We start from the raw sequence: 57,448 nt of genomic DNA on the forward strand, positions 1-57,448 counted from the left end.
ACGTCGCCCTGTGCCATCCGCTGGACGCGGCGGCCCTGATGGAGACCGGTGCCTTCGACGCGGTCGTGGTCCGCAACAGCGGACCGGTCATCGGCTACCAGGAGCGGTGGGACGACTTCACGCGGCGCGCGGCGGCGTGCGGGGCGCGGGTCTACAACCAGCTGACCGGCCGGGCGGACATGGTCGGCAAGCGGTATCTGCTCGACCTGACGGCCGCGGGGTATCCGGTGATCCCGACCGTGGACGACCCGCGTGACGTGGGTCGTCTCCCGGAGACGGAGACGTACGTGGTCAAGCCTCAGCTGGGCGCGGACTCGATAGGCCTGGAGTTCGTGACCGCGGAGGGTCTGTCGACACTGAGCCCGGACCCCTCCGGGGTCTTGATCCAGCCATGCGTCGACTTCACGTACGAGGTCTCGTTCTACTTCGTCGACCGCACCTTCCAGTACGCCCTGTACGCGCCGGACCCTGCCGCGCGGTGGCGTCTGGAGCGGTACGTCCCCACGGCCGAGGACCTGTCCTTCGCCCAGCGCTTCGTCGACTGGAACACGATCGATCACGGGATCCAGCGGGTCGACGCGTGCCGGACGCGGGGTGGTGAGCTGCTTCTGGTGGAGCTGGAGGACCTGAACCCGTACCTGTCCCTCGACCTCTTGGACGAGGAGACGCGGAAAACGTTCGTGACGGCGCTGAAGGCTTCGCTGCGGGGTCTGCTCGCGGGGCGCTGAGAGCGTGACGGGGCCGAGCGGTGGGCTCGGCCCCGTTTGGTCGGGGTGCGCTTGTGCGTCAGCCCTGCGGGGGAGTGGGAAGGTGACTGTCGCCCTGCGGCGCCACAGGGAGGTGGCTGTCGCTCAGCGGTGCGACCGGAGTGTGCCCGTCCCCCGGAGGAGTCGGCAGGTGGCTGTCGGCGAATGCCGGGGACGCCGCTATGCCGGTCGCTGCGGCGGCGATGGCGATAGAGACCAGCATCTTCTTCGTGCGGATCATTCCAACTCCTATAAAGCGGGGGGAACTTCCTACGCCAAGTGACCCTAGTTAAATCCGGGAGTATGTTCGAGCATTTCCCGAAAAGTGATGATAGGGCGACAAGTTGGCCCCGACATCCCGAACATGCGTCGGCCGCGGCGGCTCCCCCTCCGCGCCGCCGCGGCCGAACGGTCCCCCGTCGGGAATGAGGTCTCAGGCGTCCTTCGGTGGGGCGGGGATGTGGCTGTCGCCCTGCGTGGTGATCTTGCCGTCCTTCGGCGGGGCGGGGATGTGGCTGTCGCCCTGCGTGGTGATCTTGCCGTCCTTCGGCGGAGCCGGGATGTGGCTGTCGCCCTTGGTCGTGATCTCCTCGTTCTTCTTCGCGTCACTCATGACCGCGGCCTCCTTGGGATAGACGGTTCGCTGGGGCAGAACGCCCGCTCGGCAACTCCCCCGAGGGTCGCCGAACGGGCGTTCCAGGGCCGCTCACCCTATCTGTGGGGCCCAGTGCGACCCGTCTGCCCCCCGACGCGACGGATCGATACGTAGAGAGTGGCAGTCACTCATAAACGTTCGATGAACGCCTGAGTCGGCCGTATCAGGCTGCCGCGACGGGATACAGGAGCCCTCGTACCTCGGCGGTCTCCGGGGCTCCTGCCCGCTCGTGGATCGACAGGGCTTCGAGCCAGCAGGCCCGGGCCCGGTCGGCCTGTCCGAGGTTGTCGAGGGACCTTCCGAGCAGCATGAGAACGTTGGCGCGCATCCAGTCGCCGCCGATGCAGCCGGTGGTGAGGGCCTGCTCGGCGTGCTGCGCCGCGGCGGCGGGCCGCTGTGCGGAGAGGTGGACCTGAGCGATGCGGAAGTAGGTCGTGCCTTCCCAAAGGCGTTGGCGATTCTCCACGAACACGTGCAGGGCATCGGTGAGTTGGTCGAGGGCCTCTGCGTGGCGGCCGACGTGGCTCAGGCCGATCCCGAGTGCGTACTTGGCGTTGGCCAGCCGGAAGGTGAGACCGAGGTCGTCATAGATGGCCATTCCCTGGCGTGCCAGATCAATCGCCTTGGATGTGCGCCCCGAGGCCACCAGGACCCGCGAGAGGTTGCACAGGGTGCTCGCTTCGCCCGCGCGGTTGCCATCGGCGCGAAAGGCCTCGATCGCCTTGAGCAGGTACGCCTCACTGGCCAGGTGCTGATTCAGGCAGTACGCGACGATTCCCTGCTCGTTAGGGGCGTTGCCCCTGGTCCAGGGGTCGTTGGAGAGCGGCCCGAGCTCGGCGGCGCGGTCGGCCTCGGGGGCGGCCTCGTCGAACCGGCCGGAATTGCCGAGTACTTGGCTGAGCGTGACCCTGGCCCTCCCCTCCGCATGCGCGTCCCCCAGCGCCGCCGCCGCGTCCCGCGCGGCCGACGTCGCCAGTTCATAGCGGAGCGAACTCGCCCCCGACTCCGCCAGGTCCTTCGACGCCAGCAGCAGATCCACCGCTCGCCGCAGCGTTCGCGGGCCCAGGGACTGCTGGACGCACGCCAAGATGCACGCCGCCTCCGAGTGGAGCCAGTCCAAGGCCTTCGTGTCGTCGCTGAAGTCCTGGCCCAGGTGGGCCGTGACTTCGAGGTGGTCCACCGTCCGGTCACCCGGCCGCTCGATCGCATACACCCGCGCCGCCGACGCCAGATAGAAGTCCAGGAGGCGCGACATCGCCGCCTCCCTTTCGCTCGGCGGCTGTTCGTCCCGTTCCGCGCACGCACGCGCGTAGAGCCGGACGAGGTCGTGGTAGCGGTAGCGGCCCGGGGCCGCGGACTCCACCAGGGACGTGTCGACCAGGGATTCCAGGATGTCCTCGGTCTCCTCCAGGGGGAGGTCCAGGACCGCGGCCGCCGCCGCGAGGGACAGGTCCGGGCCGTCCGCGAGGCCCAGCAGGCGGAACGCGCGGGCCTGGGTCGGCTCCAGTTGGCCGTAGCCCAGTTCGAAGGTCGCCTTGACCGCGAGGTCGCCCGCCTGGAGTTCGTCCAGGCGCCGCCGCTCGTCCGCCAGCTTCGCCGCGAGGGTGGAGACCGTCCAGGTGCGGCGCGCCGCCAGGCGGGACGCCGCGATGCGTATGGCCAGCGGAAGGAAGCCGCACGCCGCCACCACGTCCAGCGCCGCCTCCCGCTCGGAGGTGACCCGCTCCTCGCCGACGATGCGGGTGAAGAGGAGGAGGGCCTCCTCGGGGGACATCACGTCCAGGTCCACCAGGTGCGCGCCCGCCAGGTCCACCATCCGGACGCGGCTGGTCACCAGGGCGGCGCAGCCCTCCATGCCGGGAAGCAGGGGGCGGACCTGCGCCGCGTCCCGCGCGTTGTCCAGGAGGACCAGGACCCGCCTGCCGTCCAGGACCGAGCGGTACAGCGCGGCCCGCTCCTCCAGGGAGTCCGGGATCGCGGAGTCCGCCGTGCCGAGGGCCCGCAGGAACGCGCCGAGGACCGTCTCCGGCTCCGCCGCCCGCGCCCCCGCGCCCTGCAGGTCCACGTACAGCTGGCCGTCGGGGAAGTGGGTGCGGGCCACGTGCGCCACGTGGACCGCCAGGGTCGTCTTGCCCACGCCGCCGATGCCCGCGAGCGCCGACACCGCCATCACACGGCCCTCGGCGGTGGAGAGGATCTCGCTCAGTTCGTCCACGAAGGAGGCGCGGCCCGTGAAGTCGGGGACGGTGGCGGGGAGCTGGGCCGGGCGGACCACCGTCGCCGTCGGTTCCGGGGCCGCCGCCGAGGGTTCCGCGAGCGCCGGGTCCGCCTGGAGGATGCGCTGCTGGAGCTCCTTGAGGCCGGGGCGCGGGTCGACGCCCAGCTCGTCGGCGAGCAGGCGGCGCGTGTCCGCGTAGACCGCGAGGGCCTCGGCCTGGCGTCCCGAGCGGTACAGGGCCAGCATCAGGAGCTCGCGCAGGCGCTCGCGGAGCGGGTGCGCGGCGGTCAGGGCGGTCAGTTCCGAGACCGCCTCCGCGTGGCAGCCCTGCTCCAGGTCCATGTCCAGGCGGGACTCGATGAGCTGGAGGCGCCATTCGTCGAGGCGGGTGCGCTGGGTCTCGGCGTAGGGGCCGGGGACGCCGGCGAGCGGTTCGCCGTCCCACAGGCCCAGGGACTCGTTGACCAACGTGCGCGCCTGGCACAGGTCGCCCACGCTCCGGGCCTTCTCGGCCGCCGACCACAGGTCCTCCGCCACCGAGAGGTCCAGCGCACCGTCCGCGACCTGGACGGAGTAGCCGCCGGACTCGCTGACGAGGACGCCGGGCGGCAGCACCTTGCGCAGCCGGGACGCGTACGTACGTACCGCAGCCAGTGCCTGCGACGGCGGCTCCTCGCCCCAGAGGGCGTCGATCAGCTCCGCGGCCGTGGCCGTGCGCCCGTCCCGCAGCAGGAGGGCCGCGAGGAGGGCCCGCTGCTGCGGGGAGCCGGTGTTGAGCTGTTCCGTGCCGTGCCATGCGCGCACCGGTCCGAGCACGCTGAAGCGCGACGCCTGGGCCTCGGGGGGATGCCCCTCGGCCCGCTCCTCGGGGGCGTTCCCCGAGGCCGGACGCCGCTGCTCCGGTACTCGCGGTACATCGACCATCGCTCCCCCTGCCGCCCTGCCGTTCCCAGTCATGCCGGCCGCGGAACTGCGCTTCCCGCGGTGTTGCCGTAGTCGGTCGTGCCCGGGGCGCGGGGCTCGGCCCCTGTCCCGGTCGTGCCGGAACCGGGTCCCGCACGGGCTTCGGTCGCCGCCCGGTCGAGCCCCGGTTCTTGCACCCCGCCAGTTTGCCTTGTTCATGGCGGATGCGTCAGCCGTGCGAGACGGCTCTCACAGGGTCCTCGCACGAGGTTCCACTTGGCTTCTCTGCCCCCGGGCGCCCCAGGAAATGTCCCCGAAGGGGCCGGGAGGCGGTCCTGGGCGTCCCAGGAGCCCGCGCACGAGTAGCTGACGGGTCGTCAGATCGGCGCTACCGTGGGCCGCATGGAGACCATGGAGAGCCCGGAGACCTTCCCGAAGATCATCTCGGTGGACGACCACACGGTCGAGCCTCCCCACGTCTGGCGGGACCGGCTCCCGTCGAAGTACCAGGACAGCGGCCCCCGGATCGTGCGCGCACCCCTGAAGGAAATGTCCTTTCTGGGCGGCAAGTTCGCCCCGGTGATGGGGCAGAAAGGGGACGAAGGCCCCATCGGGGACTGGTGGATCTACGAGGACCTGCACCGCCCGCTCACCCGCCTGGACACCGCCGTCGGGTACGACAGGGACGAGATCAAGCTCGAGGTCATCACGTACGAGCAGATGCGGCCAGGGTCGTTCAGCGTGCCCGACCGGCTCGCCGACATGGACGTCAACCACGTCCAGTCCGCCCTCTGCTTCCCCACCTTCCCGCGCTTCTGCGGCCAGACGTTCACCGAGGCCAAGGACAGGGAGCTCGGGCTCCTCGGGGTGCGCGCGTACAACGACTGGATGGTGGACGAGTGGTGCGGGCCCGAGGCCCGAGGGCGCCTCATACCACTCACCCTCATCCCGCTGTGGGACCCCGAGCTGGCCGCCGCCGAGGTGCGGCGCAACGCGGCGCGCGGGGTGCGGGCGGTCGCCTTCTCCGAGATCCCGCCGCATCTGGGGCTGCCGTCCATCCACACGGACGCGTGGGACCCCTTCCTCGCGGCCTGCGACGAGACGGGCACGGTCGTGGCCATGCACATCGGGTCGAGCAGCAGGATGCCGTCGACGTCCGCGGACGCGCCGCCCGCCGTCGGCTCCACCATCACCTTCGCCAACTGCTGCTTCTCGATGGTCGACTGGCTGATGAGCGGCAAGTTCGAACGCTTCCCGAACCTGAGGGTCATGTACGCGGAGGGGCAGATCGGCTGGATCCCCTACATCCTGGAGCGCGCCGACGTGGTCTGGGAGGAGAACCGCGGGTGGGGCGGCGTCGCCGACAAGGTCACGCGGCCGCCGTCGGAGCTCTTCGCCGACCATGTGTACGGCTGCTTCTTCGACGACGCGTTCGGCCTGAGGAACCTCGACTCCATCGGGGTCGGGAACGTCCTGTACGAAACCGACTACCCCCACTCCGACTCCACTTGGCCCAAGTCGCGCGAGGTCGGCGAGGCGCAGATGGGACACCTGGACCCGGACGTCGTGGACCGGATCGTGCGGCGCAACGCCATCGATCTGCTGGGGCTCACGGACGACGGGCTGTGGCCCGGCCCCGGCGGCGTCCGGTCCTGACGCGCCCGCCGCCTGTGCGAAGCGGGCCTCCCCACCCCTTGTCTGACGAGCCGTCAGCTACCACGATGTGTCCCGTCGGCGTATATGACGTTCCGTCAGATCAAGCTGAGGGGTGGGGTTTCCCATGAGCGGTGCCGAAGGCTGGTCCTTTCCTGTGGGGAGCCTCGTCTACGGAATGCAGCTCCCGGTCCAGTCCCAGAGCTCGCTCTACGCGGAGCCGTGGGAGGCGGCCGCGGGCGTCGACGACCTCGCCGAGATCGCCCGCACCGCCGACCGCACCGGCTTCGCCTACCTGGCGAGCTGCGACCACGTGGCCATCCCGCGCCGCCTCGCCGAGGCGATGAGCACCGTCTGGTACGACCCCGTGGCGACCCTCTCCTTCCTCGCCGCCGTCACCGAGAACGTCCGCCTGATGAGCCACGTCGCGATCGTGGGCCTGCGCCATCCGCTGGTCTCCGCCAAGCAGTACGCGACCGTGGACCACCTCAGCGGCGGCCGGCTGATCCTCGGGGTCGGCGCCGGGCACGTCCAGGAGGAGTTCGCCGCGGTCGGCGCCGACTTCGAGGGGCGCGGTCCCGTGCTCGACGAGACCATCGACGCCCTGAAGGCGGCCCTCGGGCCCGAGGAGTACCCCGAACACCACGGCGAGCGCTACGCGTTCAGCGGCCTGGGCCAGCGGCCGCGCCCCGCCCAGACGCGCGTGCCGATCTGGGTCGGCGGCTCCTCGCCCGCCGCCGTGCGCAGGGCCGCGACCAGGGCCGACGGCTGGCTGCCGCAGGGCGACCCGCGCGACAGGCTGCCCGCGCAGATCGCCCGGCTCAGGCGGCTGCGGGAGGAGGCGGGCATCGCGGCGCCGATCACGGTCGGCGCCATCACCGAGGCGCTGTACGTCGGCGAGCCCGGCTGGTCCGTGGGGCGCCGCACGCTCACCGGGAAGCCGGACGCCATCGCCGAGTCGCTGCGGGCGTACGGCGCGATGGGCGTCGACCAGATCCAGGTGCGGTTCCGCAGCCGGAGCCGCGCCGAACTCACCGACCAGATGGCGGCGTTCGCCGCCGACGTCGCTCCGCACCTCAATGACTAGCGATCAGCTCAACGACCAGCGATCAGGGAGTGACCTCATGGGCAAGCTGGACGGCCGCGTCGTCATCGTGACCGGCGCGGCGCGCGGGCAGGGCGAGCAGGAGGCGCGCCTCTTCGTGGAGGAGGGCGCCAGGGTCGTCGTCGCCGACGTCCTCGACGAGCGGGGCAAGGCGCTCGCGGAGGAGCTGGGGGAGAGGTCCGCCCTCTACGTCCACCTGGACGTCGGCGTGGAGGCCGACTGGCAGGCGGCAGTGGCCGCCGCCAAGGACGCCTTCGGGAAGGTCGACGGCCTGGTGAACAACGCCGGCATCCTGCGCTTCAACGAGCTGGTCAGCACCCCGCTGGAGGAGTTCCAGCAGGTCGTCCAGGTCAACCAGGTCGGCTGCTTCCTGGGGATGCGCACCGTGGCCCCCGAGATCGGGGACGCGGGCGGCGGCACGATCGTCAACACCGCCTCCTACACGGGCCTCACGGGCATGGCGTACGTCGGCGCGTACGCCGCGACCAAGCACGCGGTGCTCGGGCTCACCCGGGTCGCCGCCCTGGAGCTCGCGGCGCGGAACATCCGCGTGAACGCCGTGTGCCCGGGGGCGGTCGACACCCCCATGACCAACCCCGCGCAGCTCGACCCCGAGGCGGATCCCGAGGCCGCGGGCGAGGCGGTCGCGGAGCTGTACAAGAAGCTCGTGCCGCTCGGGCGGATCGGCAGGCCCCAGGAGGTGGCCGCGCTCGCGCTCTTCCTGACCGGGGACGACTCGGCGTACATCACCGGGCAGCCGTTCGTCATCGACGGCGGCTGGCTCGCGGGCGTCAGCGTCATCTGACCGCGCCGCAGGGCCCCTGACGCTGCGTCAGCTATTGACGCTCCGGCGGGCCGGTGGAACAGTCGACGCATCACGATCTGACGGGTCGTCAGAAACCGTCAGAACCTCACGAGGACGGTGAACCTCCTTGGAATTCGGTCTCTTTGTACAGGGATACGTGCCCGCAAAGCGGGCCAAGGTCGACCCCGAAGCGGAGCACAAGGCGCTGATCGAGGAGACCGAGTACGTCATCCAGGCGGACAAGTCGGGGTTCAAGTACGCCTGGGCCTCCGAGCACCACTTCCTTGAGGAGTACTCGCACCTCTCCGCCAACGACGTCTACCTCGGATACCTCGCGCACGCGACCGACCGCATCCACCTGGGCTCGGGCATCTTCAACCCGCTGGCGCCGGTCAACCACCCGGTGAAGGTCGCCGAGAAGGTCGCCATGCTCGACCATCTCTCCGAAGGACGCTTCGAGTTCGGCTCGGGGCGCGGTGCCGGTTCGCACGAGATCCTCGGCTTCATGCCGGGCATCACCGACATGAACCACACCAAGGAGATATGGGAAGAGACCATCTCCGAGTTCCCCAAGATGTGGCTCCAGGACGAGTACGTCGGCTTCCAGGGCAAGCACTGGTCCCTGCCGCCGCGCAAGGTCCTGCCCAAGCCGTACGGGAAGTCCCACCCCGCGATGTGGTACGCCGCCGGGTCCCCCTCCTCGTACGCGATGGCGGGGAAGAAGGGCCTCGGGGTCCTCGGTTTCAGCGTGCAGAAGGTCTCCGACATGGAGTGGGTCGTCGACTCCTACAAGTCGGCGGTCAAGGAGGCGCAGGCGATCGGCGACTTCGTCAACGACAACGTCATGGTGACGTCCACCGCGATCTGCGCCGAGACGCACAAGAAGGCCGTGGAGATCGCGGTCGGCGGTGGCCTCAACTACCTCCAGTCGCTGCTCTTCCGCTACCACGACACCTTCCCGCGGCCCGAGGGCATCCCCGAGTGGCCCGAGCTCCTTCCCGAGTACAGCGAGGAGATCATCGAGCTGCTCATCGCCGAGGAGCTGATGATCTGCGGCGACCCGGACGAGGTCTTCCAACAGTGCAAGCGGTGGGAGCAGGCGGGGGCCGACCAGCTCAGCTTCGGGCTGCCGATCGGGATCTCGCCCGAGGACACGATGAACACGATCAAGCTGATCGGTGAGCACGTGATCCCGAAGATCGACACGGATCCGGTGCACCGCACCACGCGCTTCCGGCAGGCCGCGGGTTCCTGACCCCCAGAGCCACCCCGGCTTCCCCTCCCGGACGGAAGCCGGGGTTCCGGCACGCCCGCACCCCGCACCGCACCCCAGCAAGCGAGAGCAGCAGCACGCAGGACAGGGAGGGACAACGCCATGCTCGACCACCTCATCAAGGGCGCCACCGTCGTCGACGGGACCGGCGCCCCCGCGCGCGTCGCCGACGTCGGCATACGGGACGGGCGGATCGCGGTCGTCGCCGAGCCGGGATCCGTCGACGAGGAGGCCCGGACCAGTGAGGACGCCCGGGGACGGGTGCTCGCGCCCGGGTTCGTCGATCCGCACACCCACTACGACGCGCAGCTGTTCTGGGATCCGTACGCGACGCCCTCGCTCAACCACGGCGTGACGACCGTCGCGGGCGGCAACTGCGGCTTCACCCTCGCCCCGTTGAACCCCGCGCGGCCCGAGGACGCCGACTACACGCGGCGGATGATGGCCAAGGTGGAGGGCATGTCGCTGGTCGCGCTCGAAGAGGGCGCGCCCTGGTCGTGGAGTTCGTTCGGGGAGTACCTGGACGCGCTGGACGGCCGGATCGCCGTCAACGCCGGTTTCATGGTGGGACACTGCGCGCTGCGGCGGTACGTGATGGGCGCCGACGCGGTCGGTGGACAGCCCACGCCCGCGCAGCTGGAGGAGATGCTCGCCCTCTTCCACGAGGCGATGGACGCCGGCGCCTGGGGACTGTCCACCACCCAGTCCTCCACGCACTCCGACGGCGACGGGCAGCCGGTCGCCTCGCGGCACGCCAAGCCCGACGAACTGCTCGCGCTCTCCCGCGCGGTCGCCGAGCACGAGGGCACCCAGCTGGAGGCCATCGTCGCGGGCTGCCTCGACCAGTTCAGCGACGACGAGATCGACCTCTTCGTGGAGATGAGCGCGGCGGCCGGACGGCCCCTGAACTGGAACGTCCTCACCATCGACTCCGCCGTCCCCGAGCGCGTGCCGCGCCAGCTCGTCGCGAGCGAGCGCGCCCGCAAGGCCGGCGGCCGCATCGTCGCCCTCACCATGCCGATCCTCACGCCCATGAACATGTCGCTCGGCACCTTCTGCGCCCTCAACCTCATCCCCGGCTGGGGCGAGATCCTCGGCCTGCCCGTTCCCGAGCGCATCGGGAAGCTGCGGGACCCGGACGTGCGCGCCGAGATGCTGCGGCGCGCGGCGAGCAAGGAGGCGGGCGTCTTCCGGCGCCTCACCGACTTCGGCCGTTACGTCATCGGGGACACGTACTCGGCGGCGAACGAGGGCCTGACCGGGCGCGTGGTGCGCGACATCGCGGCCGAGCGCGGCCAGGAGCCCTTCGAGTGCCTCGTCGAGATCTGTGCCAACGACGGGATGCGTACGGTTCTTTGGCCGATGCCGACCGACAACGACGCGGAGTCCTGGGCGCTGCGGCAGGAGGCCTGGCAGCACGAGGACGTCATGCTGGGCGGCTCCGACGCGGGCGCGCATCTGGACCGCATGTGCGGAGCCCCGTACACGACCCGGTTCATCGGGGACTGTCTGCGCGGCCGCAAGCTGGTGGGCCTCGAACAGGCCGTCAAGATGCTCACCGACGACCCCGCGCGGCTCTTCGGGCTTCGCGAGCGCGGCAGGATCGCCGAGGGCTACCACGCCGACCTCGTCCTCTTCGACCCGGAGCGGATCGACGCGGGCAAGGCCACGCTCGTCCACGACCTGCCGGGCGACAGCCCGCGCCTGGACTCCAGGGCGATCGGCGTCGACGCGGTCTGGGTCAACGGCGTCGAGGCGATCCGCGGGGACGTGGTGACGGGCGCGGTGCCGGGGCAGGTGCTGCGGTCGGGGCGCGACACCAGGACGGTGAGCACCAAGTGACCAAGGACCAGCGGCTGTTCATCGGCGGCGAGTGGACCGAGCCGGACGCCGGGCACTACGAGGTGGTGAACCCCGCCACCGAGGAGGTCGTCGGCCTCGCGCCCGAGGCGAGCGGGGCGCAGGTCCGCGCGGCGGCCTCGGCGGCGCGGGAGGCCTTCGGGAGCTGGTCGCGGACGGCGCCCGAGGAGCGGGCGGCGATCCTGGACCGCGCGGCGGCCGTTTTGCGCAGGGACTTCGAGCGGCACGCCGACCTGGCCTGCGCCGAGAGCGGGGCGACGGCGGGGACGGCGCGGGGCATGCAGGTGGCGGTGGCGGTGGCCCGCTTCCACCGGTACGCGAAGGGGGCCCTGGAACCGGTCGAGGCGGGGTTGCCGCCGCAGATCAACGAGGCCGGGCCGATGGGGAAGGCGGGCGTCGTGGGGGCGCTCGCGCTGCGCCGCCCTGTCGGCGTCGTCACCTGCATCACCTCGTACAACAACCCGTGGGCGAATCCGGCGGGCAAGGTCGCGCCCGCGCTGGCCATGGGCAACACCGTCGTGGTGAAACCGGCGCCGCAGGATCCGCTGTCGGTGTACGGGATGGCGGCCGCGCTGGAGGAGGCGGGGGTGCCGCCGGGCGTGGTCAACGTCGTCTCGGGGCGGGACGTGGCCGTGGGCGAGGCGGCGGTCGACTCGCCGGACGTCGACATGGTGAGCTTCACCGGGTCGACGGCGGTGGGACAGCGGATCGGCGAGGTCTGCGGGCGCGGCATGAAGCGGCAGCTGATGGAGCTGGGCGGCAAGGGCGCGGCGATCGTCTTCGACGACGCGGATCTGGACGCGGCGGTGGCGGGGATCGGGACGACGTTCTCCTTCTACAGCGGCCAGATCTGTACGGCGCCGACGCGGGTCATCGTCCAACGGGGCGTGTACGAGCGGCTGCTGGAGAAGCTGACGGCGTACATCGGCTACCTGAAGATCGGTGACCCGAGGGAGAAGGGGACGGTCGTCGGCCCCGTCATCTCTGCGGCGCACCGGGACCGGATCGAGTCGTACGTGGATCTGGGCCGCAAGGAGGGCGCGCGCGTGGTGGCGGGCGGTGAACGCCCGTCGTTCGCCAAGGGGTTCTACGTCGCCCCGACGCTCCTCGCCGACTGCACGAACGACATGCGGGTGGTGCGGGAGGAGATCTTCGGCCCGGTGGTGGTCGTCGTCCCCTTCGACGCGGACGGCCCCGAGGAGGCGGAGGAGACGGCGCTGGCCCTCGCCGACGACAGCGACTTCGGCCTCATCGACTACGTCTGGTCGGGGGACGTGGCCCGCGCCTTCCGGGTGGCGCGGCGGCTGCGGGCGGGCGGCGTGGGCGTCAACACGATCGCCCGCAACATGGAGGCCCCGTTCGGCGGCTTCAAGAAGAGCGGAGTGGGCCGCGACGTCGGCTCCTACGCCCTGCACGCGTACAGCGAACTGCAGTCGATCGTGTGGCCGGGGTGAGGCCTGTGGTGAGCCTCAGCTCTCGTGCTCCGTGTCCGGGATGTCCCGCAGCGTCCCGTGCAAGAAGGCCAGCGTCCGGTCCGGGGTGAGGGCGGCGGACCTGAGCGCCTCGAAGATCCGGGCGTGCTCGGCCATGGCCGCCGGATCGTCGTAGAGGACCGTGCTCGTCGTCGTGTCGACGGCGACGACCTCGGGCGCCGGTTCCGGGCCGAACGTGAACTGGACGAAGTGCGACGTCATGTGGGCGCCCCGCCACTCGGTGGCCGGGAGCACCTGGACGCTGACGTTCTGGCGCCGGGCCACGTTCAGGATGTGGAGCAGTTGCTCGCGGTGCACGGTGCGGGACGGCATCGGGGAGGTGAGCGCGGGCTCCCAGATCACGGCCGCGAACCGGGCGCCGTCCTCCTCGATGACGCGTCTGCGCCTCTGCCGGATGGCCGTCATCTCGTCCACCGCCTCGGGCGAGTGGGCGGTGAGGCCGGACTCCATCAGCGTGCGCACATAGCCGTCGGTCTGCAGCAGGCCGGGGACGAAGAGCGGCTGCCAGGTGCGGATGTACGTGGCGTCCGCTTCGAGGGTGATGATGTCCGCGTGCTCGGGCTCGGCGGCCAAGGGGTAGTCCATCCACCATCCGCGCCGGTGGGAGTCCCTGGCCAGCTGTTCTAACCGGGCCTGCACCTCGCGGTCCCTGACCCCGTACAGCTCCAGCATGAGCCGCACGTCTCCGGGCCGCGCGGAGACCAGCCCGGCCTCGATGCGGCTTACCTTGGTCTTGGACCCCACGATGTGATCCGCCGCGTGCTGCTGATCGAGCTTCGCGGCCTCCCGGTACTTCCTGAGGGCGGCGCCGAGGCGCCGGCTGCGGACCGTCGGCCGCCCACCTGCTGGCATGAACCCTCCTCCACTCCTTCCCGCCAGTCTGCTGCCAACTGCGTGCGAATGTCAGCGAGTTGGCGGCACGGCGTCACCCGCAACTTTGCGTTCCCAGTTCGATTGCGCGTTGATCGACTCGCCCTCTACCGTGAGGTGCGTCACTCGGCGTGATGCCTGATCGGCGCATGGTGATCACGACCCCGCCTGCCCGTCCCCTGGAGGACGCATGTCCGGACGTACGCGTACCCAGAGGTTCCGCCTCCGCAGGGACTCCGTCGCCGCCGCTCGGCGGTGCGTCGAAGTGACGCTCGGGGAGTGGAGGCTGCGAGGGCTCGTCGAGACCGTCGCGCTGGTCGTCAGCGAGCTGGCCACCAACGCCGTCGTCCACGCCAAGGGCATCGGGGAGTTCTTCGAACTGACCCTGCGCCGCAGGGACGCCGTGCTCGTGGTCGAGGTCTCGGACTCCTGCCGGTGGCGGATGCCGGAGATGACGAAACCGGAGCCGGACGACACGGCGGGCCGCGGCCTGCTGGTCGTCGACGCGGTCGCCCAGACCTGGGGCGTGCGCCCACGCGAGGCGGGCAAGACGGTGTGGGCGCACCTGCCGCTGCGGAGCCGCTTCGAGGAGACCTGGTGAGGGCGTGCGGGGCGGTCGGCATGGGCCGCCGGGGATCCCCGGCGGCCCCGTCGCCTCGTCGTCCCGGTGCGCGACAGGCGCGAGATCCGATCCGTCGGCCGGAACCGACTACGCCCTGCGCCCCAGGAAGATCGGGTTCGTGAACGCGGCCAGCGGACCCGGCAGGCCCGGCACGACGGGTGCGTGGCGGACCTCGGCCCGGACGTACGCCGCGTAAGAGGCCGTCGTGCGCCACTCCACCGTCCCCGTGCCGGACTCCGGCAGCGCGGCGCTCGTGAACAGGACGCCCTGGTCGGTGACGAAGCGGACCGTGCGGCCGGGGGCGCCCGTCACCTCCAGGCGGACCGTGACCGGGGCGTCGCGGTCGACGGCGAGGCGCTCGCCGATGCCCGCGTGGGCGCCCTTGCCGCCCGCTGCGGTGAAGGCCAGTGACACGTCCTTCGACTCGGCGACGTAGGAGCGGCCCTCGCGGATGCCCGCCTGGATGGCCTCGCGGGTCAGGTCGTCGGCGAGCACGACCGTCTGCGGTCCGCCGATGCGGTCCGGGTCGCGGTGCGCGTCGCTGTTGCCCATCGCCGGGATCCACGGCTTCCCGCCCCGCACCGAGGCGACCAGCATGCTGTCCCAGTCGGCGAGCGACACCTCGTCGTCCGGGGTGTACGGGCCGTTCCAGACCTCCACCGCGTCCGCCTCGCCGAAGCCGAACTTCCAGTTGCAGCCGACGCAGGTGGCGTGCGGATGGGCGGGGACGACCAGGCCGCCCGTCTCGCGGATCCGACGCGCGTACCTGCCGAAGCGGTTGTCGCGCGCGCGGTAGCGCCAGTCGACGAACGTGCCGGGGTCCACGCCGAGGGCGACCACGTGGCCGTTGCGGGTCGTGACCTCCTCGCCGAGCATGATCAGCAGGTCGTCACCCGCCAGATCGGCCCAATGGGCGTGCGCGGAGTGGGTGTTGTGCTCCGAGCTGTTGATGAAGTCGAGGCCCGCGGCGCGTGCGAGGGCGGCGATCTCGGCGAGGGTGCGCCTGCCGTCCGAGTACACCGAGTGCAGATGGCAGTCGCCGCGGTACCAGGCGCGGCCGCGGCCCTTCGCGCGCTCGGGCGGGTAGGACGGCTTCGGCGTCCTGCCGGACTCCCCGTAGGTGAGGGTGATCGTCACCTCGTACGGGAGGCCGTCGGGGGCGACGGTGTAGGGGCCGAGGGCGATGTTCCACTCGCCGGGCCTCACCGGGCCCGGGAGGTAGCCGGGCGTGGCCTCGTCCGCGCGGATGAAGAACTCGGTGCGCGCGCCGCCGGACCAGCCGCGGAAGCCTCTGCCGCCGAGCTCCGTGCCGCGCTCGTCGAAGATGCCGATGTCCAGGGCGTTGCCCGCGGTGCCGGCCGGGACGGTCGGCTTCTCGTAGGTGTACGCGACGTGGATCTCCCGTACGCCGCGCGGGACTTCGACCGGGAGGTACACGTAGTCCGGCGATCCGGTGGGCAGGGTGCCGCGGACCGTCCTCTTCTCCTTGGTCCCCGGGGAGGGGGTGTCGCGCCGCTCGGCGCCGCTGGCGAAGCTCACGCTGTTCAACGTAAGCGCGGCGGCGGCTCCCGTCACGAACAGTCCGCGCCGGTTCATTCCCTTGGGTACGGGGCGTACGGGGTCTTGGGCGTGCACGGCGTCCTCACACATGCTGCGGCTCCCCAGGGTGTCGTCGGTGACGTGGGTGGTGCGGGGCAACCCTGGTATTGAGCCGTGAACTGTGCGTCAAGGGAAGGTGATTGACGGACCTACGTCCGGCGGCGGCGCATCGCGAGGAACGTGATGAGGACGACGAGGACGAACACGACGGCGATGATCCCGCCGATCAGCCCGAAGGACGTGCCCTTCTTCTTGTGCTTGCGCGGCTTCGGCTTCTGCTTCTGCTCGGCGGTCGTCGGGCCGGCCTGCGCGGCGGCCGCGGTGGTGTCCGACGCGCTGTGCGTCGCCGGGACGGCGGACTGTGCCGAGGCGGCGTACGACGTGACGGGCGCGGCGTACGCCGTGACAGGTGCCGCGCCGCCGAGCAGTACGCCGGTCAGCAGCAGAGCGGTGGTGAAGCGCAGTCGCATGACGGAACCCCCGACTTCCCCGGCGTACACCGGACTTGGCGCATGCTAGGTCAATCGGGGCGCTTCGTCACCCGCGCACGGCCAGGGCGCCGCGACCTCGACGGCGACGTCGTACAGCGCCGGGTTCGGCGTGACCGTCCCCTTGGCCTCGTCGCGCGCGGCCTGGGTGCGGGAGGCGAAGGCGGGGTCGGCGGTGGCGGCCGTGTACGCCTCCTCGCTCTCCCAGTGGGAGACGTTGACGAGCTGGAAGCGGGAGTCCGTCGAACGCGCCCTGTGGAGGCGGGAGTCGAGGAATCCCGGCTTTCCCGCCATGAGGCGGACCCGCTTCTCCCATCCGGCGATGAACCCGTCGATCTCGGATTCGTCGATCTCGAAGACGTTGATGAAGGTGACGGGCTGGTCGGAAGTGCTGTTCCCCTGGCTGTCTGTGGTCATGTAGGCAGCCTATTCATCGCTACCAACAAGCGTGTGGGCAGGGGCGGTTGGCCCGATCAGTCGTCGTCGCGTTCAAAGGTGTGGAAGTCGCAGACGTCCGGGTCGCCGACGATGGTGTAGATCCGCGGGTCGTCCTTCGAGCCCGCGATGTCGTACGACGGACTGTCGTACCCCGAGTGGATGTCTCCGCCGTCGAAGGTGAACGTGATGTCGCCGTCGAAATCATCGCGCTTCGGTGCGAGCTTCCAAGTCCCCTTCCTCGAAAGCAGCTTGACGTCGGGGTCCGGCCAGTCGGCGAGACTGTCTCGATTCTCGAAGTCCGGCCAGTCGGAGGCGGTGAACGTTCCGTCGGACTCAAGAGTCAGGGAGCCCCCCGTCGGGGTGGCCCGGTAGGTGCCGGTGAGGTCCTTGGCGGTGAGTCCCGCCGGGCGGTCGCCCTCGGGGCCGCATCGCGTGTACCGCGCAAAGCATCCGGTCGTCGTCACCGTGCTCGCCATGACCAGCGCCAGAGCTCCGGCCCACGTCGTGATCCGTATCCGCATAGTGCCCCCCTCGCCCCAAAGGCGACGTAACGTCGCGCATATGAACGAAGTATCCCAAGGGGCCTTTGGGGTCGCCTCGGCGGGGTCCCTTGAAGCGGGGGGGGGTGCGCCGCCCGGGGTACGGCGCCTCGCCCGCGCGGCGGAGGCGCCGTGGCCCGGCGGTGGACGTGCGGGAAGGGGGGCGTCGACCAGGATCGGTGGTGCGGGGCCGGCAGTCACCGGGCCCACACCAACCATCCTGTCCAGTAAGGGAGTTACCCGTGTCCAGAAATGTGAAGTCCAGCCGCACCCGCACCCGCACCCTCACCCTCCTCGCCGCTGCCGCCACGCTGGCGGCCACCGCAGGGGTCGCCTCCGCGTCGACGGCACCCACGGCCCGTGGTGCCGACAAGGCCACGAAGGCATCCGCGCCCGCGGATCAGCCCGCCACCTCCCGGCTCAAAGGCTGGGCCCGCGTGGACTACCCGGCGCCCGGCGACGACGTCCAGGTCTCCGTCGACGCCCGCGCCACCTTCAAGAGCGCGCACTGGTCCACGCCCGAGAAGTCCTCCGGCACCTTCCGGATCTACCACCGCTCGCCGAATCCGGAGGGCGGCCCCGACTTCGTCAACTGGGGTGACTTCAAGGTCGACTGCCTCACCACGGGCGGCCCGACCGCGACCGTCACCGGACGTCTCGTGCGCACCGGGGGCAACGTCGACGACTGGGACGGCTACCTGAAGCGGCACGTCCGCATGGGCCTCAGCTTCTACGCCGGCGACGAGCAGAGCGGCGCCCCTGCCCGCGTCGGGATCTCCGGAGGCACCGAGAAGAACGAGCCGATGCTGACCAAGTGCATGGCGCCCGCCGCCGACTCGAAGCTGATCAAGGGAGGCGTCGCCATCCAGGACAAGGCCCCGGTCCGCGCACGCTAGGCGGCTGCGGACACCAGGCGCGCGGCCAGCCTTTTCTGCCGTCGTCTGTTCCTTGGCGCCGCGCCAATCGGCGCATGGCCATGGACCAACCGACCTTCCGGGGATAGGAAGAGTGCCCCGTACCGAACACGCTCGGAGGGACGGACCCGTGCGCATCTCCGCGACGCTCTACATGACCGACAGGACGATCACCCCGGTACGCCTGGCCCAGGAGCTGGAGCGGCGCGGTTACGCCGGGCTCTACCTCCCCGAGCACACCCACATCCCGGTCTCCCGCGAGACCCCCTACCCGGGCGGTGAACTGCCCCCCGAATGCGCCCGCATGCTCAGCCCCCTCGTCGCCCTCGCCCAGGCCGCCGCCGTCACCGAACGGATCGCCCTCGGCACGAACATCGCCCTGGTCGCCCAGCACGACCCCATCGACCTCGCCAAGCAGATCGCGACCCTCGACCACCTCTCCGGCGGCCGCGTCACCCTCGGCATCGGCTACGGCTGGAACCGCGAGGAGGCCGAGGACCACGGCGTGGCCTGGCCGAGGCGGCGGACGGTGGTGCGGGACAGGATGGCGGTCATGCGGGCGCTGTGGGCGGACCGCCCGAAGGCGTACGAGGGCGAGTTCGGCGCCGTCCGCGCGAGCGAGGCCCACCCGAAGCCGGTGCGGGCGCCCCGCGAACGGCTCGCCAGGGACCCGCTGTTCGGGCCGCGCACGCTGATCGGCGGTGCCGCGGGCCCCGGCCTCTTCGCGCACATCGCGGAGTACGCCGACGGCTGGATGCCCATCGGCGGCAGCGGTCTGGGCGAGGCGCTGCCCGCGCTGCGCAAGGCGTGGGCGGACGCGGGGCGCCCGGCCGACGACCTGTACGTGGCGGTGACGGCCGTCGAGCCGGGGCCCGGCAAGCTGGCGCACTACGCGGACCTCGGGGTCGACGAGGCGATCGTGCAGCTGCCGGCGGCGGGGGAGGCCGAGGTGCGCGCGGCGCTGGACGGGCTCGGGCAGTTCGTGGACCCGCACCTGTGACCGGGACTGCCGGAGGTGCGGGGGCTGCCGGAGGTGCCGGGACCGCCGGAGTCACCAGGACCGCCGGAAGTATCTGTACTGGTCATTTGTTCTCGCTCGTATGCTCGGAGACATGACCAACAGCGCGCAGCCCCCCGAGGCCGGACGACCCACCGCGAACGCCATGCGGCGTGCGCTCAGGCGGGCCAGGGACGGCGTCGCGCTCGACGTGACGGAGGCCGCCGTCCTGCTTCAGGCGCGCGGCGAGGACCTCGACGACCTCACGGCGTCCGCGGCCCGGGTGCGCGACGCGGGCCTGGCGGCGGCGGGCCGCCCCGGCGTCATCACGTACTCGAAGAGCGTGTTCATCCCGCTCACCCGGCTCTGCCGCGACAAGTGCCATTACTGCACCTTCGCGACCGTGCCCGGCAAGCTGCGCCGCGCCGGCCACGGCATGTTCATGTCCCCGGACGAGGTCCTGGACATCGCGCGCCGCGGCGCCGAACTCGGCTGCAAGGAAGCCCTGATCACCCTCGGCGACAAGCCGGAGGACCGCTGGCCCGAGGCCCGCGAGTGGCTGGAGGCGGAGGGGTACGACGACACCATCGCGTACGTCCGTGCCATCTCGATCCGCATCCTGGAGGAGACCGGACTCCTGCCGCACCTCAATCCGGGCGTCATGACGTGGACGGACTTCCAGCGGCTCAAGCCGGTCGCGCCCAGCATGGGGATGATGCTGGAGACGACGGCGGAGCGGCTCTGGTCCGAGCCGGGACAGCCGCACCACGGCTCGCCGGACAAGGAACCCGCCGTCCGGCTGCGGGTGCTGGAGGACGCGGGCCGCTCGTCCGTCCCGTTCACCAGCGGGCTGCTGATCGGGATCGGCGAGACGTACGAGGAGCGCGCCGACTCGCTGTTCGCGCTGCGCCGCGTCGCGCGCTCGTACCACGGCATCCAGGAACTGATCATCCAGAACTTCCGCGCCAAGCCGGACACGGCGATGCGCGGCATGCCCGACGCCGAGATCGACGACCTGGTCGCGACGATCGCCGTCGCCCGGCACATCATGGGACCGGCGGGCAACATCCAGGCCCCGCCCAACCTCATCGCCGGTGAGTACGAGCGGCTCATCGGCGCGGGCATCGACGACTGGGGCGGCGTCTCGCCGGTCACGATCGACCACGTCAACCCAGAGAAGCCGTGGCCGCGGCTCGACGAGCTCGCCGAGCGGTCCGCCGCCGCGGGCTTCAGGCTCGCCGAACGCCTGTGCACGTACCCGGAGTTCGTGCAGCGGGGCGAGCCCTGGCTCGACCCGCGCCTGCTGCCGCACGTGCGGGCCCTCGCCGACCCGGAGACGGGCCTCGCGAACCCGGACGCGGTGGTCGAGGGCCACCCCTGGCAGGAGCCCGACGAGGGGTACGTGGCGACGAAGTCGTCGGGGCGCACCGACCTCCACCGCACCATCGACACCACCGGGCGCACCTCCGACCGGCGCGACGACTTCGACGAGGTGTACGGCGACTGGGAGGCTCTGCGCGAGCAGGCGGCGCCCGGCATGGTGCCGTCCCGCATCGACGGCGACGTACGCGCGGCCCTGAAGCAGGCCGCCGACGACCCGACGAAGCTCACGGACGACGAGGCGCTGGCGCTGCTGCACGCGGACGGCCCCGCGCTCGACGCGCTCTGCTCCGTCGCGGACGACATCCGCAAGACGGTCAACGGCGACGACGTCACGTACATCGTCACGCGCAACATCAACTTCACCAACGTCTGTTACACCGGCTGCCGCTTCTGCGCCTTCGCCCAGCGCAGGACCGACGCGGACGCCTACACCCTCTCCCTCGACCAGGTCGCCGACCGGGCCGCGCAGGCCTGGGACGTCGGCGCCGTCGAGGTCTGCATGCAGGGCGGCATCCACCCCGACCTGCCGGGCACCGCGTACTTCGACATCGCGCGCGCGGTGAAGGAGCGGGTGCCGGGCATGCACGTGCACGCCTTCTCGCCGATGGAGGTCGTCAACGGCGCGACCAGGACCGGGCTTTCGATACGTGAGTGGCTGACCGCCGCGAAGGAGGCGGGGCTCGACTCCATCCCCGGGACGGCCGCGGAGATCCTCGACGACGAGGTCCGCTGGGTCCTCACCAAGGGCAAGCTGCCGACGGCCACCTGGATCGAGGTCGTCAAGACCGCGCACGAGCTGGGCATCCGCTCCTCGTCCACGATGATGTACGGCCATGTCGACCAGCCCCGGCACTGGCTCGGCCACTTCCGCACGCTGGCCGCCATCCAGCAGGAGACCGGCGGCTTCACGGAGTTCGTGACGCTGCCCTTCATCCACACGAACGCGCCGGTCTACCTGGCGGGAATCGCCCGGCCCGGCCCGACCACCCGCGACAACCGCGCGGTGACGGCCATGGCGCGCGTCCTGCTGCACCCGCACATCCCCAACATCCAGACCAGCTGGGTGAAGCTGGGCCAGGAGGGCGCCGCGGAGATGCTCAGGTCCGGCGCGAACGACCTGGGCGGCACGCTGATGGAGGAGACCATCTCCCGCATGGCGGGCTCCGGTTACGGCTCCTACCGCTCCATCGAGGACCTCATCGCGATCGCGGACGAGGCGGGCCGCCCGGCGAAGCCGAGGACGACGCTGTACGGGGATGTGCCGGAGGAGCGCCAGAAGGCTGCTCTGGCGTCGGACGGGCATCTGCCGGAGCTGCTGCCGGTGGTGGAAGCCCCGTAAGGGGCGCGAGGAACTGCGCGAGCGACCCGAGCGGGCCCGCGGACGAACACACCTCCGCGGGCCCGAGGGCTCAGTGGCCCAGGTGCTGCCCGAACTGAACCCCCTTCTCCGGAGCGCCGATCGCCGCCGGGCCGAAGGACTTGATGCCCGTGACGGTCAGGCCGCCCGCGGCACCCCGCAGGTGCCAGACGGCGCCCGAGTCGGCGTACGCGCCGTCCTCCAGGGGAGCCGACACCGTCAGGTCGGCCTTGCCGTCCTTGTCGGTGTCGGACAGCAGCACCTGGCTGCCGAACTTGTCGCCCTTCTCGGAGGCGCCGGGCACGCCGTCCGTGGACTGCTGGAAGGCCTGCGATCCGGTGCCGGTCAGGCCGGAGCGGGAGCCCTTGAGCAGCACGACGCTGCCGGCGTCCGCGACCGACTCGATGTCCTCGCCGGGGATGCCGACGGCGACGTCCGCGTAGCCGTCGCCGTTCGCGTCGCCCGCGCTGATGGCGGAGCCGAACTCGTCGCCCTCCTCACCGACGCCGGGGACGCCCGCGGTGTCCTGGGTGATCTTGGCGGTACGCGAGGAGGGGCCGTCGGCGGAGCCGTAGCGGACGAGGATCGTGCCCTTCTGGTACGGCATGTCCTCGAAGTTGTCGCCGATGTCGCGGACGACCAGGTCGCCGTAGCCGTCCCCGTCGACGTCGCCGACTGCTCCGCCGAGGGAGGGCGCGAGCTTCTGCGAGGTGGTGCTCACCCCGTTCTTGCCGCCCTTCCAGAACTGGCTCTTGTACGCCATCTCCTCGAAGCCGTGGCTGGTGACGATGTCGTCGGCGCCGTCGCCCGTGAGGTCGCCGACGACGAAGTCGCCGGGGCCGAAGGTCTGGCTGGTGACGACCTGCTGGGTGCTCGCGGGCTTTCCGTCGCGCTGGAACGGGCCGTACGCGATGGTCATGCCCCGGTCGTCGTTGTCCATCGGGTCCTCGGGCTCCGGGTACTCGGCCGTGACCAGGTCCCGCTTGCCGTCGCCGTTGAAGTCCCCGGCGGTGACGCGCGCGCCGTTCGAGGCGAGCTCGGTGCTGCCCTGGCCGGTCAGGCCCTGGGCGGAGCCCCACAGGACGACGGCCTTCTCGCCGCCGCCCACGACGAGGTCGGTGTAGCCGTCGCCGTCGAGGTCCGCGGCGGCCGTCCGGTTGCCGAACTGCCCGCCGGCCTCGGGGGATCCGGGTACGCCGGGCGTGGCACGGCTGATGGTGGTGGCGTGCGCCTGGTCGGGTCCTGACGCCGAGCCGTAGACGATCGAGACGCTGCCGGGGGCGTCGCCGTTGTAGCTGCCAGGGGCCGATATGGCGAGGTCGGCGTAGCCGTCCTTGTCGAAGTCGGTGACCGGGGCGCGGGGCGGAGTGGGCGCGGCCGAGGCGGACCCGGCGGTGGCGGCCAGCACGAGCGGGGTGGCCAGCGAGGTGACGGCGAGTGCGGTGACGAGCTTGCGGCGCACTGTTCCTCCTGTGGGGAATGTCTGTGGCGTAGGTGAAGACGGTGGGCCGGAGGTGAAGGTTGTATACCCCAGAGACTTCTGCGGGTGATGTCTTGGTTCCACGGATGCCAACTTCCCTTCACCACAAGGCGTTCACGTGTGCGGGAGACTGACGTGACGGCCGGGACACCGGAGTGGGGCGGAGGGGCGGATGGCGCGGGCGAGGGTGTCGATGCAGGAGATCATCCGACGCAGGCGGCGTGCCGGGTTCGTGGGGCGGAGGGAGGAGATCCGCCTGTTCCGCGAGAACTTCGACCTGCCGCCGGACGACGACCGGCACCGCTTCCTCTTCCACGTGCACGGCCACGCGGGCGTCGGCAAGACGTCGCTCGTCCGGGAGCTCGGCCAACTGTCCAGGGACCGCGGGGCGCTGGTCGCACACGTCGACGAGGGCGCGGGCGGCATCCCCGAGGTGCTCGCGGAGATCGCCGCCCAGTTCGCCCAGCAGGGACGTGTGCTGAAGGGCCTGGACCGGGCCCTCGCCGCCCACCGCCAGCGCAGCCACGAGGCCGTCGCGGCCGCCGTGCGCGAGCCGGGTCCCGAGGAGCCCTCCACGGGCAGCGTTCTCGCGGCCCGCGCCGGGGTCGTCGGGCTCGGCATGGTGCCGGTGGTGGGCGCGCTCGCGGGCATGGTCGACGCGGGGCGCCTCGCGTCGGGCGCGGACCGGCTGCGGGCCCGCTTCCGCAACCAGGAGGACGCCCGCCTGGTCCTGGAGCCTGAGCGGTCCCTGACGCCCGTGCTCCTCGACGAGCTGGCCGCGGCGGCCGATGTCGCGCCGTGGCTCGTGCTGTTCTTCGACACGTACGAGAGGACGGCACCGTATCTGGACCACTGGCTGCGCGACGTGATGACCACCGACCGGTACGGCGAACTGCCTTCCAACGCCGTGGTCGTGACGTCCGGTCAGCTCCCCCTCGACCCGGAGCGCTGGGAAGGCGTCGCGGACTTCGCGGCGGAGATGGCGCTGCGGCCCTTCACCGACGCCGAGGCGCGCGGACTGCTCGCCGCCAAGGGCGTCACCGAGGAACCGGTGGTCGCGGAGGTCCTTCGCCTCTCGGGCCGCCTGCCCGTCCTCGTCTCCACCCTCGCCGAGGCCGGACCCGCGGGCCCCGACGACGTGGGCGACCCCAGCGCCACGGCCGTGGAGCGCTTCCTGAAGGGGGAGCGCGACCCGGTGCGGCGCGCGGCCGCCGTGGACTGCGCGCTGCCCAGGCGCCTCGACCAGGACGTGGTGCGCGCGGCGCTCGGCGGCGACGGCGACCCCGCGCAGCTGCACGCCTGGCTGTGCGCCATGCCGTTCGTGCGGACCGACCGCAGGGGCGTGGCCCGCTACCACGGCGTGGTGCGCGCCCCGATGCTGCGCCTGCGCCGCAACTCGGCGCCGTCGTCGTGGAGTTCGGGCCACGAGCGGCTCGCCGCGCTCTACGAGGGGCGGCGCGTGGCGCTCGCGGAGGCGGCGCGGGGCGAGCCGGGGCGGCCCTGGATGCGCCCGGACTGGCGGGAGGCCCGCGTCGAGGAGCTGTACCACGGCCTGTGCGCCCGGCCGCTGACCGCGCTGCCCGCGGTGCTGCGCGAGGGCGTCGACGCGTGCCGCGTGGACACGGCGGTGGCCCGGGAGTGGGCGCGGGCGGTCGCGGACGCCGCCGAGGACACGGAGGCCGAGCGGCTGCGGGCGCTGTCCGCCGAGTGCCAGCGCGCTCTCCTCGACGAACGCCTGGGCGCACTGCGGGTGTTGGAGCTGCTCCTGACCCGTCCCGAGCTGGACGACGAGGGCAGGGTCGCCGCGTACAACGCGCACGGCCTGCAGCTCTTCCACCTGGGCCGGCTGCGCGAGGCGCTGGCCGACCACGAGCGCGCCGTCGCCCTCGTCCCCGCCGACCCGTGGGGCCACCACGACCTGGCCATCACCTACCGCGCCCTCGGCGAGCACGAGACGGCGCTGCGGCACCTGGACCGCGCCGACGAGCTGGCGCCGGACGCGGAGTGGCTGGCGCGGGCGCGCGGCGAGACCTACCGGCGCATGGGCCGGTACGACGAAGCCCTGACCTGGCTGGACCGCGCGCACGAACTGCACCCCAAGGAGCCGTTGACCCTGGGCAGCCGGGGCCAGACCAAGTTCGCGCTCGGCCGTCCCCGCGAGGCCCTGGACGACCTGGACCGCGCGATCGCCCTGTGGCCCGACTACCCCTGGGCGCTGGCCCGCAGGGCCCACATCAGACAGTCCCTCGGCGACGTCGAGGGCGCTCTCGCCGACCTGGACCGCGCCCAGGAGCTGGAGCCCGACGCGGCCGGCACCCGGGGCGAGCGGGGCGACGTCCTGCGCTTCGCGGGCCGCCACGAAGAGGCCGTCGCCGAGTACGACGCGGCCCTCGCCCTCGACCCGGCGTACGCCTGGGCCCACGGCAGCAAGGCCCTCGCCCTGGAGGCGCTCGGCCGCACGGAGGAGGCCGTCGCCTGCCTGGAGCGGGCACTTGAGCTCGATCCGGGGTACGGGTGGGCGCGGGCGCAGAAGGAACGGATCCTGGGGGAGGAACGGCACGGGCAGGGGAGGGCGTGACACTGCCGTGCCCGGGCGCGGCTGAGGGCGGCCGTGGCCGGGGGCGCCAGGACGTCAGGCCGTCGGTGGCCGTCCGCGCGTGCCATGCCGTGAACTCCTCTTACGTACGCACTCCGTGGACACCTGCGAAGCTCCGGTGAACGTCGTTCAAAAGCGACCTCAAGGGCGACTCCGTGCATACCACTTGGCGCCTGAACCGATCGTTCCCGGTCGATTACAGTGCTGCGCAGTCGCAACCGGACGGGAACACGACAGGGCACGTCAAGGCACGGAGGAGAGGTCCGCGTGAGCACTGCAGCAGCCACCGGCGTCTGGGGCCGCGCCGAGCAGCAGGACTTCCGCAGCCGGGTGCGCGGCACGCTCCTCGGGGCCGCCGTGGGGGACGCCTTCGGGGCGCCCGTCGACCGCCTCGCCCTGGACGCCATCCGCGAGGAGCACGGCACCGAAGGACTCACCGAGCCCGCCCCCGCGCACGGCAGGCGCGGTGCCGTCACCGCCGCCACCCAGCTCATGCTCTTCACCGTCGACGGACTCATACGCGCCCAGGTGCGCCGCGACACCGGCGCCTGGCACCCGCCGACCGACCTGCACCGCGCCTACCGCCGCTGGGCCGCCACCCAGAGCGACTGGGGCCCCGACGAGCGGCGCAAGGAGGACGGCTGGCTGGCCCGCGAGGAGTGGCTGTACTCGCGGCGCGACCCGTCCCGCGCCTGCCTCGTCGGCCTCGGCGACGCGGTGATGGGCACTCTCGAAGCCCCCAAGAACCCCGACGAGCGCGGCCCCGAAGCCGCCGTCAGGTCCGCCCCCTTCGGCCTCCTCGTCGGCTGGGAGCCCCAGCTCGTGCTGCAGCTCGCCGTCGAGTGCGCCGTCCAGACGCACGGCCACCCCACCGCCTATCTCGCCGCGGGCGCGCACACCGTCATCGTGCACGGCCTCGCCCGCGGGGAGTCCCTCGACGGCGCGATCCAGCGGACCCTCGCCCTGCTCGCCACCCGCCCGGGACACCACGCCGTCACGGACGCCCTCCGGCACGCGCTGGGCGCCGTACGACAGGGCATGCCCGCGCCCGCGCGCGTAGAGGAGCTCCTGGCGGACGGCACCGCCGAGGGCGCGCTCGCCGCCGCCGTGTACTGCGCGCTGGTCGGCGAGGACGTCCGGCACGGCCTGCGGCTCGCCGTGAACCACGGAGGCCCGTCGGCCGCGGCGGGCGCGCTGTGCGGGGCGCTCCTCGGCGCGCTGCACGGGGAGACCGCGCTGCCTCCCGGGTGGCTCACGGAGCTGGAGGGGCGGGCCACGGTCCTGGAGCTCGCGGACGACTTCGCCATGGAGATGACCCAGGGCCCCGCCCTGCACGGCCCGGCGGTCTCGTCACCGGGGTGGCTCACACGCTATCCGCGGGCGTGAGCCGGGAGACCCGCTATCCGGGTGCCGCGCCGCGTGTCTGCCGGGCGTGCCCCCTCACCTACCAGCAAGGTCGTTCCCATGAACGCACCTCGTTTGCTCGCCGTCCCCCTGCTCGCCCTCGCCCTCCTGGGCGCCACGGCCGCCTCCGCGTCCGCCGCCCCCGCGGCCGAGCCCTTCCCGCAGGGCGGGTCCACCGCGTCGGCCGTCCCCTTCGGGGACCCCTTCGCCTCCGACCCGTTCTACGCCGACTTCTTCGAGCGGGCGCAGGCCCGCCAGGAGGGGGCGAACCCCCACCTGGTCACGACCCGCGCCCCGCACTGCCCGCCCCCGGCCGGCGGCAACGGCAGCGGCGGCGACAGCCTCCTGGAGTCCGACATCACGTCGAGCACGTCGATCCTCTGACCGACGCGTCACTCCTTCACCGGCGCGGTCACCGCGCCGTCCCGCGGCTCCGCGGGAGCGGGCACGGCCGCCGCTCCCGCGGAGCCGTCGTCGTCCGTGTTGATCCTCTCGATGAGCGCGTCCCGCTCGGGGGTGTCCTCCGGCTTCACCCAGCCGACCAGGACGTAGAGGACGAGGGAGACGGCCAGCGGGACCGACACCTGGTACTGGAGGGCGACGCCGCCCTCGACGGCCCCGTCGATGGGGTAGTTGACCAGGTAGAAGGCGAACAGCCCGGCCGCCCAGCTGGTCAGCGCCGCGGTCGGCCCGGACTTCCTGAACGCGCGCAGCAGGCCCAGCATCATCGGGATCGCGATCGGGCCCATCAGACCGGCCACCCACTTGATGACGACCGTGATGACGTCCTTGAACGTCGGCGAGTTCACCTGCGTCGCGACCGCCATGGACAGGCCGAGGAAGACCACCGTCGTGAGCCGCGCGGCGACCAGGCCCCTGCGCTCGCTCCAGCCCCGCGCCTTCGCGGACAGGGCGGGCGCCACGTCCCGGGTGAAGACCGCGGCGATCGCGTTGGCGTCGGAGGAGCACATGGCCATGGTGTGCGAGAAGAAGCCGACGATGACGAGCCCCAACAGGCCGTGCGGCAGCAGCTGTTCGGTCATCAGGGCGTACGAGTCCGAGCCGTCGGACTTCTGGGCGTCGACCAGGAGCGGCGACATCCACATGGGGAAGAACAGGACGAGCGGCCAGAGAAGCCACAGGGCCGCGGAGAGCTTCGCGGAGCGCGCGGCCTCCTTGGCGTTGGCGGTCGCCATGTAGCGCTGCGCCTGGTTGAGCATGCCGCCGTTGTACTCGAAGAGCTTGATGAAGACGAACGCGAGCAGGAACACCGTGCCGTACGGGCCGACCAGCGGCTTTCCGTGGCCCGCGAGCTCCGGCTCGTCCCAGACGCCGAAGAACCCGCCGTACGGGCCGAGCTCGGCGACGACGGCCACGAACATCGCGACACCGGCGAGGAGTTGGATGACGAACTGCCCGAGCTCGGTGAGCGCGTCGGCCCACAGGCCGCCGATGGTGCAGTAGATCGCCGTGATGACGCCGGTGATGAGGATGCCCTGGTTGAGGGAGACCCCGGTGAAGACGGACAACAGGGTGGCGATGGCCGCCCACTTGGCGCCCACGTCCACGATCTTCAGGAGCATTCCGGACCAGGCGAGCGCCTGCTGGGTGCCGAGGTTGTAGCGGTTCTTGAGGTACTCCAGCGGCGATGCCACGTGCAGGCGCGAGCGCAGGCGGTTGATGCGGGGGGCGAAGAGCCGCGCGCCGATCGCGATGCCGAGGGCGATGGGGAAGGACCAGGTGACGAAGGACGTGACGCCGTACGTGTACGCGATGCCCGCGTACCCGGTGAACATCACCGCGCTGTAGCCGGACATGTGGTGCGAGATGCCCGACAGCCACCAGGGCATCCTGCCGCCGGCGGTGAAGAAGTCGCTGACGTTGTCGACCCGCTTGTGCGACCACACGCCGATCGCGACCATCACGCCGAAGTAGCCGATGAGCACGGCCCAGTCGAGACTGTTCATATGGCCCTCCAGGGGTCCGCCTGGTGAACTGCGCATAACTGGCTCGCACTTCGCCAGTACCGGCCGCCGGGGACGGGAACGACCCGGAAGTGCCCGCTCATCGTGGGTTCGGCCGCGCATCTCCGACAACAGCCCGCAGGGTCAAGAGCACGTAAAATCGTTCGGTTTACTGATCCGGGTTCATATACGTGGCCAGCGGGCGTGGCTGCGGGGCAACGAAAAGCGCCCCCGACAGGGGGCGCGGGGAACTGCGCGAGCAACCACGAAGGACCTGCGGGGAACGGACTACCGCATCAATTCTCCCGCGTTCACCAGCAACGACTGTCCGGTGACGGCCCGGGCCCGATCGGACGCGAGAAACACCACCGCATCGGCGACGTCTCCGTCCGTCGCCAGGTCGGGCAGTGCCATCCGTGCCGCGAGGCGCCCCCGCACCTCCTCCTCCGTCACGCCTTCGGCCCCCGCCGTGAACTGGACGTACGCCTCGACCGGCGGCCCCCACATCCACCCCGGCAGCACCGTGTTGACCCGGATCCGATCCGGGCCCAGCTCGTGCGCGAGCGAGTACATGGCCGAGGTCAACGCCCCCTTCGACGCCGCGTACGCGGCCTGCCGCACCTGCGAGGGCGCGGCGACGGCCGACTGCGTGCCGATGAAGACCACCGAACCGCCCCGCCGCTCCCTGAGCGCGGGCAGGCACGCGCGCGTCATGCGCAGGGTGCCCAGCAGATTGACGTCGACGACCTGGCGCCAGGTGTCGAAGTCCGCGTCCGCCAGGCCGCCGAAGTGGCTGTCCCAGGCGGCCACATGGACCACGGCATCGATCCCCCCGAACCGCTCACGCGCCAGCCCGGCGAGGGCCTCGCACTGCCGCTCGTCGGTGATGTCGGTGGCGCGGTAGGCGGTGCGGGTGCCCTCGGGGTCGATCTCGGCGGCCGACTTGGCGAGGTTCGCCTCCGTGCGCGCCCCCAGTACGGCGTTGCCGCCGTCGCGCACGACGGCGGCCGCGACCTGGTGGCCGAGCCCGGCGCCGACGCCCGAGACGACGACGGTCTTCGACTTCAGGAGCGACGACGACATGGGGCGCCTCCCGGCTCTGGCAGTTTTGCTGACGGAGCGTCAGAGTATGGGCGTCCACCCGAGGAAGGAAGAGGGAGGCAGGGGAGACGCATGAGCGAGGACACCCGCAGCGACGTCTACGCCGAGCTGGCCGCCGTCGGGCCCTACGGGGTGCACCCGGGGCACGCCCTGATCACCATGGTCGAGCCGCACCCGGGGCACGAGTACGCGTACAACCGCTGGTACGAGGACGACCACTACTACGCGGGCGCGATGGCCATGCCGTGGATGTACGCGGGGCGCCGCTGGGTGGCCACGCGCGAGCTCCAACTCCTGCGCTACCCGGACAAGTCCGCGATAGCCGAGCCGGTCACCGCGGGGTGCTACCTCTCCACGTACTGGGTCACGGACGGCCGCTACGACGACCACATGAAGTGGACCGTGGGCATCAACAAGCGGCTCAACCGCGACGGGCGCGTCTACCAGGACCGCACGCACGTCTTCACCGCCTTCCAGGACCACGAGGCGACCGTCTACCGGGACGGCGCGGCGGGACCGCGCGACTTCCACGCGCTCGACCACCCGTACCAGGGCCTCGTCCTGGAGGTCATCGACGCGGAAGGGCCGGAGAGGCGGGCCGAGTTGCTGGAGTGGCTGCGCGCCAGGCACCTGCCGCGCGCGCTGGCCGGGTCGCCCGCCGCGATGGTCACGCTGTTCCGGCCGACACCGCTGCCGGGGGACCGGATGACGTACGTGAAACAGGTCGAGGGCGTGGACACCCGGCTGACCCTGCTCTGGTTCCTCCAGGAGGATCCGCGGGAGTGCTGGGAGGCGCACTTCACGGGGCGCGAGAGCGCCGTCGCGGAGTCGGGGCTCGGGCGTGTGGAACTGGTGGCGCCGTTTGTTCCGACGGTGCCGGGTACGGACGCGTACGTCGACCGGCTGCGCTGAGGTGTGCGCCGAGCGCGCCGCGCACATCACGCGCACCGCGGTGCGCCGGCGCAAGGCCGAGCCCCCTCGGCCGGGACGGCGGGCCAGTCGAGAGGGCTCATTCGGTGGTGCGTATGTGATTGTTCTTCGTGCGCTCGTGCTCTCGTGCGCTTCGTGTTCTTCTGTCGATGAGCGCTGCTGTCTCACGCGAGGTCGGCAGCCCCCCGGCTCACCTCGGTGACGAATGCGTTCCACGACTCGGCCGGGAAGGCGAGGACCGGGCCCTCGACGACCTTGGAGTCGCGGACCGAAATTCCCGTCCGCACCGGCGATTTGACCTCGACGCACGCGCCGTTGCCCGTGGAGTACGAAGACTTGACCCAGTTGTGCGAAGCGCCCTGCTGAATTGCCATGTCTGCTCCGTTTTGCGCAGTTGATGAGTTGCTGTCGCCGCAAAATGCGGTGTTGCGCCACCGTTCTTGCTTGATGGCGTGAATGACGCTACTCGCCAACATCGGCGCGTGAAGGGATCGTTCACTCAACCGGATGGCATATTCCAGGGGGGTCTTCCGCCCCGACGCGGCAAGGGTGTACCGTGCGGCGCCTTCCCGCGAGGGGGTGGTTCATACCGGGGTATCAGCGGGCGTACTCCTTCGCGATGTCCGCGATGAGCTGCCGGGATTGTTCGACATTCAAGGCCTGTGCCCGCAAATGCTCGTACATGACGCTGTATTGCTGGACGTCGTTCGCCTTCTCCAGATACAGGTCGCTCGTGACGCCCTCGATGTAGACCACGCTGGAATCGGCCGCGTCGGGGAACTCGAGGATCGCGTACTGGCCGTTGAGCCCGGGGTGTGCGCCCATCTCGAAAGGGATCACCTGGACCGTCACATGCGGAAGTTGGGACTGCTCGACGAGGTGTTCCAGCTGGTCGCGCATGAGATGGCGGGAGCCCACGACGCGGCGCAGCGCCGATTCGTCGAGAACGGTCCACAGGCGCAGCGGAACGTCCGGCGCCGCGATGCGGTCCTGACGGCGCATGCGCACCTGGACGCGCTTCTCGATGTCGGTGGGCGTGGTCTCCGGGAGTGCGCCGGTGATGAGCGCCTCGGCGTACGCGCGGGTCTGCAGCAGGCCGGGGACGACCTGCGGGTCGTACACGCGCAGGGACGCCGCGTCGGTCTCCAGACCGATGTACACGCTGTACGGGATGTCGCCGAAGGAGTGCCACCAGCCCTGCTGGCGGGAGTCCTTGGCCATCTGCATCAGCGAATCGACGATGCGGTGGTCCTCGACCTCGTAGACACCGCAGAGGTCGCGGACGTCGCGCTGGCTGATCGAGCGGCGGCCGTTCTCGAGACGGCTGATCTTCGACTGCGAGACGAGCAGGCGCTCGGCGACCTCCTCGGCCGTCATGCCCTTGAGCTCACGGAGCCGACGGAGCTCCTGGCCCAACCGGCGTCGCCTGACGGTGGGATTGACATTGGACGCCACGGGACGTGCACCTCCGGCTTGCATACCTCTACTTTGCGTATCTACTGCTCAGCAGAGTGCCACCAACAAGTGCGGCACCGCTGGGAAACAGCGGATGTGCGGACGTGAGGACGGGTGCAGAAGGGGTGCGGAGCTGCCCCGCGGCGCCAAAGGGTGTGCGGCCGCGCGGGGTGGTGGTACCGGGGTGCCGTCGTCCGGACGGTCCGGTGCCACGCCCCGCGCGGCCCAGCGGCTCCCGAACCGGGTCTGGGGGACTACGGCGCGGCGCTGGTGGTGCTGAGCGGTTACGTGATGGTGGTGCGTTACCTGAATGGAGCGTCACGTGACGGTGGTGCGTACCTGAGTGATGCGTCACGTGAGAATGGTGCGTGACGTGATGGTGGTGCTGAGCGGTACGTGCTGGGTGGTGCGTGCCGGGCGGCGCTTGTGAGCGGTGCTGCTCGGCGAGCGGTGCTTGTGATCAGTGCTCAGTGAGCGGTGCTTGTGAGCGGTGCTCAGTGAGCCACGGCGCGTGCCATGGATCCGCGGCGCGGTTGCAGCGGAACCCCGCCGGGGTCCGCCGCCGACCTGGCCGGCTGGCGTCCGCCCGGTCCCGCGGGACCGGCTGGTGCGGCGCTGCGGCGCGGCTGAGCGGCCACGCCGTTCTGGACGTCCATCACGGCGTGTGCCACGAGGCCGCCCATGGGGTCGTGCCTGATGAGATCCCGGAGGCGCGAGCGCGATGAACGCCCTTCGTTTCCGGGATACAGATGCTTGCCGAGACCGACCGCGTGGGCCAGTGCGGCGAGCGCGGCGGTCCGCGGGTCCGGCGGTACACCGGTGCGGATCGCCGAATCGAGCCGGGACCTGATTTCCCGGCTGATGGCCGTGTCCGTCGCTTGGTAGCGAGTCGTCGGCAGCACCCCGCACATCTGACCGGCGACGGCATGCACCATGCCGCACCGCTCCAGATGCGAGAGATACGTCTGGCGGAGCCCAAGCCTGGGCCCGCCGATCCAGTGGACGGCCCGAACCGGGCTGCCGCGCCTGCGCAGCAGTTCCAGCGCGGAGTCCAGTGTCGGATCTCCGGTCGGCCGTGGCATCACCACGGCGATACGATCCCCGTCTGGGGCTATCCGTCCGGCCAGCGCCAGCTCTACTAGCTGTGCTCCGGCCAGACCGAGGTCGAGCGACTGCGGCTGCGCTGTGGTGCCCGTGGCCGGGTCCAAAGCGAGCAGCAGAAGCTCCTCCGGAATTGTTCTGCGGCTCCTGCCCATCCATGCCTCCCCGCGTGGATGAATGACAGGGTGACCCAACTCACTTTGGTCTGTCGAGAGTGCGTGGGCGGGATGTACGGGAACCAGTAGGTATGTCGTTCTCGTCTACCACGGGGGTTAAGCCCTCACACAGGACACTGGTACACGGTTCGGACAGCGGGTCCGGTCGGGTCCCGACGGGTGTCCAGCACACGGCAGGCATCATCATCGGCATACGGCATGGCGTACGAGGAGGCATCGGTGGCGGGCGAGACCCCCGACAGGTCGAAGCAGCGGAAGTCGTCGGGGACCCCGACTGCGGCGGAGTCTTCTGTGCCTGCGCCGGAGGAACGGGACCCGCGTCTTGCGATGACCCGCGAGACGCCTCAGGTGCGTGAGGATCACGCGACCGCGGTCTTCTCCACGAAGGACGTCGCCAAGGCGGCGGCCGGTTCCGACACCCCGGAGCCGGCCTCGGACCCCGAGCCGGGCTCCGGCTCCGACTCCGGTACCGACTCCGGGGCCAAGCCGGAGGCGAACGGCGACGCGCGCCTTCGGGCCGCGGTGGCGGCCTGGGTGGCGGGCGCGGACGACGAGGAGTCCCCGGCCGCGGAGAACGACGACGCCTCCTCGGGCGGCAGTGACGCTCCTGCGCGGAGCGACGCCGCCGAGGACGAGGCCCCGGCGAAGGCCGACGGTCCGGCGGGGGGCGCGTCCGCCGGCGATGCCCCGGGCAAGGGCGACGGCTCCTCCGGGGCCGAGGCCGAGGTCAAGGCGGAGGTCACGGCTTCGGCCGACGCCTCGGCAGGGAGCGGTTCCTCCGTCGGCGGCGGCTCCGCGAAGCCCGAAGCGACGCCCGAGGCCGATGCCTCGGCGGTGGTCGACGGCTCCGCGAAGCCCGAGGGCGCCGACGCGGCCGACGCTTCGTCGAAGGCCGGAAGCGACTCCAAGACCGATGCCCCGGCGCGGCCCGAGGCCGGTGACTCCCCGGCGGACTCCCCTGAGGGGGGCGCCGCCGACGGTTCCAAGACCGACGAGCCCGAGGCCTCCGCGAAGGACGCCTCCGCGACGGGTGCTTCCGTCGAGGGCGCTCCGGTCAAGGGCGGTTCCACGAAGGGCGCTTCCGCCGAGGGCATCTCGGCGAAGGACGCCTCGGCGAAGGACGCCTCCGCGACGGGTGCTTCCGTCGAGGGCGCTCCGGTCAAGGGCGGTTCCACGAAGGGCGCTTCCGCCGAGGGCATCTCGGCGAAGGACGCCTCGGCGAAGGACGCCTCGGCGAAGGACGCTCCGGCCAAGGACGCCTCCGCGAAGGACGCTCCGGCCAAGGACGCCTCCGCCAAGGACACCCCCGCCGAATCCACCGGTGTCGATCAAGCCACCGCCGTGTTCAAGGCCGTGGCGCCCAAGGCTGTCGATCAGCCCACCACCATGCTCAAGCTGGGTGACCACAAGCCCAAGGGTGAGGCCACTGCAAAGGGTGATGCAAAGGCCGAGAGGGATGCCGAGCGGACCAGTAAGTTCGTCGCGCTGAAGCCGCTCGACGAGCCCGCCGCCAAGCCGAAGACGAAGCCCGAGGGCAAGGTGGAGGGCGCCGCCAAGGGGGCCGGAGCCGCCGCCTCGGCCGCTCAGGCCCCGGACGCCCCCGCGGCCCCCGCTGCCCCCGGCGTCGTAGGCCCCGAGCGCACCACCCAGCAGCCCCTGCCGCCCAAGCCGCCGCTCGATCTCCTCGCCGAGCTGACCAACACCCCGCCGCCCGCCGAGACCCCGGTCCGCACCGCCGTGCGCCGGGTCAAGATCTGGACGCCGCTGGTCCTGCTCCTGGTGGTCGTCTTTGCAGTCGTACAGGCCGTACGTCCGCTGCCGACCCCCACCCTGAAGCTCACCGCGCAGGAGTCCGTGACCTTCGACGGCGGCAAGCCGTCCATCCCGTGGCCCGGCGAGGGCCAGGCCGCGATGGACGTCAACGGCATCGGCACCTTCGGCACCCACGGCGACCAGAAGCCCGTGCCGATCGCGAGCATCGCGAAGGTCATGACGGTCTATCTGATCCTGCGCGACCACCCGCTGGAGAAGGGCGACAAGGGCCCGGAGATCCCCGTCGACGCCGCCGCCCAGAAGCACTACGAGACGGGCAAGCCGGCCAACGAGTCGGTCGTCAAGGTCACCGAGGGCCAGAAGATCCGCGAGTACGAGGCGCTCCAGGCGGTCATGCTCCCGTCGGCGAACAACGTCGCCAAGCTCCTGGCCCGCTGGGACACCAAGAGCAACTCCGAGGACGAGTTCGTCGCGAAGATGAACAAGACGGCCAAGGAGCTGGGCATGAAGAACACGCACTACACGGACCCCAGCGGCCTGGACAAGACGACCGTCTCCACCGCCGAGGACCTCGTGAAGCTCGGCCGCGCGGCCATGGAGAACCCCGTCTTCAACGAGATCTCCCGCCAGCCCGAGTACATCGACCTCAACGGCGACAAGCAGAAGAACTTCTTCGGCCTCGTCCCGACCGTCGCGATCGGCATCAAGACCGGCACCACCACCGCGGCCGGCGGCAACATCCTCTTCGCCGCGAGGAGGGTGATCGACGGCAAGGAGCAGACGATCATCGGCGCGGCCCTCGGCCAGTACGGCGACAACGGCGTGGCCAACATCGACGAGGTCACCCGGGTCACCAAGGAACTCATCCAGGCCGGAAAGGGCGCGCTCAAGTCCAAGACCGTCGTCAAGAAGGGCGACGTGGTCGGTGAGGTGGAGGACGGCCTGGGCGGTTCGACGCCCGTCGTCGCCACCAAGGACGTCCCCGCCGTCGGCTGGGGCGGCCTGACCGTGAAGCTGGAGCTGGACGCCCAGAAGGGCAAGACCCTGCCGCACTCGGCGAAGGCCGGCACCAAGGTCGGCGTGCTGAGCGTCGGCGACGGCAAGGGCGGCGCCGTGGAGGTACCGGTCGCCCTGCAGAAGGACCTCTCCGAGCCGGGCTTCGGCGCCAAGCTGACGCGGGTCAGCTGACACGAGCGGTCTGACGCCGCGGGCCGTCGGGCCCGAACCAAAGGCCTGTGTCCCCTCCCCGCCGGGGGAGGGGACACAGGCCTTTGTCGGCGCCTCCTACCTGCGCAGCGCCTCCGCGGGCGGCACGCGGCTGGCCCGCCACGCCGGATAGAGGCCGGCGAGCAGCCCGGTCACCAGGCCGGTCACCGGAGCCGCGACCAGCACCGCGGGGTGAGTGACGGGGGTCCACTCGCGGACGTATGCGACCGCGACGACCGCGACGGTGCCCGCGGCGGTTCCCGCGATGCCGCCGAGCGCGCCCAGGATGCCGGATTCCGTGAGGAACTGGAGGGTGATGTGGTGGCGCCGGGCGCCCAGCGCACGGCGGAGCCCGATCTCCCCGGTCCGTTCCATGACGGCGACGAGTGTGGTGTTGGCGATGCCGACCGCGCCGATGACCAGGCACACCCCCGCGAGCAGCAGAAAGAGCTGCTCCAGGTCGCCGGTCACCGTGGTGCGCAGCGTCCGGGGGTCGGACGGCGGCACGGCCGTGAAGCGCTCGGGATGAGCGGGGTCGAGCGCCGTCGCGGCCTGCGCGGCCAGTTGCCGTGCCGCGCCGAGCCGGGTGGAGATGAGCATCCGGGCACGTTCGCCCGGTTCGGGCCCGCCCCACAGCTCCTCCGCCGTGCTCCGGGGCACCACGACGGACAGCAGCAGGTCGGGCTTGCGGTCCACGTCCTCGACGATGCCGATGACGGTGAACGGGGCGTCGTCGACGAAGACCGCCGGGTTGCCGCGCAGAGTGGTGATGCCGAGCCGGGAGGCGAGGGCGCTGCCGACGACGGCGACCCGCTCGTGGCGCCGCTCGTGGAAACCGTCGAAGACGCGCCCGTGGCGCAGTCGTGCCCCGGCCGCCCGCAGGACACCGGGGGAGGCGGCCACGGTCGTGGCGCGCTCCCGTTCGGCGCCGGGGGCGGGCGATGCGCTGACCAGGTTGTTCCGGCCGAGTCCCACGGTCCAGTAGACGCCCGCGTGGCGACTGCCGTTGAGCCGTTCGATCCGGGAGTCGGCATCGGCGGGAAAGGAGTTGGCGACGGTCTCGGAGTCCGTGCCGCCGGTGTCCCTGACCGTCACTTCGGTCGCGGTGAGCCGGTTGAAGCGGGCGTCGATCTGCGACGAGGCCGTCGCCGTCAGACCCAGCACCGTCACCAGGGTGCCCACGCCGAGGACCGTGCCCAGCGCGGTGAGCGTGGACCGGCCGGGGCGCTGCAACACGCCTGCCAGGGCTTCCGCCAGCAGGTCCCGGGGGCCGAGGTGGGAGCGGGTACGGCCGGCCCGCGCCCGGCGGTTCAGACGCACGGTGCCGCTCCCTCCGTGCTCCGGCGCTGTACGTCGGTGACCTCGCCGTCCCGGATGCGCAGCGTGCGGTCGCCGCGGTCGGCGACCTCCTGGTCGTGGGTGATGACGACGAGCGTCATGCCGTCCTGGTGTAGGGCGTCGAGGAGTTCGAGGACGGCGCCCGCGGTCGCGGTGTCGAGGTTTCCCGTGGGCTCGTCACACAGCAGGAGCGAGGGAGCGGCGGCCAGGGCCCGGGCGATGGCGACACGCTGGCGCTCGCCGCCCGAGAGCCGCGTGGGGAGCGCGTCGAGGCGGTGGCCGAGGCCTACGCGCACCAGGGCCTCGCGGGCCAGCGCGGTGCGCTCGTGCCGGGCCACGGCGGGGTTGTAGAGCATGCCCAGCATGACGTTCTCCGCGGCGCTGCGGTGCGGGACGAGATGGAAGGACTGGAAGACGAAGCCGATGCGGCCGCCGCGCAGAGCGGTGCGCTCGCGTTCGGAGAGGGTCGTGGTGTCGGTGCCGTCGAGCAGGCAGGTGCCCTGGGTGGGGGTGTCGAGGAGTCCGGCGATGTTGAGGAAGGTGGACTTGCCGGACCCGGAGGGGCCCGTGACGGTCACGTACTCGCCGGGGTGGACGCGGATGTGGCAGGGCTTCAGCGCCCGCACGGGAGGCGGGCCGGGGTAGGTGAGCGCGGCCCCGCGCATTTCCAGTACGGGTGGGGTGGTCCCGGCGGCGGGCGTGTGAGGGGTCACCGGGCACGCCCGGCGCGGGCGGCGGACTCGACACCGACGGAGACGGCGTCGCCCTGTCTCAGCTGCCCGCTCCCGGTCGGTGTGACTTCGACGTACCCGTCACCGGATATGCCCGTGCGCACCGGTACGCGTCGTTGCCCGCCGTCCGAAGTGCACACGGTGACGACCGACTTGGCGTCGGCGCCGGAGGTGACCGCGGAGAGGGGCACCACCAGTACCTCCCCGTCGGACGCCGCCGCTTCCACGGTCAGGCGCACGTCCTGCCCCGCCAGCCGGGGGTCGAGCGGCTCGTCGGGGGTGACGGTGACCGCGTACCCGGCGCGGGAGTCGGGCGCGCCGTCCTGTCCGCCGTCGCGCGTGCCTTCGGACAGTTCGCGGGCGACCGACTTGACCGTGCCGTTCGCCGTCGTGCCGGTGGTCTCGGAGGAGATCTCGACCCGCTGGCCCGCGCGCACCAGGTTCTTCTCGTCGGGCCTGAGGGTGCCGCGTACCGTCAGGTCGCCGGTGCTGAGCGTCATCAGCTTCTCTCCCGGTTCCCGCCCGACCCGTGCGGTCACGGTCTCGACGCGGGCGGGGAAGGTAGGTACGTAGACCAGTTCGGAGACCGGGACGACAGGGCCCGCGGACGATGCGCCGGTGGCGCCCTCGGTCTTCTCCCCGCCTCGGGACGGGTCGTAGCCGAGAGACGCGTAGAGGCGTTCGACGGCTCGCGCGGTGCCGGTGCCGAACCGGCCCGGGGTGTCGCCCCCGGTGCCGAAACCCGTGTCGGCCAGGGCCTTCTGCAGCTGCGCGACATCGTCGCCGTGCAGGCCGGGGCGCAGGTCGCGGTAGGCGGGGAGGCTGCCGCGGAGCACGAAGACGGGGCGCCCGGAGACCTCGACGAGGACGTGGCCGGGCGACACCTTGTCGTCCTGCTTGACCTTCACGCGGGTGACGACGGACCGGGAGGCATCGCCGCCGCCGGTGCCGGACGTGCTGATGTCGAGACTCTGCCGGGCCCGGACGAGACCACGGGTCACCACGGTGTCCTTCAGGACGCGCCGCTCCACGGGCGCGGTCAGCACGTCCGGTTCGGGGGGACCGGCCTCGGCGGCGACCTGCTGCGGGGACTTGACGAGCCGGCCCCCCGCCGCTCCCGCGCCGGTCAGGACGACCGCTCCGGCGACCAGGGCCACCACCGTACGGCGCCGCCTGCCCAGGGCCGTCGCCCGCTCGGTCGTCATGCTTCTTTTCCTCCGGCTTGCCGTGCGGCCCAGGGCCAATTCCGGCTCAAGCTATCCGGAGCGCCTCGCTCCACAGGCGAACATTTCAGGCATAGCGCACAACTCGCGGGCGTCATTGTCGTAAATGCGTCATGAGGGCTGTTTGAGGTTGTGAGGGCGACTTGGGAGCCGGTAGATCAGTTCGGTCTTGAATCAGCCGTTTATGACCCAAGGAAGAAGAAGATGAAGAAGCTTCGCGGAGCCGCGGTGGCACTCTCCGGCGCCTGCCTCGTGGTCGCCGTCGGTACACCGGCATCAGCGACGGACAAGAACGTGGGCGTGAAGGCGTGCAACGCCGGGTGGGACTTCGCCCTGCGCTACAACTCGAATCAGAGCGGCGCTTACCGGTACTTCGGTTACTCCGAGGGCAACTTCGACCGGGGCGCCGACTACCTCGGCCCGTGGCGTTACTGCGACGACACGCGTGCCCCGTACAAGAGCGGTTCGGGCAAGCCGGTGAAGAACAACGCGGCCTCCGCCCAGAACAAGAGCGGCACCTACAAGGCGACGGTCTATTTCAACAGCTGGTGGAAGGGCGCTTCCGACACCCTGCGCCCGAACACGAAGAAGAACCTGAAGAACACCTACAACCAGAACGCCTCCTTCAAGTGGCATAGCTGACCCGGCCGGCGCAGCCCGGTGAGGCGGCGGGGCGGCACAGGGCCGCCCCGCCGTGTTCTGAGTCAGAGCGAGAACGGTGAAGCAGAGGTGTGAGGGCATGACGGGCGGCAAGAACGGCAGGCCGCGTGGCCGTGCGGTGCGGTGGGCGGCCTGCGCGCTGACGGTGGCCGTGGTGTCCGGCTGCGCGGGCGGCGGCGCGTCGGACGAAGCGGTGGGCGACGGGGCCGCCGACGGGACGTGGGCACTTCCCGTGGAGGCGTACCTGCCGACCGGGAAAGAGGAGCAGGCGATCACGCAGGCGCGTACCGCGCTGCTGAAGGACTGCATGGAGAAGCAGGGGTTTTCGTACGACCAGCCGCCCGAACTTCCCGAGATCGGCGGTCAGTCGTTGACCGACGGGCGGTACGGGATCTGGGAACGCGACGACGTCGAGCGGTGGGGATATCACCCCGACCCGGAACTGCTCGAGGCGCACGAGAAGGCCACGGCACAGGTCACGGACCTCAAGCGGGAACTCTCGCGGGCCGAGCGCACGGCGCTGTACGGAAAGGGCGAGGGACCGGCCGAAGGCCGTGGGCCCGGCGGTTGCGTGCGGGACGTCTCGGTGGAGCTGGGCGAGGGCGCCGGCGACGAGAGCTTCACGGCGCCGGCCGAGACGATGGCCAACGACGCGTACGGCAGGGCGCAGCGGGAGCCCGACGTGCAGAAGGCGTTCCGGTCGTGGTCGGCCTGCATGAAGAAGCAGGGCTACGACTACCGGACGCCGATGGACGCCAACGACGACGAGGCCTTCGCCGAGCGGGACATCAGCGACGAGGAGCTCGCGGTGGCCCGCACGGACCTCGACTGCCGCGAGAAGTACCAGGTCAACCAGACCTGGTACCAGCAGGAGACGCGTTGGCAGAAGCGGCTCATCGAGGAGAAGGCAGACTCGCTGGACGAGGTGCGGCGGCAGAGCGCCGACGTGGTGCGCAAGGCGCGGCAGGTGCTCGAAGCGTCCCGTTAGGCCGAGGCCGCGCCCGAGGCGGCTCCAGCCAGCCGAGCTGCTGGGCCCGTGCGCCCAGAGCGACTCGCCCGGGGGCTTCCAGGCGGAGCATCAGCGTATGGACGCGGCGCTGCACCGTGCGACGGCTCATCCCCAGCCGTCGGCCGATGGCCGCGTCGTCCAGTCCGCTGTAGAGCAGCTGCACGATCAACAGCTCCTGTCCGTTGCGGCTCTCCGCCGCCGCACCTGCGGGACTCGGGCTTTCGGGTGGGGTCATGTGGTTGCCTCTGCGGTGATGTCGTTCCGGCTGTCGTGGCCCGGACGGCCACCACGTCCTGTCCGTGGTCGCGGTGGCCGTCCTCTCCGGGCGTGCGGTTCAGCGCTCGCGCTGCTGCTGGGCCAGCCGGTCCGCCTGCTCGCGTCGCGACGTGGCCATCACGTCCACCTGGGCACCCGCACCCTCGCCCGGGGTCGCTTCGTCCGCGCGCAGCCGGTCGGCGACCTGGCGCACCAGTTCGTCGTCCGGGCCGCGGTCGAGGTAGAAGAGCGACTCGTCGACCGGGCTGTCGTCGCCGCCCCAGCGGACCACGCCCCGGCAGTCGGCGAGGATGTCGCGCACCACCAGTTCCTGGAGCGGGAAGAGCCCGCCCTTCGCGGCGGCGCCCGGGCGGATGCGCACCGCGGTGCCGGAGGCGAGGTTCGACTCGGGCAGGCCCTTGCCCAGGCCGCCGATCGGACGCCAGCCGGCGAGGTCGACCTGGGGGAGCTGTTCGACCTCGTAGTGGAAGCGCCGGATGACGTGGAGCAGGATCAGTTCCACGTCGCCGATCCGGACGTCGACCTTCAGGCCGGTCCCGGGGACCGGGCGGGTCCACACCGTGGAGACGTGGTTCGCCTCGTCCTCCAGGGGCCAGCCGTTCGCGGACGTGGGCGCCTTGGAAGGCTCCGCCGTCCGGCTCTGTGCGGGTGACTTCCGCGCGGGCGCCGCCGTGGCGACGCCCGGGGCGAAGGAACTCACGGCCACGGCGGTCGTGATGACACCCGCGTGCTTCATCACGTTCCGTCGCGATATGCCGTCCCGCATGTCGTCGTGCTGCACGTCTTCGGTGCCTTTCTCGGAGAGTTCGGAGAGTTCAGAGGGTTCGGAGGGTTCGGAGAGTTCAGAGGGTGATGATGAGGGCGACCGTCGGCAGGAGTGTGGCCAGGACACTGAGCGGCCAGTACACGTGGGGAGCGAGCGTGCTCCCGCGCCGGAGGGGCCTGTTGGCCAGCCACCAGAGCAGGCCGTACAGCACGACGACGGGGACGACGATCAGCAGCCAGCCCAGCATGCCGTCGTTCTCCGTCGGTTCCCGCGCGGTCAGGCCGAGTTCGGCCAGCGGCCAGTTCGCCGCGAGGTACCACAGCAGCCAGATCGGTACCACTCCGGGGATGCCGAGCAGTACGTTCACCAGGAGCGGCGCCGACCAGTGCCTTGCCATCCGTTCCCACTCTCCGTTCGCGACGGTCGTCACTTGGCGCGCGACAGGGCGTTGTAGTTCTCCAACACCTTGTACAGGCCGATCAGTTCACGGCCGTACTGCTTCGCGTCGGCGCCGGTCCCGTTGTAGCGGGCCAGCAGGGCCTGGGTGTCGGCCAGGCCGGTGGTCAGGCTCGGGCGGGCGATGCCGAGCTGGTGGGCGTTGTAGACCGTCAGGTAGGCGACCGAGCGGATGTTGTACGTCTCGTCCTCGTTGAGCTGCTTCCACACCGACCGGGTGTCGGCCTTGGTGAGCGGCGTGCCGTTGATGATCTTCTGCTGCATGCAGTAGTTGCGGGCCTCGATCGTCGCCCAGGCGAAGATCTGTCCCCAGCCGGTGCTTGAGTCGTCCCTCAGGCCCTTCTTGACCAGCTCGTCGGCGGCGGCGTCCCCCGGGTTCAGCTTCCGCAGCTCCCACAGCACCGGCGCCTGGATGAGTGCCTTGCGGAGCTTGAGCTGGCGTGCCAGCGAGGTGAACAGCCAGTCCGCGCTGAGCACCATGTCGAACGCCTTGGTGGTGGAGACGCCGCCCAGGGTGGCCCAGTCTTTGTCGTTCCACTCGTCCCCACCGGTCTCGGGGACGCCGATCGACGTCAGGTAGTTCTGGACGTCCTTCAGCATCGCGTCCCGGTAGGCCTTCTTGTCCAGGTCCCTGTCCGCGCCGTTGAGCGAGGAGCCGGCGTCGAAGTCGCCCTGACCCGTGTCACGGCCGGACGCGATGTTGTTGTCGATCTCGATCCTGCCGTCGCCCGAGCCGACGGTGACGGTGGCGATCTGGTCGAAGGCCCAGTTGGTGGGCAGCGGGTAGCCGAGGTTGCCGGAGAATCCGCTGGACATGTCGGAGACGAAACTCGTCGCGGAGTATCCGGCGTCCGCGACGCGCTGGCACACGTTGCGCGGACCGTAGACGCCCACGCCGTACCCGGAGTTCTCGCCGATCGTCCGCATCACCCCGCGGAAGTGCGGAATGATGTACTCGGTGACCTCGCCGTCCATGGCGTCGTAGTCGACCGCGAAGTAGATGATGGTGCCCGGCTTGAACCCGTGGACCCGGGCCCACTCGATCGCGCGGAACGCGTCCCCGGTGCCCTGGTTGTAGCTGAAGTAGTCCGCCGACCGGCTCCACGTCTGGAAGATCGGGAAGCAGCGCAGCCCGGCCTTCTTGATGGTGGCCAGCTCGCCGGGCTGGATCTGCTTCTCCTTCAGGTCGCCCTTCGGGTTGGGATCCGGGTTGTACAGGTACCGGCCGACGTACTTGTACCCGGCGCTCTTCAGCGCCGCCGCGCGCGCCGGAGTGATCATGGTGACGCCGTCGCAGGCCGTGCCCTTGCGGGACTGGTCGCCGTACGAGACGAGCAGCGAGGCCCAGGTCTCGAAGTCGCCGAGACCGGTGACCTTGAGCTTGCTGAAGGACTGGAACTTCTCCACGCCGGTCTTCACCTCGGGGGTGAAGTTCCCGAAGGGGACCTTGCGCTTGTTGAGGATCATCGCCCCGGTGAACAGCATCGCCCAGACGCCCTTGGTGCCGACCGAGACCGTGTGGGACTTCAGGCCGGACCGGGTGCCGGGGCCGAAGGCGCCGTTGGCGACGCCGTCGGCCATGCCCAGCTCGTACTGGATCGCGAGCAGCATCGACTTGGCGACGTCCCGGGAGTGGTGACCGTCACAGGGGATGACGTAGTAGTCCTTGCGCAGGACGTACTTGCCGTTCAGCCACTGCTGGATGGACCGGATGGTGTCCGAGCCGCCGCTGACGGTGACGTAGGCGTCCATGTTGAACAGGCCCTTGACCACCTTCGGCCACAGGGAGCTGCCCGGATACGTGCCGTCGACGCCCATGTTCTTGTGCAGCTTGGCGACGGATGCCTTGACCCGGTCGTTGTACTTGCCGTCCATGTCGCCGCCGTCGTAGCCCTTGCAGTACAGGGCGGCCTGGATGATGCGGCAGAAATTGGCGGACGGGATGGTCTTCTCGTCCAGCTTGCCGTACTTCTCGCCGATCGTGGCCAGTGTGGTCGGCCCGAAGGCGTTCGACAGGGCTTTGATGCCCATCTCGTACTGCAGCGCCCTGGTCAGGGCGTACATCGTGGGCCAGCCGGTCTTCCCGTTCTCCGCCAGCTTGGATATGCCGAGCGTCGCGCCGTTGTTGTAGGTCGTGTTCACGAACCTTTGGGCACGTTTCACCATCTCGTCGGCCATGGGTCTCCTCCTGCCCTCCGGGCGGGGCGGGGCGGGATCCTGCCGCCCGGGCCGCCCCGTGGAAGGCGTGTGTGGTGGCGTTGTGGGCAGCGGTGGCTGCGCTTGCTTGTGATGAGGTGTGTGTCGCGCGGCGAAGCGGACCACGAACCGCCAACCGGCATGCCATCTACGGCAGTTGAGGAGTTCTTCCCGTGGCTGCCGCCAGTCGGGGCGATGGCGCGGCCCGGCGAATGATCATCATCCTCAGGGCTTGCTTCTTTCCGGGTCAAGCTTGATATGAGGTGAAGTATCCTGATTTGCGGAATGTAAAGAGGCTTCGGTGTGCAGTCGTGATCAATGCGGTACGGAAATCATGGGCAACCTTCTGATCACCTCGAACGTCGTGGGGCCCACTGCCCCGGGGCGCCCCTCCGCTCGTGCGTGCTAGCGTCACAAGCTCGGGGGCAGTACGCCGGGGCCGATGACGGGGTGTTCCGGGACGAACCCCCGACGGCGCGACCCCGGGGACAGGACGACACGGGGAGAGCCACCAGTGGCCACAGCGGAGCCGACGCGCGCCGACGACGCCGAGCCCGACACGCGTACGGGCGGCGGCGAGAACAGCAGTACCGGTACGCGAATAAAGCTGCCGGCGCAGCGCCGCACACCCGCGGCCACCGAGCCCACCGACCCCTGGACGAGGCGCTTCCTGTGCCACCCGGTGACGATCACCACCGCGATCGCCGCGGTGCTGCACGTCATCTGGTTCTTCACGTTCGCCAACAGCGGCGGCGACCTCGCGGCGCAGGACGCCTGGGCCGAGTTCGTCGGCCGGCACCCCGACTCGGCGTACAACCTCGCCTGGTACGGCGGCATGCACCCGGTGTCGTACAGCATCGTCTCGCCGTATCTGATGTCGGTGCTCGGCGTCCGGACGACGATGATGATCGCCGGCACCGTCTCGGCCGGCCTGCTCACGCTGATCCTGATGCGCAGCCGTGCCGTGAAGGGGCTGCTGTGGCCCGTCGCCGCGGGTGTCTTCGCGCTGGTGTGCAACGCCATATCGGGCCGCGTGACCTATGGCCTCGGCCAGATGTTCGCGCTCGCGGCGGTCGCCGCCGTCTTCTGCTGGCCGCACCGCTGGCGCTACAAGCGGTGGGCGAAGGCCCTGGTCGCCGCCCCCTTCGCGGCGCTGGCGACGATGGGCAGCCCGGTGGCCGGGCTCTTCGTCGGGCTCGTCGCCGTCGCGCTGTTCCTGAGCAAGCGCTACCCGGGCGCGTACGCCCTTGGCATCGCGCCGTCCATCGTCGTGGGGCTCTCCGCCTGGCTCTTCCCGTTCTCCGGCACCCAGCCGATGTCCTTCGGCTCGGCGTCGCTGCCGCTGCTGTTCGCCGTCGCCGTCTACTTCCTCGTACCGAAGGAGTGGAAGACGGTCCGGATCACCAGCGCCGTGTACGGGGCGTTCGTCCTCGGCGTCTGGATCATCAACTCGCAGATCGGCTCCAACATCACGCGCCTCGCGATGTCCTTCGCGGTCGTCGTGCTGCTGGCCGCCCTGCCGTACGCCGTGCCGAAGTCCCGCAAGTGGTACGCGATCCTCCTCGCCTGCGCCACCTTCGTCGGCTGGGTCGGCTTCAAGACCGTCGACGACATCGTGCACACGACGCCCCAGGCCTCCTGGACCCGTGAGCTGGCCCCGCTGGTCAACGAACTGCAGGAGGTCGGCGCCGAGAAGGGCCGCGTCGAGGTCGTCCCCGCCCGCAGCCACCGCGAGGCGTCCGCCCTCGCCCCCTACGTCCAGCTGGCCCGCGGCTGGAACCGGCAGGCGGACATGGAGCGCAACCCGCTCTTCTACGACGACACCCTGAACTCGGCGAACTACCACGAGTGGCTGCAGCGCTGGTCCGTGCATTACGTCGTGCTGCCCAAGGGCGAGCCCGACGGCGACGGCGGCAAGCGCGAGGCGCAGCTCGTCGAGGACGGCCTGCCGTATCTGAAGCAGGTGTGGGTCGACTCGAACTGGCAGCTGTACGAGGTCACCGACCCGAAGCCGCTCGCCGAGCCGAACGCCGTCGTGGAGCGCGCCGAGCAGGGCGAGATGACGATCCGCGTGACGAAGCCGGGCCGCATCCTGATCCGCATCCCCTACTCGCCGTGGCTGAGCATCGTCGACGAGAACGGCAAGGGCGTCGAGCGGCCCAAGGAGACCGAGGCCTCCAAGCGGCAGCGGGAGCTGAACGAGAAGCGCCCCAAGAAGTTCGAGAACGTCAACGGCTGCCTGGTGGAGGCCCACGAGGACCGGGCCGGCGACAAGTGGACCGAGCTGCACGCCCCGAAGGCCGGCACCTACCGGCTCGGCGCGCCCTACCAGCTGCCGCGCGGCACGGCCTGCCCGGAGGAGCTGGTCCGCTGAGGCAGGTCCCCGCCGGGTGCCAGGCCGCCGGGAGGCTCAGCCGCCCGGCGGCGCGCAGACCCCGGAGCGGGGCAGCCGCTCGGACGCGTCCGCCGTGGCGTGCTCGCGCACGGTGTCCAGCTGCTCCAGGAGCGTGTCGAGCCGCTTGCCCTTCGGGTCCTTGAAGTACTGCAGGACGGCGCGGTGGAACGCGTCGCGCAGGCCGGGCGGCATCACGTCCGAGGCGTCGAAGCACAGCGTCCGCGCCTTCTCGGTGAGGATCTCCGCGACGCGCCGCCCCGTCGGGTCGGTCGGCTGGGGGTCGGTCCTGCCGGGGAAGAAGGGCCGCAGCTCCTCCTTCGCCTCGGCCCGCCACAGCTCCCGGGCCGTCCTGCCCGACAGGCGCTCGACGAGGGTGTGCGCCGCGGGGTCCTCGCCGAACACGGCCGCCATGTCGCCCGCCACCTCGTAGGCGCCGTCGTGCGCGGAGCTGCCGCCGAGGAAGCCCGCCGACGGGTCGACGCGGACCCGCTCGCCCGCGTACACGTAGCGGATGAAGGCGCTCTGGTGCTCGTGCGTGCAGCGGGGCCTGACGGAGTCGAGGAGTCCGCGCGGGGTGCCGCCGGGTTTCGCCGGGTCGGGTGTGCCCACGTACGACATGGTCAGGGACTGGTCGACGGACTTCCTGGAGCGGTCGCCCAGGAGGTCCGCCCAGGTCGTCCACGCCTTGCGGACCCGCGGGTCCTGCCAGCCGAGCCGCCCGGTGGCCCACTCCGTGTAGGTCTCCGGGCCCGCCTGGTGGAGCAGGATGTCCTCGATCCAGTCGGTGCCCGGCCAGCCGGACGTGGCCTGCGAGGCGAGGCCCACGCACCACTCGGGGGCCGCGGCCGACGCGCCCTCCCTGCTCCACACCAGGCTCTTGAGGTCGACCTTCAGCGGCACCCAGTACGTGCGGCGCAGGCCGTCGATGTCGAGGGAGGGGGCCCAGGGCGGGTAGGCGCGGGCGGCGGCGGTCGCGCCGAGGGGCCTCAGGAGGTTGGCGCGGGCGTACTCGGTGAGTTCGCCGACGCTGTTGAGGATCGCCACGTCCGGCGGGTCGCCCGCCTCCAGCTGGGCCACGAGCGTCTCGCGCAGGGAGCGGGTGCCCTGGTAGGAGTACGTCTTTCCGGTGCCGTCGTCGAGCTCGCGCAGCATCGACTCGAACGCCGCGCCCTCGGGGCCCGTCCAGGGGCCGAGGACGACGAGCGTGTCGGGCCGCTCGCCCGCGCAGGCCCCGGCGGTGACGGCGGTGACGGCGAGCAGGCAGGCCGCGAGGAGGGCGCGCAGGGCGGAGCGGTCCTTGGTGCGGCGGCTCGTGCGGCTCATACGGCTCATACGGCTCGTGCGGCTCATACGGCGGCTCCGGAACGGGAGATGAGGACGTACTCGCGGCGGTAGCCGTGGAGCGTGGCGCCCATCAGGGCCGCGGTGAGCACGCCGACCGGCGCCACCCAGGGCGCGGCTCCGTCGAGCGAGGAGAGGCGGCCCGCGTCCAGGTCGGCGGTGACGTCCTTCTTCAGGGAGTCGATCAGCAGGGGGTGCGGGGGCCCGAAGGGCTCCTCGTCGATGGTCGACTCGATGCCCGGCGACGTCCTGCCGGTCAGGTCGCCCGCCGTCGTCACCACCCGCTGCTGCGCACGGTGGGCGAGCACGGCGTCGGCCGCCAGGAACGGCACGGCGAGCAGCGGCAGCGCGGCGATCAGCAGCGGGACGCTGACGCGCAGCCGCAGCCGGTGGCGCACGAAGAACTGGGTGCGCCACAGGCCGAACACGAGGAGCACGAGGGCGGTTCCTGCGACGGCGGACGCGGCGAGCACGCCGCCGCCGAGCGCCGCCCGGTCCGTGAGCCTGCCGCGGAGTCTGCTCTCCAGCGTCGAGATGCGGTCCACGACGGCGGTCGCGTCGGAGGCGGATCCCGCGGCGGCGCAGGGCGGATAGCCGTCCGTGCCGTCCTGCTCGGCGCCGTCCTTCTCGGCGGGGCCGGGGGCCGAGCAGAGCATGCTGCGGGCGTACGAGAGTCCGGTGTTCCGCAGGGCCGTGTCGCCGACGTTGTTCTGCGCGAAGCTGATCCAGGTGCCGTAGTCGGCGACGAGGCCGGAGACCACGTCGAGCTCCTGGCGCTCCGCGGTGGTCAGGGCGCCGCTGCGGGCCACCTGGTTCAGGCTCTGCGTGGCCCGTGTGGTGCGCGTGCGGTAGCGCTGGCTGAGGCCGCTCAGCTGGACGGCCTCCCCGGCGCGCAGGCTCTCCTCGGCCTCGCGGTCGGCGATGCGCAGCGACATCTCGGCGTCGGCGAGATCCCCGAGCGCGGGCCCGAAGCTGTCGCGCAGCGCCGCCGAGTCCCCGCGCACCTCCGCGTACGCCCACCCGAACGAGGCGGCGGCGACGACGGCGAGCACCGGCAACGCGATCATCCGCTCCCGCAAGTACCGGCGGTTGCGCGGCCGTTCGGAGAGGGGTGCGGGCCACAGATGCCGCCGCAGCGTACGCAGCGCGCCGACGGCGAGCATACGGACGGTGTTCCCCGGGCCCGTCATGGCCTGCCGCCGTGAGGCCGGGGGCTCCGGCGCCCGCGCGCTCGCCGTCGCCTCTCGGCGAGGGGCACGGGCCAGGTGCGGTGGCGCGGCCCGTGCGGCTCGGCGGCGGCATGCGGTCGGCTGCCGTCCGGACGGGCGGGGCTCATCGGCCGCCCCCGGTCCGGCGGCGCGGGACATGGCGCCCGCCGCCCGGCAGCACCGTCATGCTCGACTGGATGCGGGCCGCCTCCACGTCGAACTTCGCGATGTGGGGCAGGAGTTCCACCTCGCCCCGGCCGCTGTCCCGGACGCGGACGAGGCGGCGCAGGTGGTCCCGCATCGCGGTGTCGCCCGCCTCCGCGGCCAGCCGCCAGGCCGTGCCGAGCAGGGCCTCGGCCGGGGCGCGGCGGCCGCTCTTCAGCTCCGCGCAGGCCTCCTCGAAGGTCCGGTGGAGCTCCTCCTCGTGCCGGTAGTGGGCGACCTGCGGGTCCAGGCGGCTGTAGAGGTCGGCGTCGTCGGTCCAGCGCATCAACACCGGTTGGGGGGAGGGGAGCCGCAGGCCCTGGCCCGTGCCGTCCGTGTCCACGTCGACCTCCGTGAGCAGCAGCTCCTTGCCCAGCTGGGACGGGTCGTAGGGCGCCCCGACGCAGAGCAGATAGGCGCGGGTCTCCTCGCCGCACGGACCGATGCCGTACTCCTGGACCGGCCCTCCCGCGCCCGTCTCGACACCGGACAGGTCGACGTGGTCAGGGGCGAGTGCGGCCCGCGTCGGGTGGACCTGCTCGAAGGAGTGCGGGCGCACCCCGGCCCGGTGGCGCAGCCGCAGCCGCAGTCCGGTGACGTCCCGCTCGGCGGCCCGCCCGGTGAGCGCGGCCAGCTCGTCCGGCAGCCGCGTCAGGTCCTCCACGGCGCGGGTCCTGCCGCCCAACGCGCCCGCGATCAGCAGGAGTTCCTCGGTCTCCCAGGCGTCGCCGATGCCCACGACGTCGCAGTCGAAGGCCCGCGCGCACCGCTCGATGCGCTCGTGCAGCTCGGCGCGCGTCTCGTACCCGGGTTCGTTCTTGCCGTCGGTGAGCAGCAGGGCGTGGCGCACGTAGCCGGAGCCGGCGGGCGGCAGCTCGCGGAAGAGGTGCCTGGCCCGCTCCAGCCAGGTGCCCATCGCGGTGCCGCCGCCCGGCGTGCAGTCGTACAGAGCGGCCTCGGCCGCGGCCCGCGACTCGGCGTGCGCGACGGCGAGCCCGGACCGCCGCGGATAGATCATGGCGGTCCTGTCGCCCCCGGCGACCAGGGCGAACAGCGCGCCGTCGGGGATGCGGGCGAGCGCGCTGACGGCGGCGGCGCGGGCGGCGGCGAGACGGCTCGGCGGCATCACCATCGAGGACGAGTGGTCGATGAGCAGCACCTCGGCGAGCCGGGGCCGGGCCGTGCCGGGAGGAGCCGGGCCCCGCTCGGTGGCGGCGGGCGAGGTGGGCGAGGTGGGCGAGGTGGGCGAGGTGGGTAGGGCGGATGAGACGGGTGTGACGTGCGCGGCGGACGAGCCGTGTTCCGCGGACGAGCCGTGTTCCGTGGGCGAGGCGTGTCCCGTGGGCGAGCCCTGCGCCGTGCCCCGCCTGCGGACCGTCACCGTGATGACGGCGTACATCCGCGTGATGTCCTCGGTGCCCGGTGTGCGGGGCCGTGGCAGCTCGACGACCTGGCTCACCTCGAGCCCGACCGAGGCGGCCAGTTCCGGATCTTCTTGCCCAGCCATGGGGTGTCCTTGCCGAATCGGGAGTGCCGGAACGCGAAGGGACGCACCGCGTAGGCGCGGTCCAGGAGCAGTTCGGCGAGCGGTGGTGTGCCGGCGGCGTCGTCGGACGGCGCGTCACGGGCCGCCTGGTGGGCCAGGCCCCGGAAGAAGCCGGACAGGTCGGTGCGCAACGTCCGCTCGTCGTCGGGGAATTCGAGCAGCGGGTCGGCCTGCGCGGCGACCGCGCGCAGCTCGGCGGAGGAGAGCCCGATGCGGTGGGCCGCGCCCCACACCTCCGCCTTCATCCGCACGCGGGACTGCTCGTCGGTCAGGCCGTGCGCGAAGAAGAGACCGGCGAGCGCGCGCACGGCGGTGGCGAGGCCGTCCGCGTCGCGCGCGTGGTCGACGCGGATGCGCACGGCCGCGGTGCGGGCCGCCGTGCGGTGCCGGGAGTGCTGCGGCACCGCGTCCAGGGCGGCGATGGCGTCCGCGAGGGCGTCGGGCCCGCCGAGTGCCAGCCGCGCGCGGACGGCGCCGAACGCCGCACTGCCCAGCGAGGGGTTGCGCAGCCGCACCGCCTCGTAGAACGTCAGGGCCTCGTGGCGGCGCCCCAGACGCTCCGCGCAGTAGCCGAGGGCCAGCTTGGGCGCGTACTCGCCGGGGATCGCGGCGTAGACCCGGTCGAAGTGGCCGCGGGCCTCGGTGACGTGGGCGCGGGCCAGCGCGAGCAGGCCCCGGTGCCAGTCGAGCCGCCAGTCGTACGGGGCGTGCGCGGGACCTATGGCGTCCTCGGCGAGGGCCAGCGCGGTCTCGGCGCCGGTGAGCGGCCCGCCGTCCGCGCGCAGCGCCACCCGCAGCCGCAGCCTGCACCGCAGCAGGTGCACCTCGGGGGAGTCCCGCCAGTCGCCGGTGTGCTGGAGCAGCGCCTCGGGGTCGTCGTCACCGATCCTGCTGAGCTCGCCGTGGTGGTCGTCGTCCGGGTCGGGGCGCGGCACGGGGAGGCGCCCCGCCACCTCGGCGGGCTCGGGCGCGGGGTGGCGGGGCGCCGATGCCGGGGCCGCCCAGCGCGACACCTCGGGGGCGGCGCCGAGCCCGCCGTCCAGGGCGTGCGCGGACTGCAGGAAGAGCGGCGAGGGCTCGAAGGTCTCCTCGCCCGTGCGCAGGGACCGCAACTCGCGGAAGACCCCCCGCAGTTGGTCCTCCATCTCCCTGGCCGTGGCGAAGCGCTCGGCGCGATGGGTGCGGGTGGCGCGGCGCAGCGCCCTGGCGAGGGAGACCGGGCCGAGGCCGCGGTGTCCCGCCGCGGCGTCGTTCAGCGGGCCGAGCGCCGCCAGGTCCGCGAGGTCGTGGCGGTCGGCGCCGATGCCGCTGAGGGTGCGCAGCGTCTCGCCGAGGCTGAACAGGTCGTCCTGCGGCTCGGACTCGCCGTGGGGGCCGACGCTGGGCGCGCGGTACAGGGCGGTGGTCAGGCCGGGCGCGCCGGCGCGGCGCACGCTGCCGACGTCGATGAGCTTGATGGTGGAGCCGTCGTGCATGACGTTCGGCGGCTTCAGGTCGCCGTACACCTTGCCGCGCTCGGCGGCGTGCAGATACGCGAGCGCGCCGAGGATCCGCAGTCCGTAGGCGAGGACGAACTCCAGGAGGCGCTCGTGGCCGAACTCCTCGGGGCACTCGCGGGCGCGGGCCCGCACCTCCTCGAGGTTGAGCCCGTCGACGTACTGGAGGACCAGGAAGTCCCCGACGCCCGCGTGGTGGCCGTAGTTGAACACCCGGATGAAACCGTCGTGGTTGAGCTCGACCAGCTCCTTGCGCTCGCCCCTGAGCAGGCTGTACGAGTCCGTGGCGAGGTCCGCGTGCAGCATCTTCACGGCGACCGCGCGGTCGTCGACCTTGGTGTCGTGGGCGAGGCAGACCTCGCCCATGCCGCCGTAGCCGAGCGGGCGCACCAGACGGTACTGGCCGGCGAGCAACGTGCCGTGCGGCAGGGGGAGTTCGCCGGGCGACTCCGGTTCGTCGTCCCTGCTGTCCGCCCGGTCCAGGAGGGTGATGCCGGGCAGGACCGTGGGGTCGGGGTGCTCCGGGGGCAGCGTGACGCGGGCGGGCCGCGGCGGGGGAGCGGCGGCGGCACCCGGGTCGACGATCCAGCGCTGGGAGGAGGACTCCGGCCCGTCGGCGGCCCGCGCGGAGGGCACGGCGGGGGTCTTCCGCACGGCGGCGGCCTTCTGCGCGGCAGCGGCCCCCTGCGCCGCAACCGCCCCCTGTGAGGCAGCTGCCCCCTGTGCGGCATCCGACTCCCGGAAAGCGGCATCCGACTCCCGGAAAGCGGCGGCCGCCTCCCGGAAAGCGGCCGCCGCCGAGTGCCGACCGGTCTCCGGGTCCACGCGCTCCCCGCTGGCCAGGCAGTAGCCGGTGGGGGTGACGGTGCCCGCGCAGCCGGGGTGGGGGCAGGCCGTGGCGGGCGTCATGCGTCACCGTCCGCGTCGGCCAGGCGCCGCACCACGCGCGCGAACGCCTCCACCGCCCGCTCGGCGTCGGCCAGCGGGCAGGGCCCCGCCATCAGGAGGCGCTGCGCCTCGCGGTAGGGGCCGACCGCGTCGGGGTGCTCGTCGAGGCCGCGCCGGGCGAGGTGGGCCAGGTGGTCGCGGAGCAGTCCGCGCAGCCGAAGGTGTGCGTCGAGTACGCCGCGCAGCTCGCTCTCGGCCCGCTCGGCCCGCAACAGGTAGGTCTCCACGGCCTGTTCGGCGTACGAGAGCTTCTCCAGGAAGCGCGGCCCGCTCCGCCCGCTCAGCGGCCGCAGTTCGTTGCTGAGCTGTACGGTCCACAGCGCGGCCCGCGCCGTGTACCCGGTCGCGACCGGCGGGTCCACGACGTGCGGCTCCACCCGGTGGAACAGGCGCCGGGCGCGCCGCTCGGCGTCGGCGAGCGCGTCCACGCGGTTGCCGAGGCGCTGCAGCCACTGCGCGGCCCGGTCGGCGGGCAGCAGCCGCTCGGCCACGGCGTAGCAGAAGCCGTGCGTGCTGTCACCCACCACGACCAGCAACCGCGCGCCGGACGCGGCGAGTTCGCCGAGAATCCGCGCGGCCGCCGCCGGTTCGGTGGCGGACCGGTCGGCGTAGAGCACGGCGACGGCGGGGCGCCTCGGCGGGGCCGTGTGGCGGCGCGCGGCGTGCCGCAGTTCGTGCCGCAGCACGGCGAGCGCCTCGCGCAGTTCCGGCTGCGCGGGGTCGTCGAGCGCCGCGCCCTCCAGGTCGAGGACGAGACCGATGCTGCCGACCCGCGGCGCGATGCCGGCGCGGGACAGGAGCGAGTCGCCGGGGTCCTCCAACCCGACAGGATGCACGGCCAGTTGGGGGGACTGTTCGCGGTCTGCCATGTTCAGGACGACGTACAGCGCCTGCCGTGTCCGCTCGTCGTCCTCGGGGAGGAAGAGGACCTCGGTGTCCCAGGCGTCCGCGTCGCCGTTCAGCCAGCGGGTGACGGTGCGCTGCAGGCCGTGCGGGCGGGCCGCGCGGGCCGCGTCCGCCGAGACCACGCGGTGGCCGGGGACGGCGTGCGGCCCGGTCACGTGCCGCTCGGCGAAGCGGCGGAAGTACTTGGCGACGGTCGCCGCCGGGATCATGTACCCGCGCTCGCCCCGCTCGTCGGCCTGCGCCAGGATGCCGAGCAGCCGGTCGGTGCCCTCCTCCCGCACGCCCGCCCCGCTGAACCCGCCGCGCAGCCGCTGTCCCGGCCCCGCGTCCGCGCCCGCCCCCGCTCCCGTGAGGTCGATCTGCACCCGCTCGTCGCCCTCGCCGCCCGGCCCCATGCAGGCGCCGGTGAGCCACTGGCCGCCCGACCGGTACTCGGGGAAGCCGTCGATCAGGACCGGGGCGCCCCGGTAGTCGAGCGTGCGGTGCAGGGCGACGGCCGAGGGGACGGGCGCGGGCTCGTCCAGGACGAGGACCGCGAGGTCGCCCTGCGCCTTGCCGAAGGGCGGCACCCAGTGCCCGGCGGCCACGGTCGCGGTGCGGCGCGGGGTGCGGGTCAGGCCCTGCAGCAGCGGGAACTCGACCTGGACGCGGTCGGGGCGGCGGCCCGTCGCGGGGTCGCGGATCACATGGGCGCAGGTGAGCACGTGGTCGGTGCCGAACAGCACTCCGGCACCGAGGACGTCTCCGCTCCCCGAAGCCGCCCACCGCCGCAGTCGCACTCGCCAACTCGAATGATCCATCGCAGAGTCGACGCCCCCGTCCGCCGCTTCAGGATCCCGCCGGGTACCTCCTCAGGATAGGCGCGGGGGAGGGCGATGACGCCTGGGCTGCATGGGGAGGTGGTGGGGGGACGCCGTGGCGCCACGGCGCCCCCGGGGCCACTGGCTCACGGCCCGGCGACCGGGAACGCCACGTCGCACACCTGGTCCCGGGTCCGGCCCCGGCTCGGTCCGCGAAGTACACCTCGCGGCAGGGGCCCGTGACGGTCAGGTCCCGCTCGACGATCCAGGCCTCGACGGCGTCGCCCGCCGTGAGGATCTGCGGACACGGGCCCTGCGCCTTGGTGATCCCGGGGTAGGCGGGTCGGCGCGCGGGCTCCACCCGGACCCCGGCGCGCGGGCTCCACCCGGACCCCGGCGCCCGAGCCCTGCCCCTGCCCCTGCGCCCGCGCGCGGGCGGCGAACGCGTCGACGGAGTCCGCCCCAGGGGCAAGGCCGACGCCGGACGCCCGCTAGCCGCGGTACTCCTGCCAGATCCGCGGCGGGAGGACGTTCCCGCGCTGCGACCCGCTTCCGCCGACCCCCGACATCGGAAGGAGCCGCGGCTTGTCGGGTGCCACCCGGAACATGGTCACCGCCGTCGACAGTTCCTTCGTGTACGCCGTGAACCAGGCCGACCTGAGGCGGTCCTGGTCGCCGGTGCGGCCCACCGCGACATCCACGCCGACGCGTTTGCCGCCCGCGCGCAGGGCGTTCGTGACCTCCTGCGCGACCTGCGGGTCCATCGCGCGCCGTGCCGCGGGCGGGGCGAGGCCGGGCAGGTTCTCGCCGTCCTTGACGACCTTCGTCACCGAGTAGGGGTCGCG

General features: G+C 71.9%; 47 protein-coding genes (2 of these 47 cut by a window edge). 19 read left to right on the plus strand and 28 right to left on the minus strand.

Annotation, left to right across the window (positions count from 1 at the left end):
- On the plus strand, positions 1-728 hold the 3' portion of the coding sequence (locus ACZ4D5_RS30880) for an ATP-grasp domain-containing protein (RefSeq protein ID WP_467775743.1). The gene continues 124 nt to the left of window position 1, outside the view; 728 of the gene's 852 nt are visible here — the last part of the coding sequence; its start codon lies off the left edge, out of view; its stop codon occupies positions 726-728.
- Between the two features lie 58 nt (positions 729-786).
- On the opposite strand, the gene ACZ4D5_RS30885 is transcribed toward ACZ4D5_RS30880, so the two are convergent.
- The 3 genes from ACZ4D5_RS30885 to afsR all read right to left on the minus strand — a co-directional run bounded on the left by ACZ4D5_RS30885 (position 787) and on the right by afsR (position 4,543).
- On the minus strand, positions 787-987 hold the full coding sequence (locus tag ACZ4D5_RS30885) for a hypothetical protein (protein WP_467775744.1): 201 nt from the start codon (positions 985-987) through the stop codon (positions 787-789).
- A 192-nt stretch (positions 988-1,179) separates the two neighbouring features.
- Positions 1,180-1,359 (minus strand): sigma-like protein, encoded by a 180-nt coding sequence (locus ACZ4D5_RS30890; protein ID WP_467775745.1) that lies wholly within the window; start codon positions 1,357-1,359, stop codon positions 1,180-1,182.
- Positions 1,360-1,564: 205 nt separating this feature from the next.
- The gene (afsR, locus tag ACZ4D5_RS30895; protein ID WP_467775746.1) at positions 1,565-4,543 is read right to left on the minus strand and encodes an SARP-family global regulator AfsR; all 2,979 of its coding nucleotides are present in this window, start codon (positions 4,541-4,543) and stop codon (positions 1,565-1,567) included.
- A gap of 390 nt (positions 4,544-4,933) precedes the next feature.
- Between afsR and ACZ4D5_RS30900 the strand changes: the two genes are divergently transcribed.
- From ACZ4D5_RS30900 to ACZ4D5_RS30925, 6 genes are all read left to right on the plus strand, one after another.
- Entirely contained in the window at positions 4,934-6,178 is a 1,245-nt protein-coding gene (locus ACZ4D5_RS30900) for an amidohydrolase family protein (RefSeq protein WP_467776030.1), read from the plus strand.
- 124 nt (positions 6,179-6,302) lie between these two features.
- Positions 6,303-7,262: a TIGR03619 family F420-dependent LLM class oxidoreductase gene (locus ACZ4D5_RS30905; RefSeq protein ID WP_467775747.1), complete on the plus strand. Its 960-nt coding sequence runs from the start codon at positions 6,303-6,305 to the stop codon at positions 7,260-7,262.
- A gap of 37 nt (positions 7,263-7,299) precedes the next feature.
- The gene (locus ACZ4D5_RS30910; RefSeq protein ID WP_467775748.1) at positions 7,300-8,085 is read left to right on the plus strand and encodes an SDR family NAD(P)-dependent oxidoreductase; all 786 of its coding nucleotides are present in this window, start codon (positions 7,300-7,302) and stop codon (positions 8,083-8,085) included.
- A gap of 127 nt (positions 8,086-8,212) precedes the next feature.
- Complete coding sequence (locus tag ACZ4D5_RS30915) at positions 8,213-9,340, plus strand: LLM class flavin-dependent oxidoreductase (protein WP_467775749.1); 1,128 nt, start codon at positions 8,213-8,215, stop codon at positions 9,338-9,340.
- A gap of 120 nt (positions 9,341-9,460) precedes the next feature.
- Positions 9,461-11,200 (plus strand): N-acyl-D-amino-acid deacylase family protein, encoded by a 1,740-nt coding sequence (locus tag ACZ4D5_RS30920; protein ID WP_467775750.1) that lies wholly within the window; start codon positions 9,461-9,463, stop codon positions 11,198-11,200.
- Positions 11,197-12,672 (plus strand): aldehyde dehydrogenase family protein, encoded by a 1,476-nt coding sequence (locus ACZ4D5_RS30925; protein WP_467775751.1) that lies wholly within the window; start codon positions 11,197-11,199, stop codon positions 12,670-12,672. The genes ACZ4D5_RS30920 and ACZ4D5_RS30925 overlap by 4 nt, the downstream gene beginning before the upstream one ends.
- A gap of 15 nt (positions 12,673-12,687) precedes the next feature.
- Here ACZ4D5_RS30925 and ACZ4D5_RS30930 read toward each other — a convergent pair whose 3' ends face one another.
- A complete protein-coding gene (locus ACZ4D5_RS30930; protein WP_467775752.1) occupies positions 12,688-13,563 on the minus strand; it encodes a helix-turn-helix domain-containing protein in 876 nt (291 codons plus the stop codon).
- A 208-nt stretch (positions 13,564-13,771) separates the two neighbouring features.
- Between ACZ4D5_RS30930 and ACZ4D5_RS30935 the strand changes: the two genes are divergently transcribed.
- A complete protein-coding gene (locus ACZ4D5_RS30935) occupies positions 13,772-14,182 on the plus strand; it encodes an ATP-binding protein (RefSeq protein WP_467775753.1) in 411 nt (136 codons plus the stop codon).
- Positions 14,183-14,290: 108 nt separating this feature from the next.
- On the opposite strand, the gene ACZ4D5_RS30940 is transcribed toward ACZ4D5_RS30935, so the two are convergent.
- The 4 genes from ACZ4D5_RS30940 to ACZ4D5_RS30955 form a co-directional block, all read right to left on the minus strand.
- Complete coding sequence (locus ACZ4D5_RS30940; RefSeq protein WP_467776031.1) at positions 14,291-15,853, minus strand: CehA/McbA family metallohydrolase; 1,563 nt, start codon at positions 15,851-15,853, stop codon at positions 14,291-14,293.
- Between the two features lie 98 nt (positions 15,854-15,951).
- Positions 15,952-16,272, minus strand: coding sequence for a hypothetical protein (locus ACZ4D5_RS30945; protein WP_467775754.1), 321 nt, complete (start codon positions 16,270-16,272; stop codon positions 15,952-15,954).
- Between the two features lie 45 nt (positions 16,273-16,317).
- Positions 16,318-16,707 (minus strand): antibiotic biosynthesis monooxygenase family protein, encoded by a 390-nt coding sequence (locus tag ACZ4D5_RS30950; RefSeq protein WP_467775755.1) that lies wholly within the window; start codon positions 16,705-16,707, stop codon positions 16,318-16,320.
- Between the two features lie 56 nt (positions 16,708-16,763).
- A complete protein-coding gene (locus ACZ4D5_RS30955) occupies positions 16,764-17,249 on the minus strand; it encodes a hypothetical protein (protein WP_467775756.1) in 486 nt (161 codons plus the stop codon).
- A 260-nt stretch (positions 17,250-17,509) separates the two neighbouring features.
- On the opposite strand from ACZ4D5_RS30955, the gene ACZ4D5_RS30960 reads away from it, so the two are divergent.
- From ACZ4D5_RS30960 to ACZ4D5_RS30970, 3 genes are all read left to right on the plus strand, one after another.
- A complete protein-coding gene (locus tag ACZ4D5_RS30960) occupies positions 17,510-18,163 on the plus strand; it encodes a hypothetical protein (RefSeq protein ID WP_467775757.1) in 654 nt (217 codons plus the stop codon).
- A gap of 148 nt (positions 18,164-18,311) precedes the next feature.
- On the plus strand, positions 18,312-19,181 hold the full coding sequence (locus ACZ4D5_RS30965; protein ID WP_467775758.1) for a TIGR03619 family F420-dependent LLM class oxidoreductase: 870 nt from the start codon (positions 18,312-18,314) through the stop codon (positions 19,179-19,181).
- 112 nt (positions 19,182-19,293) lie between these two features.
- Positions 19,294-21,900: a bifunctional FO biosynthesis protein CofGH gene (locus ACZ4D5_RS30970; protein WP_467775759.1), complete on the plus strand. Its 2,607-nt coding sequence runs from the start codon at positions 19,294-19,296 to the stop codon at positions 21,898-21,900.
- Between the two features lie 70 nt (positions 21,901-21,970).
- Here the strand turns inward: ACZ4D5_RS30970 and ACZ4D5_RS30975 are convergent, their stop codons facing one another.
- Complete coding sequence (locus ACZ4D5_RS30975) at positions 21,971-23,380, minus strand: FG-GAP-like repeat-containing protein (protein WP_467775760.1); 1,410 nt, start codon at positions 23,378-23,380, stop codon at positions 21,971-21,973.
- Positions 23,381-23,591: 211 nt separating this feature from the next.
- Between ACZ4D5_RS30975 and ACZ4D5_RS30980 the strand changes: the two genes are divergently transcribed.
- The 3 genes from ACZ4D5_RS30980 (at position 23,592) to ACZ4D5_RS30990 (ending at position 27,782) form a co-directional block, all read left to right on the plus strand.
- Entirely contained in the window at positions 23,592-25,976 is a 2,385-nt protein-coding gene (locus tag ACZ4D5_RS30980; RefSeq protein ID WP_467775761.1) for a tetratricopeptide repeat protein, read from the plus strand.
- Between the two features lie 285 nt (positions 25,977-26,261).
- Positions 26,262-27,380, plus strand: a complete 1,119-nt coding sequence (locus ACZ4D5_RS30985; RefSeq protein WP_467775762.1) for an ADP-ribosylglycohydrolase family protein — start codon at positions 26,262-26,264, stop codon at positions 27,378-27,380.
- 78 nt (positions 27,381-27,458) lie between these two features.
- Positions 27,459-27,782, plus strand: a complete 324-nt coding sequence (locus ACZ4D5_RS30990) for a hypothetical protein (RefSeq protein ID WP_467775763.1) — start codon at positions 27,459-27,461, stop codon at positions 27,780-27,782.
- Between the two features lie 8 nt (positions 27,783-27,790).
- Here ACZ4D5_RS30990 and ACZ4D5_RS30995 read toward each other — a convergent pair whose 3' ends face one another.
- Together ACZ4D5_RS30995 and ACZ4D5_RS31000 are read right to left on the minus strand one after the other, a co-directional pair.
- Positions 27,791-29,365, minus strand: coding sequence for a sodium:solute symporter family protein (locus tag ACZ4D5_RS30995; protein ID WP_467775764.1), 1,575 nt, complete (start codon positions 29,363-29,365; stop codon positions 27,791-27,793).
- Between the two features lie 285 nt (positions 29,366-29,650).
- Positions 29,651-30,445 (minus strand): SDR family oxidoreductase, encoded by a 795-nt coding sequence (locus tag ACZ4D5_RS31000; protein ID WP_467775765.1) that lies wholly within the window; start codon positions 30,443-30,445, stop codon positions 29,651-29,653.
- Between the two features lie 90 nt (positions 30,446-30,535).
- On the opposite strand from ACZ4D5_RS31000, the gene ACZ4D5_RS31005 reads away from it, so the two are divergent.
- Positions 30,536-31,375: a hypothetical protein gene (locus tag ACZ4D5_RS31005; protein ID WP_467775766.1), complete on the plus strand. Its 840-nt coding sequence runs from the start codon at positions 30,536-30,538 to the stop codon at positions 31,373-31,375.
- Positions 31,376-31,557: 182 nt separating this feature from the next.
- Here ACZ4D5_RS31005 and ACZ4D5_RS31010 read toward each other — a convergent pair whose 3' ends face one another.
- The 4 genes from ACZ4D5_RS31010 to ACZ4D5_RS31025 form a co-directional block, all read right to left on the minus strand.
- Positions 31,558-31,767 (minus strand): DUF397 domain-containing protein, encoded by a 210-nt coding sequence (locus ACZ4D5_RS31010; RefSeq protein ID WP_467775767.1) that lies wholly within the window; start codon positions 31,765-31,767, stop codon positions 31,558-31,560.
- 223 nt (positions 31,768-31,990) lie between these two features.
- Positions 31,991-32,848 (minus strand): helix-turn-helix domain-containing protein, encoded by an 858-nt coding sequence (locus ACZ4D5_RS31015; protein ID WP_467775768.1) that lies wholly within the window; start codon positions 32,846-32,848, stop codon positions 31,991-31,993.
- Between the two features lie 494 nt (positions 32,849-33,342).
- Positions 33,343-34,104 carry a GOLPH3/VPS74 family protein gene (locus ACZ4D5_RS31020; protein WP_055696788.1) on the minus strand — a complete coding sequence of 254 codons (762 nt, stop codon included), beginning with the start codon at positions 34,102-34,104 and terminating at the stop codon, positions 33,343-33,345.
- A 380-nt stretch (positions 34,105-34,484) separates the two neighbouring features.
- Positions 34,485-35,444, minus strand: coding sequence for a pentapeptide repeat-containing protein (locus tag ACZ4D5_RS31025; RefSeq protein WP_467775769.1), 960 nt, complete (start codon positions 35,442-35,444; stop codon positions 34,485-34,487).
- Between the two features lie 592 nt (positions 35,445-36,036).
- On the opposite strand from ACZ4D5_RS31025, the gene ACZ4D5_RS31030 reads away from it, so the two are divergent.
- The gene (locus ACZ4D5_RS31030) at positions 36,037-37,086 is read left to right on the plus strand and encodes a D-alanyl-D-alanine carboxypeptidase (RefSeq protein ID WP_467776032.1); all 1,050 of its coding nucleotides are present in this window, start codon (positions 36,037-36,039) and stop codon (positions 37,084-37,086) included.
- 96 nt (positions 37,087-37,182) lie between these two features.
- Here ACZ4D5_RS31030 and ACZ4D5_RS31035 read toward each other — a convergent pair whose 3' ends face one another.
- From ACZ4D5_RS31035 to ACZ4D5_RS31045, 3 genes are read right to left on the minus strand one after another with little or no spacing between them, the layout of a single operon-like run.
- The gene (locus ACZ4D5_RS31035; RefSeq protein WP_467775770.1) at positions 37,183-38,424 is read right to left on the minus strand and encodes an ABC transporter permease; all 1,242 of its coding nucleotides are present in this window, start codon (positions 38,422-38,424) and stop codon (positions 37,183-37,185) included.
- A complete protein-coding gene (locus ACZ4D5_RS31040; protein ID WP_467775771.1) occupies positions 38,415-39,155 on the minus strand; it encodes an ABC transporter ATP-binding protein in 741 nt (246 codons plus the stop codon). The genes ACZ4D5_RS31035 and ACZ4D5_RS31040 overlap by 10 nt, the downstream gene beginning before the upstream one ends.
- A complete protein-coding gene (locus ACZ4D5_RS31045) occupies positions 39,152-40,378 on the minus strand; it encodes a peptidoglycan-binding protein (RefSeq protein ID WP_467775772.1) in 1,227 nt (408 codons plus the stop codon). The genes ACZ4D5_RS31040 and ACZ4D5_RS31045 overlap by 4 nt, the downstream gene beginning before the upstream one ends.
- A gap of 222 nt (positions 40,379-40,600) precedes the next feature.
- Between ACZ4D5_RS31045 and ACZ4D5_RS31050 the strand changes: the two genes are divergently transcribed.
- Both ACZ4D5_RS31050 and ACZ4D5_RS31055 read left to right on the plus strand, forming a co-directional pair.
- On the plus strand, positions 40,601-41,038 hold the full coding sequence (locus tag ACZ4D5_RS31050) for a hypothetical protein (RefSeq protein WP_467775773.1): 438 nt from the start codon (positions 40,601-40,603) through the stop codon (positions 41,036-41,038).
- Between the two features lie 97 nt (positions 41,039-41,135).
- Positions 41,136-42,044 carry a hypothetical protein gene (locus tag ACZ4D5_RS31055; RefSeq protein WP_467775774.1) on the plus strand — a complete coding sequence of 303 codons (909 nt, stop codon included), beginning with the start codon at positions 41,136-41,138 and terminating at the stop codon, positions 42,042-42,044.
- Here the strand turns inward: ACZ4D5_RS31055 and ACZ4D5_RS31060 are convergent.
- The 4 genes from ACZ4D5_RS31060 to ACZ4D5_RS31075 all read right to left on the minus strand — a co-directional run bounded on the left by ACZ4D5_RS31060 (position 41,950) and on the right by ACZ4D5_RS31075 (position 45,741).
- On the minus strand, positions 41,950-42,300 hold the full coding sequence (locus tag ACZ4D5_RS31060) for a helix-turn-helix domain-containing protein (RefSeq protein WP_467775775.1): 351 nt from the start codon (positions 42,298-42,300) through the stop codon (positions 41,950-41,952). The two genes, ACZ4D5_RS31055 and ACZ4D5_RS31060, sit on opposite strands and share 95 nt — an antisense overlap.
- A gap of 99 nt (positions 42,301-42,399) precedes the next feature.
- Positions 42,400-43,107, minus strand: coding sequence for a twin-arginine translocation signal domain-containing protein (locus ACZ4D5_RS31065; protein WP_467776033.1), 708 nt, complete (start codon positions 43,105-43,107; stop codon positions 42,400-42,402).
- Positions 43,108-43,183: 76 nt separating this feature from the next.
- On the minus strand, positions 43,184-43,504 hold the full coding sequence (locus tag ACZ4D5_RS31070; protein ID WP_467775776.1) for a hypothetical protein: 321 nt from the start codon (positions 43,502-43,504) through the stop codon (positions 43,184-43,186).
- Positions 43,505-43,533: 29 nt separating this feature from the next.
- Entirely contained in the window at positions 43,534-45,741 is a 2,208-nt protein-coding gene (locus ACZ4D5_RS31075; RefSeq protein ID WP_467775777.1) for a glycoside hydrolase domain-containing protein, read from the minus strand.
- Positions 45,742-46,273: 532 nt separating this feature from the next.
- Here ACZ4D5_RS31075 and ACZ4D5_RS31080 point away from each other — a divergent pair.
- Positions 46,274-48,133 carry an MFS transporter gene (locus tag ACZ4D5_RS31080; protein WP_467775778.1) on the plus strand — a complete coding sequence of 620 codons (1,860 nt, stop codon included), beginning with the start codon at positions 46,274-46,276 and terminating at the stop codon, positions 48,131-48,133.
- Between the two features lie 36 nt (positions 48,134-48,169).
- On the opposite strand, the gene ACZ4D5_RS31085 is transcribed toward ACZ4D5_RS31080, so the two are convergent.
- The 6 genes from ACZ4D5_RS31085 to ACZ4D5_RS31110 form a co-directional block, all read right to left on the minus strand.
- Positions 48,170-49,477 (minus strand): extracellular solute-binding protein, encoded by a 1,308-nt coding sequence (locus tag ACZ4D5_RS31085; protein WP_467775779.1) that lies wholly within the window; start codon positions 49,475-49,477, stop codon positions 48,170-48,172.
- Positions 49,478-49,500: 23 nt separating this feature from the next.
- Entirely contained in the window at positions 49,501-50,685 is a 1,185-nt protein-coding gene (locus ACZ4D5_RS31090; protein WP_467775780.1) for a hypothetical protein, read from the minus strand.
- Between the two features lie 142 nt (positions 50,686-50,827).
- A complete protein-coding gene (locus ACZ4D5_RS31095) occupies positions 50,828-52,414 on the minus strand; it encodes a VWA domain-containing protein (RefSeq protein ID WP_467775781.1) in 1,587 nt (528 codons plus the stop codon).
- On the minus strand, positions 52,363-54,858 hold the full coding sequence (locus ACZ4D5_RS31100) for a tetratricopeptide repeat protein (RefSeq protein ID WP_467775782.1): 2,496 nt from the start codon (positions 54,856-54,858) through the stop codon (positions 52,363-52,365). Before ACZ4D5_RS31100 ends, ACZ4D5_RS31095 begins: the two co-directional genes overlap by 52 nt.
- The gene (locus ACZ4D5_RS31105) at positions 54,855-56,582 is read right to left on the minus strand and encodes a trypsin-like peptidase domain-containing protein (RefSeq protein WP_467775783.1); all 1,728 of its coding nucleotides are present in this window, start codon (positions 56,580-56,582) and stop codon (positions 54,855-54,857) included. Before ACZ4D5_RS31105 ends, ACZ4D5_RS31100 begins: the two co-directional genes overlap by 4 nt.
- A 512-nt stretch (positions 56,583-57,094) precedes the next feature.
- Positions 57,095-57,448, minus strand: partial view of a transglycosylase domain-containing protein gene (locus tag ACZ4D5_RS31110; protein ID WP_467775784.1) — the final stretch only. 1,617 nt of this gene lie beyond the right edge of the window; 354 of the gene's 1,971 nt are visible here — the last part of the coding sequence; the start codon falls outside the window, past its right edge — the gene reads right to left on this strand; the stop codon is at positions 57,095-57,097.

The sequence above is a fragment of the Streptomyces sp. NPDC025651 genome (assembly GCF_055558735.1).

Coding starts and splice junctions, on each gene's coding strand:
- ACZ4D5_RS30885 (WP_467775744.1), bottom strand. CDS start 987: ATGATCCGCACGAAGAAGATGCTGGTCTCTATCGCCATCGCCGCCGCA.
- ACZ4D5_RS30890 (WP_467775745.1), bottom strand. CDS start 1,359: ATGAGTGACGCGAAGAAGAACGAGGAGATCACGACCAAGGGCGACAGC.
- afsR (WP_467775746.1), bottom strand. CDS start 4,543: ATGGTCGATGTACCGCGAGTACCGGAGCAGCGGCGTCCGGCCTCGGGG.
- ACZ4D5_RS30900 (WP_467776030.1), top strand. CDS start 4,934: ATGGAGAGCCCGGAGACCTTCCCGAAGATCATCTCGGTGGACGACCAC.
- ACZ4D5_RS30905 (WP_467775747.1), top strand. CDS start 6,303: ATGAGCGGTGCCGAAGGCTGGTCCTTTCCTGTGGGGAGCCTCGTCTAC.
- ACZ4D5_RS30910 (WP_467775748.1), top strand. CDS start 7,300: ATGGGCAAGCTGGACGGCCGCGTCGTCATCGTGACCGGCGCGGCGCGC.
- ACZ4D5_RS30920 (WP_467775750.1), top strand. CDS start 9,461: ATGCTCGACCACCTCATCAAGGGCGCCACCGTCGTCGACGGGACCGGC.
- ACZ4D5_RS30930 (WP_467775752.1), bottom strand. CDS start 13,563: ATGCCAGCAGGTGGGCGGCCGACGGTCCGCAGCCGGCGCCTCGGCGCC.
- ACZ4D5_RS30935 (WP_467775753.1), top strand. CDS start 13,772: ATGTCCGGACGTACGCGTACCCAGAGGTTCCGCCTCCGCAGGGACTCC.
- ACZ4D5_RS30940 (WP_467776031.1), bottom strand. CDS start 15,853: ATGTGTGAGGACGCCGTGCACGCCCAAGACCCCGTACGCCCCGTACCC.
- ACZ4D5_RS30945 (WP_467775754.1), bottom strand. CDS start 16,272: ATGCGACTGCGCTTCACCACCGCTCTGCTGCTGACCGGCGTACTGCTC.
- ACZ4D5_RS30950 (WP_467775755.1), bottom strand. CDS start 16,707: ATGACCACAGACAGCCAGGGGAACAGCACTTCCGACCAGCCCGTCACC.
- ACZ4D5_RS30955 (WP_467775756.1), bottom strand. CDS start 17,249: ATGCGGATACGGATCACGACGTGGGCCGGAGCTCTGGCGCTGGTCATG.
- ACZ4D5_RS30970 (WP_467775759.1), top strand. CDS start 19,294: ATGACCAACAGCGCGCAGCCCCCCGAGGCCGGACGACCCACCGCGAAC.
- ACZ4D5_RS30980 (WP_467775761.1), top strand. CDS start 23,592: ATGCAGGAGATCATCCGACGCAGGCGGCGTGCCGGGTTCGTGGGGCGG.
- ACZ4D5_RS30990 (WP_467775763.1), top strand. CDS start 27,459: ATGAACGCACCTCGTTTGCTCGCCGTCCCCCTGCTCGCCCTCGCCCTC.
- ACZ4D5_RS30995 (WP_467775764.1), bottom strand. CDS start 29,365: ATGAACAGTCTCGACTGGGCCGTGCTCATCGGCTACTTCGGCGTGATG.
- ACZ4D5_RS31000 (WP_467775765.1), bottom strand. CDS start 30,445: ATGTCGTCGTCGCTCCTGAAGTCGAAGACCGTCGTCGTCTCGGGCGTC.
- ACZ4D5_RS31005 (WP_467775766.1), top strand. CDS start 30,536: ATGAGCGAGGACACCCGCAGCGACGTCTACGCCGAGCTGGCCGCCGTC.
- ACZ4D5_RS31010 (WP_467775767.1), bottom strand. CDS start 31,767: ATGGCAATTCAGCAGGGCGCTTCGCACAACTGGGTCAAGTCTTCGTAC.
- ACZ4D5_RS31020 (WP_055696788.1), bottom strand. CDS start 34,104: ATGGGCAGGAGCCGCAGAACAATTCCGGAGGAGCTTCTGCTGCTCGCT.
- ACZ4D5_RS31030 (WP_467776032.1), top strand. CDS start 36,037: ATGGACGTCAACGGCATCGGCACCTTCGGCACCCACGGCGACCAGAAG.
- ACZ4D5_RS31045 (WP_467775772.1), bottom strand. CDS start 40,378: ATGACGACCGAGCGGGCGACGGCCCTGGGCAGGCGGCGCCGTACGGTG.
- ACZ4D5_RS31050 (WP_467775773.1), top strand. CDS start 40,601: ATGAAGAAGCTTCGCGGAGCCGCGGTGGCACTCTCCGGCGCCTGCCTC.
- ACZ4D5_RS31055 (WP_467775774.1), top strand. CDS start 41,136: ATGACGGGCGGCAAGAACGGCAGGCCGCGTGGCCGTGCGGTGCGGTGG.
- ACZ4D5_RS31060 (WP_467775775.1), bottom strand. CDS start 42,300: ATGACCCCACCCGAAAGCCCGAGTCCCGCAGGTGCGGCGGCGGAGAGC.
- ACZ4D5_RS31065 (WP_467776033.1), bottom strand. CDS start 43,107: ATGCGGGACGGCATATCGCGACGGAACGTGATGAAGCACGCGGGTGTC.
- ACZ4D5_RS31070 (WP_467775776.1), bottom strand. CDS start 43,504: ATGGCAAGGCACTGGTCGGCGCCGCTCCTGGTGAACGTACTGCTCGGC.
- ACZ4D5_RS31075 (WP_467775777.1), bottom strand. CDS start 45,741: ATGGCCGACGAGATGGTGAAACGTGCCCAAAGGTTCGTGAACACGACC.
- ACZ4D5_RS31085 (WP_467775779.1), bottom strand. CDS start 49,477: ATGAGCCGCACGAGCCGCCGCACCAAGGACCGCTCCGCCCTGCGCGCC.
- ACZ4D5_RS31090 (WP_467775780.1), bottom strand. CDS start 50,685: ATGACGGGCCCGGGGAACACCGTCCGTATGCTCGCCGTCGGCGCGCTG.
- ACZ4D5_RS31095 (WP_467775781.1), bottom strand. CDS start 52,414: ATGGCTGGGCAAGAAGATCCGGAACTGGCCGCCTCGGTCGGGCTCGAG.
- ACZ4D5_RS31100 (WP_467775782.1), bottom strand. CDS start 54,858: ATGACGCCCGCCACGGCCTGCCCCCACCCCGGCTGCGCGGGCACCGTC.